General features: G+C 75.2%; 4 protein-coding genes (2 of these 4 cut by a window edge). All 4 read right to left on the bottom strand.

Annotated features, from left to right (window positions below; all coding sequences use genetic code 11):
* Positions 1-15,796: the 5' portion of a type I polyketide synthase gene (locus LUZ64_RS26195; RefSeq protein WP_095581682.1), read on the bottom strand. The gene continues 9,656 nt to the left of window position 1, outside the view; 15,796 of the gene's 25,452 nt are visible here — the first part of the coding sequence; it begins with the start codon at positions 15,794-15,796; its stop codon lies off the left edge, out of view.
* 220 nt (positions 15,797-16,016) lie between these two features.
* Positions 16,017-27,182, bottom strand: a complete 11,166-nt coding sequence (locus LUZ64_RS26190; protein WP_232398851.1) for a type I polyketide synthase — start codon at positions 27,180-27,182, stop codon at positions 16,017-16,019.
* 36 nt (positions 27,183-27,218) lie between these two features.
* Positions 27,219-33,614: an SDR family NAD(P)-dependent oxidoreductase gene (locus LUZ64_RS26185; RefSeq protein WP_420877592.1), complete on the bottom strand. Its 6,396-nt coding sequence runs from the start codon at positions 33,612-33,614 to the stop codon at positions 27,219-27,221.
* A protein-coding gene (locus LUZ64_RS26180; RefSeq protein WP_095584536.1) for a type I polyketide synthase crosses the window boundary here: on the bottom strand, positions 33,611-57,671 show its 3' portion. 4,490 nt of this gene lie beyond the right edge of the window; the window shows 24,061 of its 28,551 coding nt (coding positions 4,491-28,551); its start codon lies beyond the right edge, outside the window — the gene reads right to left on this strand; it ends in the stop codon at positions 33,611-33,613. The genes LUZ64_RS26185 and LUZ64_RS26180 overlap by 4 nt, the downstream gene beginning before the upstream one ends.

The raw sequence follows: 57,671 nt of genomic DNA, 5'->3' as shown, positions 1-57,671 counted from the left end.
GGGCGGTCAGGCCGTTGGAGGCGCCGTCCTGGTTCACGGCGCTGCCGCGAACGGTCGCCAGGATCCGGTGCCCGTTTCGGCGGGCGTCCGAGAGCCGCTCCAGCACCAGGATGCCGGCGCCTTCGGACCAGCCCACGCCGTCGGCTCCGTCGGCGAACGCCTTGCAGCGCCCGTCCGGGGAGAGTCCGTTCTGGCGGGAGAACTCCACGAAGGTCAGCGGGGTCGACATCACCGTCACACCGCCCGCGAGCGCGAGCGAGCACTCGCCGGACCGCAGCGACTGCGCGGCCAGGTGCAGCGCCACCAGCGACGACGAGCACGCCGTGTCGACCGTGACCGCCGGGCCCTCGAAGCCGAAGGTGTACGACACCCGGCCCGAGGCGATGCTGCCCGCGCTGCCGCTGCCCTGGTACCCCTCGAACTCGCGTCCGGCGAGGAGCTGGGAGTAGTCGTGGTACATGACGCCGGCGAAGACGCCGGTGCGGCTGCCGCGCAGCGCGGCCGGGTCCATCCCGGCGCGCTCGAGGGCCTCCCAGGTGGTCTCCAGCAGCAGCCGCTGCTGGGCGTCGGTGGTCAGGGCCTCACGGGGGCTCATCCCGAAGAACTCGGGGTCGAACTCCCCCGCGTCGTAGAGGAATCCGCCGGACCGGGTGGCGATGGCGCCCTCGCGCTCCGGGTCGTAGGTGTCCTCGATGTCCCAGCCTCGGTCGGTCGGGAAGCCGGAGACGGCGTCCACGCCGTCCGACACCAGCCGCCAGAGGTCCTCGGGCGAGGCCACGCCGCCGGGGTAGCGGCAGCTCATGCCGACGATGACGACCGGGTCGTCCGTCAGGGGCGGCAGGGCGGGCACGGGGAGGAGTTCCTCGGTGTCCGCGCCGAACAGCTCGGCGAGGAGGTGGTCCGCCAGGGCGTCGGCCGTCGGGTAGTCGAACACGGCCGTCGCCGAGAGCCGCAGGCCGGTGGCCTTGCCCAGCTTGTTGCGGAGTTCGATCGCCGTCAGGGAGTCGAAGCCGAGCTCTTGGAAGGCCCTCGACGCGTCGACCGTCTCCGGGCGGGCGTGGCCCAGGACCGCCGCGATCCGGTCGCGTACCAGGTCCAGGAGCACCGCGCGCCGTTCGCCCTCGGCCAGTCCGGCCAGGCGCTGCACGAGGCCGGACGCCGTGGCCGAGCCGGACGCGGTCGTGCGCCGGGTGCGGGTACGGATCAGGCCGCGCAGCAGCGGCTGGGGCTCACCTTGGGCCCGGAGGGCCGTGAGGTCCAGGCGGACGGGGAGGAGCATCGGTTCCGCGGCCGCCAGAGCGGCGTCGAAGAGTGCCACGCCTTCCTCGGCCGACAGCGGCGGCATCCCGGAACGGGCGATGCGCTGGATGTCGGCGTCCGTGAGCGTGCCGGTCATGCCGCCGTCCTGGGACCACGGGCCCCACGCCAGCGACACGGCCGGGAGCCCATGGGCACGGCGGTAGCGGGCCAGCGCGTCCAGGAAGGTGTTACCGGCCGCGTAGTTGGCCTGGCCCGCGCCGCCGAACGTACCCGCGACGGAGGAGAAGACGACGAAGGCGTCGAGTTGCAGGTCCTTGGTCGCCTCGTGGAGGTTCCACGCGGCGTCGACCTTCGGCCGCATGACGGCCGCCAGCCGCTCCGCCGTGAGCGAGCCCACCACACCGTCGTCGAGGACACCGGCGGTGTGCACGACGGCGGTGACGGAGTGCCGACCCACCAGGTCCGCCACAGCGGCCCGGTCCGTCACGTCGCACGCCTCGACCTTCACGTCGGCGCCGTGTTCCGCCAGCTCAGCGACGAGCCGCTCGGCGCCGTCGGCGGCCGGGCCGCGGCGGCTGACCAGGAGCAGGCTCCGGGCGCCGCGCTCGGCCACCAGGTGACGGGCCATCACACTGCCGAGTCCGCCCGTACCGCCGGTGATCAGGACCGTGCCGGAGGTGTCCCAGGCGACGTCCGCGGTGTCCCGCGTCGCCGCCCGGGCGAGACGGGCCGCCAGCACCTGTCCGTCACGGAGCAGAAGCTGAGGCTCGTCCGTGGCGAGCGCCTGCGGCAGCAGCGCCGCATCGGCGTCGTCACCCAGGTCCACCAGACCGAACCGGCCCGGGCTCTCCGACTGCGCCGACCGCACCAGGCCCCATACGGCGGCACCCGCGAGATCGTCACCGGAGACCGCGCCATGGCTCACGAACACCAGGCGCGAGTCCGCGAACCGCTCGTCCGCCAGCCACGACCGCACCAGCTCCAGCGCCCGGGCGGTCGCCGCGTGCACGGCCTCCACGGCGTCGGCGGAACCGGCGTCCTGGGCGACCAGGACGACCTCGGGAACCTCGCCCTCGGTCAGGGACCCCAGGTCCGTGTACGTCCGGAAGGGTTCTCCGTCGGAGCCGGTCCCGAGCGCGATACGCGCGTCCGTGAGCGGCACGGGTGCCCAGTCGAGGGTGAAGAGGGAGTCCCGGTCACCGGTCCGCAGCTGATCGGCGGAGACCGGCCGCAGGGTCAGCGAGTCCACCGAGGCGACCGGCGCTCCGGCCGCGTCCGCCATCGCGATCGACATGCCGCTCTCGACGCGGCGGACGCGGACGCGGAGCTCCGAGGCTCCGGCGGCGTGCAGGGACACTCCGGCCCACGAGAACGGGACGCCGCCCGCGTCGTCTCCCCCGCCGAACGCCGACGCGTGGAGCGCGGCGTCGAAGAGGGCGGGGTGCAGACCATAAGCGGCGGCGTCCGTCCCCTCGGGGAGCCGGACCTCGGCGAACACGTCGTCACCCAGCTTCCAGGCCGCCTGGAGGCCCTGGAACGCCGGCCCGTACAGGAATCCGGCGTCCGCGAACCGCTCGTAGCAGCCCGTCACGTCGACGGACTCGGCACCGGCGGGCGGCCATACCGACGTGTCGAACGGCAGGGTTCCGGCTCCGGTGGTCACCGAGCCGCCGGCGTGCAGGGTCCACGGTTCGTCGCCCTCACGCGAGTGCACCGCCACCGAACGGCGACCCGAATCATCGGGCTCACCGACCCACACCTGCACCTGCACACCACCACCGGAAGCCGGCAGCACCAGCGGCGCGGCGAGCGTCAGCTCCTCCAATACGTCACAGCCGACCTCGTCGGCAGCGCGCAGAGCGAGCTCCACCAGCGCCGTACCCGGCACCAGCACCGAACCCATCACCACATGATCCGCGAGCCACGGATGCGACGACATCGAGAGGCGGCCCGTGAACAGCAGGCCGCCGGATCCCGCCAGCTCCACGGCGGCGCCCAGCAGCGGATGCTCCGCCGAACCCAGACCCGCGAACCGCACGTCACCCGCGCGCGCCACCCCGCCCGAGGGCCAGAACCGCTCGTGCTGGAACGCGTACGTCGGCAGGTCGACCTGCCGGGCACCCGTACCGGCGAACATCGCCGACCAGTCCACCCGGGCGCCCTGGACGTACAGCTCGGCCAGGGCTTCCACGGCCGTCGTGTCCTCGGGCCGGTCCTTGCGCAGGACAGGGGTGAGCACGGCGTCCTCGGACACCGACTCGCGGGCCATGGCCGACAGGACGCCGTCCGGGCCGAGCTCCAGGAACCGCGTCACGCCTTCGGTCCGCAAGGTGCCCATACCGTCCGCGAAGCGCACCGCTTCCCGGACGTGGCGCACCCAGTAGTCCGCGGAGGCCAGTTGTCCGGGCTCGGCGAGCCGGCCCGTGAGGTTGGAGACCACCGGGACCTTCGGCTCGCCGAACGACAGCCGGGCCACGACCTCCCGGAACCCGTCCAGCATCGGTTCCATCAGCGGCGAGTGGAAGGCGTGCGAGACCCGCAGCCTGCTGGTCCTGCGCCCATCGTCGGCGAAGTGGGAACGGATCGCCTCCACGGCCTCCTCGGCCCCCGAGACGACCACCGACGACGGACCGTTGACGGCAGCGATCGACACGCCCTCCGTCAGCAGCGGCAGCACCTCGGCTTCCTCCGCCTGGACGGCGACCATGGCGCCACCGGCGGGCAGAGCCTGCATGAGGCGGCCGCGTGCCGCCACCAGCGCACACGCGTCCGGCAGGGAGAACACCCCGGCGACATGCGCGGCGGCGATCTCACCGACCGAGTGCCCGGCCACGAACTCCGGCCGCACACCCCACGATTCGACCAGCCGAAACAGCGCCACCTCGACCGCGAACAGCGCCGTCTGCGCGTAAGCGGTCTGGTTCAGCAGCTCCGCGTCCTCACCCCACACCACATCCCGCAGCGGGCGGTCCAGGTGCTCGTCCAGCCCGGCGCACACCGCGTCGAAAGCCTCGGCGAAGACGGGGAACCGGGCGTACAGCTCCCGGCCCGTCCCCAGGCGCTGCGAACCCTGGCCCGGGAACAGGAACGCCGTCTTCCCGGCGGTCACCGTGCCCGCGACCGCGCCCGGTCCGGTCTCGCCGACCGCGACGGCCGACAGGGCCCGCACCAGGTCGCACCGTTCCACGCCCCACACCACCGCGCGGTGGGCGAAGCTCGACCGGCCCACGGCCAGGGAGTGGCCGAGGTCCCGCGCGGGCAGCTCGTCGTGACCGGCCACGTAGGACAGCAGGCGTGCCGCCTGGCCGCGCAGTGCCGCCTCGGTCCTGCCCGAGAGCACCAGGGGCAGGACGGCGGTGTCGGGCGCGGACGCCGTCTCCTCCGCCTCGGCGGGCTCCGGCTGTTCCAGGATGACGTGCGCGTTCGTACCGCTGACGCCGAAGGAGGAGACGCCCGCGCGGCGGCGCTCGGAGGCCGGCCACTCGGCCGGTTCGGTGAGGAGCTCCACGGCCCCGGCCGACCAGTCCACGTGCGACGACGGCGCGTCGACGTGCAAGGTCTTCGGCAGGACGCCGTGGCGCATCGCCATGACCATCTTGATCACGCCGGCGACGCCCGAGGCGGCCTGCGCGTGGCCGATGTTCGACTTCACCGTGCCCAGCAGCAGCGGACGGTCCTCGGGACGGTCCTGGCCGTAAGTGGCCAGCAACGCCTGGGCCTCGATGGGGTCGCCCAGCGTGGTGCCCGTGCCGTGCGCCTCCACCGCGTCCACGTCCGCCGCGGACAGTCCGGCACTCGCCAGCGCCTGACGGATCACCCGCTGCTGCGACGGCCCGTTGGGCGCGGTCAGACCGTTGGACGCGCCGTCCTGGTTGACCGCGGAGCCGCGCACGACCGCCAGCACCCGGTGCCCGTTGCGGCGCGCGTCCGACAGGCGCTCCAGGACGAGCATGCCGACGCCCTCGCCCCAGCCGACACCGTCGGCCGCGTCCGAGAACGCCTTGCAGCGGCCGTCCGCGGACAGTCCGCGCTGGCGCGAGAACTCCACGAACGTCATCGGCGTCGACATCACCGTCACACCGCCGGCCAGCGCCAGGGAGCATTCGCCGGAGCGCAGCGCCTGGGCCGCCCAGTGCAGGGCGACCAGCGACGAGGAGCACGCGGTGTCGACCGTGACGGCCGGGCCCTCGAAGCCGAAGGTGTACGAGACCCGGCCGGAGGCGATGCTGGCCGCGCTGCCGTTGCCGCGGTAGCCCTCGTACTGGTCGCCGACGAGGATGTCGCTGTAGTCGGTGTACATCACGCCGGCGAAGACGCCGGTCCGGCTGCCGCGCAGGGTCGCCGGGTCGATGCCCGCCCGCTCGATCGCCTCCCAGGTGGATTCCAGCAAGAGCCGCTGCTGCGAGTCCGTGGCCAGTGCTTCCCGGGGGCTCATGCCGAAGAACTCGGGGTCGAAGTCCCCGGCCTCGTGCAGGAATCCGCCGGAGCGGGTGTAGGAGGTACCGAGGGCGTCCGGGTCGGGGTTGTAGAGCGCCTCCACGTCCCAGCCGCGGTCGGCCGGGAAGCCGGAGACGGCGTCCACGCCGTCCGACACCAGGCGCCAGAGGTCCTCGGGCGAGGCCACGCCGCCGGGGTAGCGGCAGCTCATGCCGACGATGACGATCGGGTCGTCGGCGGCCGTCGCCGGTGCCCGCGTCGGGGACGGCGTCTCCGTTTCCGGCTGCCCGCCGAACAGCTCGTCCAGCAGGAAGCCGACGAGCGCGTCCGCCGTCGGGTAGTCGAAGACCGCGGTGGCCGAAAGGCGCAGGCCCGTGGCCTTGTTGACGCGGTTGCGCAGTTCGACGGCCGTCAGGGAGTCGAAGCCGAGTTCCTGGAAGGCCCGGGCCGGGTCGACCGTCAGGGGGTTCGCGTGGCCGAGAACCACGGCGATCTGGGCGCGTACCAGGTCCAGGAGCGTCTCGCGGCGTTCGGCGGCGCCCAGTCCGGAAAGGCGGCCGAGCAGACCGGAGGCGGCGGCCGAGCCGGCGACGGCCGAGCGGCGGGCGCGGGTCCGGATCAGCCCGCGCAGCAGCGTGGGCACATCGTCCTGCTCGCGCAGCGCGGCCAGGTCGAAGCGGACGGGGAGGACGAGCGGGGCGTCGGTGGCCAGTGCGGCGTCGAAGAGCGCCGTGCCCTCGGCGGGGGTGAGCTCGGGCATGCCCTGGCGGGCTATGCGCTGGAGGTCGGCGTCCGACAGGGTGCCGGTCATGCCGCCGTCCTGGGACCAGGGTCCCCACGCCAGCGACACGGCCGGGAGGCCCGCCGCGCGGCGGTGGTGGGCCAGGGCGTCGAGGAAGGTGTTGCCCGCCGCGTAGTTGCCCTGTCCCGCGCTGCCTATGGTGCCCGCGACGGAGGAGAAGACGACGAAGGCGTCGAGTTCCAGGTCCTTGGTGGCCTCGTGGAGGTTCCACGCGGCGTCGACCTTCGGCCGCATGACGGCCGCCAGCCGCTCCGGGGTGAGGGAGCCCACCACACCGTCGTCGAGGATGCCGGCCGTGTGTACGACGGCGGTGATCCCGTGCCGGGTCACCAGGTCCGCCACGGCGGCGCGGTCGGTCACGTCGCACGCTTCGACGGTCGCCTCGGCACCCTGTTCCGCCAGCTCGGCGACGAGCTGTGCGGCGCCTTCGGCGGCCGGGCCGCGGCGGCTGACCAGCACCAGGCTGCCCACTCCGCGCTCCACGAGGTGGCGGGCCATCACCCGGCCGAGGCCACCCGTACCGCCGGTGATAAGGACGGTGCCGGTGGCGTCCCAGGCGGGGGCGTTCCGCGTCCGGGTCTGTGCCCGGGCCAGCCGGGCGGTCATGACCTCGCCGCCGCGTACGAGCAGTTGGGGCTCGTCCGAGGCCAGGGCCCGGGGCAGCACCGTCACATCGGCGTCGCCGTCCAGGTCCACCAGGCCGAAGCGGCCGGGGTTCTCGGACTGCGCCGAGCGGACCAGGCCCCATACGGTGGCGGCGGCGAGGTCGTCGCCGGAGACCGCGCCGCGGGTGACGAACACCAGGCGCGATTCGGCGAGCCGGTCGTCCGCCAGCCACGACCGGATCAGGTCCAGCGCCCGGGCCGCCGTGGCGTGTGCCGACTCCACCACGTCGCCGGAGCCGGGTGTCACCGGGACCAGGACGGTGCCCGGCACCCGGCCGGACCCCGCCAGGGACTCCGCGTCGGCGTGGCTGTCGAACGGTGCGCCGGGGAGGGTGCCGAGCGTGGCCACGGACTCCGCGGTGCCGGCCGGGGGCAGGCGCAGGGGGTTCCACGTCACGTGGAACAGCGCGTCGCGCCCCACGGGGCTCGCGCCGCCGCCCAGTTGGTCGGCGGAGACGGCCCGTACGGTCAGCGTGTCGACCGAGGCGACCGGTCCGCCGTCGGTGTCGGCGACGTCGACGGACACGGCGTCCGCGCCGTGCCGGACGACGCGCACCCGTACCGCCGAGGCGCCGGAGGCGTGGAGCGAGACGCCCTCCCAGGAGAAGGGCACGACGCCCCGGTCCACGCCGTTGAAGGCGCAGACGTGCAGGGCCGCGTCGAGCAGGGCCGGGTGCAGCCCGTACGCGGGCGCGTCGCCCTCGGCGACCTCGGGCAGGGCGACCTCGGCGAACACCTCGTCGCCGCGGCGCCATGCCGCCCGCAGGCCCCGGAAGTGGGGTCCGTAGTCGAATCCTCCGTCGGCGAAGTCCTGGTAGAGGCCGGTCACGTCGATGGGCTCGGCATCGGTGGGCGGCCAGGGTCCGGCCCGGAAGTCGTGGCCGGGTTCGGGTGCCCGCTCCGCCGTCGCGAGGACGCCGGTGGCGTGCTGCGTCCACGGGCGGTCGCCGTCGCCCTCGGGCCGCGAACGGGCGCTGAGGGTGCGGTTGCCGGACTCGTCGGCGGGGCCGACGCGCAGTTGCAGCTGGACGCCGCCGTGCTCGGGGAGGACGAGCGGCGCGGCCAGGGTGAGGTCGTCGATCCGGTCGCAGCCCACCTCGTCGGCGGCGCGGACGGCGAGTTCGACGAACGCGGTGCCGGGCAGCAGTACCGAGCCCATGATGACGTGGTCGGCGAGCCAGGGGTGGGACTGGAGGGACAGACGGGTGGTGAACAGCAGGCCGTCGCTGTCGGACAGTTCCACGGCGGCGCTGAGCAGCGGGTGCCCGGCGGCCTCCAGGCCGGCGGCGCCGATGTCCCCGGGGCCGGTGAGTCCGGGCGTGGGCCAGAACCGCTGGTGCTGGAAGGCGTACGTCGGCAGGTCGACGGTGCGCGCGCCGGTACCGGTGAAGAAGGCCTCCCAGTCGACGACGGCGCCCTGGACGTGCAGGTGCGCGAGGGCGGTGAGGAGCGTCGTCTCCTCCGGGCGGTCCTTGCGCAGGGCGGGCACGGGGGCGGTCTCGTCCGGCAGGGACTCGCGGGCCATGGCCGAGAGCGTGCCGTCGGGCCCCAGCTCCAGGAAGCGTGTCACACCCTCGGCGTGGAGGGAACGGACGCCGTCGGCGAACCGTACGGCTTCACGGACGTGGGTCACCCAGTACTCGGCCGCGCACAGCTGCTCGGCGGTGGCCGGGGCGCCGGTGACGTTCGAGACGACGGTGAGCTCCGGAGTGCCGTAGGCGAGGCCCTCGGCGACGGTGCGGAACTCGTCCAGCATCGGGTCCATCAGGGGCGAGTGGAAGGCGTGCGAGACCCGCAGGCGGCTGGTCTTCCTGCCCTCGCCCTCGAAGTGGGTACGGATCGCCTCGACGGCCGCCTCCGTGCCGGAGACCACGACGGACGACGGGCCGTTGACGGCCGCGATCGTGACGTCGTCGGTCAGGTGGGGGCGGATCTCGTCCTCGGTGGCCGCGATCGCCGTCATGGCGCCGCCGGCGGGCAGGGCCTGCATGAGCCGGCCGCGTGCCGCGACGAGCGCGCAGGCGTCGGCCAGGGAGAAGACGCCCGCGACGTGCGCGGCGGCGATCTCGCCGACAGAGTGACCGGCCACGAACTCCGGCCGCACACCCCACGATTCGACCAACCGGAACAACGCCACCTCGACCGCGAACAGCGCCGTCTGCGCGTACGCGGTCCGGTTCAGCAGCTCCGCGTCCTCACCCCACACCACGTCCCGCAGCGGGCGGTCCAGGTGCTCGTCCAGCCCCGCGCACACCGCGTCGAAAGCCTCCGCGAAGACGGGGAACCGGGCGTACAGCTCCCGGCCCATTCCCAGCCGCTGCGAACCCTGACCGGAGAAGAGGACGGCGTCCTTGCCCGTACGGGCCGCGCCCGTGACGAGGGAGGCGTCGGCGTCGCCCGCGGCCAGGGCGGCCAGGGCGCGTACCGCGGTGTCGTGGTCGCCGGCCTGGACGGCGGCGCGGTGGGGGAAGCGGGTGCGGCCCGTGGCCAGGGTCCAGGCGACGTCCGTGAGCCGCGGTGCGGACTCACCGCCGAGGTGGGACAGCAGGCGCTCGGCCTGGGCGCGCAGGGCCTCCTCGGTCCTGCCGGAGAGCAGCAGCGGGAGCGTGTCCCCGGACTCGGTGGCCGGTGCTTCGGGGGCGTCGGCCGTGGTCCCGGGCTCTTCGGGCCCGGGCTGTTCCAGGATCACGTGCGCGTTGGTGCCGCTGATCCCGAACGCGGAGACGGCCGCCCGCCTGGGGAGGCCCGTGCCGGGCCACTCCGTGCGCTCGGTGAGCAGCTCGACCGTGCCGTCGGTCCAGTCGACGTGCGGGGTGGGCTCGTCGAGGTGCAGGGTGCGGGGCAGCACCCCGTGGCGCATCGCCAGCACCATCTTCATCACCCCCGCCGCGCCCGCGGCGGCCTGGGTGTGTCCGAGGTTGGACTTCACGGCACCCAGCAGGAGGGGGCGCCCCTCGGGCCGGTCCTGTCCGTAGGTGGCGAGGAGGGCCTGGGCCTCGATGGGGTCGCCGAGGGCGGTGCCGGTGCCGTGGGCCTCGACGGCGTCGATGTCGGCCGCGGTGAGGTCGGCGTTGGCCAGGGCCTGGCGGATCACGCGCTGCTGGGACGGGCCGCTGGGGGCGCTGAGGCCGTTCGAGGCGCCGTCCTGGTTGACGGCCGTGCCGCGCACCACCGCGAGGACGCGGTGACCGTTGCGGCGGGCGTCGGAGAGCCGCTCCACGAGCAGCAGGCCGGCGCCTTCGCTCCAGCCGGTGCCGTCGGCGGCGGCCGCGAAGGGCTTGCAGCGGCCGTCGGGTGCCAGTCCGCGCTGCCGGGAGAACTCCACGAAGGCGGACGGCGACGACATCACCGTCACACCGCCGGCGAGGGCGAGCGAGCACTCGCCCGACCGCAGGGACTGGACCGCCATGTGCAGGGCGACCAGCGCCGACGAGCAGGCCGTGTCGACCGTGACGGCCGGGCCCTCGAAGCCGAAGGTATAGGAGACCCGGCCGGAGATCACGCTCATGGCGTTACCGGTGAGGGCGTGGCCGGCGACCTCGTCGCGTGCCGCGTCCAGAACCGTGCGGTAGTCCTGGGCGTTGGTGCCGGCGAAGACGCCGGTGCTGCTGCCCCGCAGGGTCTCCGGGTCGATGCCCGCGTGTTCGAGGGCCTCCCAGGTGGTCTCCAGGAGCAGCCGCTGCTGGGGGTCCATGGCGAGCGCCTCGCGCGGCGAGATGCCGAAGAAGTCCGCGTCGAAGCCCGCCGCGTCGTCGAGGAAGCCGCCGTGGCGCGCGTAGCTCGTGCCCTGGTGGTCGGGGTCCGGGTGGTAGAGCCGGTCGAGGTCCCAGCCCCGGTCGCCGGGGAGCGGGGAGATCGCGTCCGCGCCCTCGGACAGCAGGTGCCAGAGGTCGTCCGGGGTGTTCACGCCGCCGGGGAAGCGGCAGGCCATGCCGACGATGACGACGGGTTCGTCGAGGGCGGCGGCCGAGGGCGCCACGAGCGCGGCGGGCCCGGTGGCGCCCAGGATCTCCTCGCGCAGGTACTCGGCGATCGCGGTGCAGCTGGGGTGGTCGTAGAGCAGTGTGGCGGGCAGTCGGAGGCCCACCGCCGCGGAGACCCGGTTGCGCAGCTCGACCGCCATCAGCGAGTCGAAGCCCATCTCGCGGAAGGCCCGCTGGGTGTCGACGGTGTCCGGGGTGGGGTGTCCGAGGACCTTGGCGGCTTCCTCCCGGACCGTCCGGAGGAGGGCCCGTTCCTGTTCGGCGGGCGGCAGCGTGCCGATGCGGTCGCGCAGCGGGGAGCGCCGCTCGAGCGGGCGGCCGCCGGAATCGAGGGTGCGGCGGACCTCGGGCAGGTCGCCGATGAGGGGGTTGGGGCGGACGGCCGTGAGGGCGGCGGCGTAGGCGGCCCAGTCGATGTCGGCGACGGTCACGGTCGTCAGGTCCTGGGCGATGGCCTGGCGCAGGGCGGCGAGGGCGGGGCCGGCGGCCATGGGGAGCAGTCCGTCGCGGCTCAGCCGGTCGGCGAGGTCGCCGTCCGTGGCCATGCCGTGCTCGGCCCAGGGGCCCCAGGCGACGGAGGTGGCGGGCAGCCCCGCGCCGTGCCGCTGTTCGGCGAGGGCGTCGAGGAAGGCGTTCGCGGCGGCGTAGTTCGCCTGTCCGGCGTTGCCGAGGACGCCGGCGACCGAGGAGTACAGCACGAACATCTCCAGGTCGAGGTCCTGGGTGAGCTCGTGCAGGTTGAGGGCGGCGGTGGCCTTGGGGCGCAGGACGGTCTCGAAGTGTGCGGGGGTGAGCGCGTCGAGGACGCCGTCGTCGAGGACGCCCGCGGCGTGGACGACGCCGGTCAGCGGCAGGTCCTCGGGGATGCCGGCGAGGACGGCGGCCAGGGCGTCCCGGTCCGCGGCGTCGCAGGCGGTGACGGTGACCTTGGCGCCCCGGTCGGCGAGTGCGGCCGCGAGTTCGCGGGCGCCGGGGGCTTCCAGGCCCCGGCGGCCGAGCAGGAGGAGGTGTTCCGCTCCGGCGTCCACCAGCCAGTGCGCGAGCTCCGCGCCCAGCGCGCCGGTGCCGCCGGTGACGAGGACCGTGCCGTGCGCGCTCCATCCGGCGCCGGTGTCGCCGCCGGGCGCGATGCGTGCCAGGCGGCGGGCGAAGGTGCCGGCGGGCCGGATCGCGACCTGGTCCTCGCCCCGGGCGAGAGCGTCGAGGAGACCGGAGACGATCCGGGTGTCCACGTTCCCGGGGAGGTCGACGAGGCCGCCCCAGCTCTGCGGGGCCTCCAGGGCGACCACCCGGCCGAGGCCCCACACCTGGGCCTGAGCGGGGGCGGTGAGCGGGTCGCGCCGGTCGACGGCGACGGCGCCTCGGGTCACGCACCACAGCGGTGCCCGGGTGTCCGCGGTCTCCAGGGCGCGCAGGAGGGCGGTGGTGGCGGTCACGCCGCGCGGTACGGAGGGGAGGTCCGGGTGGGTGCCCTCGTCGAGGGCGAGGAGGGAGAGGACGCCGTCGAAGGGCCCGTCCGGCAGCTCGAAGCCGTCGGTCTCGGGCAGGACGAACGACTCGGTGCGCAGGCCCTGTTCGCGGAGGATGTCGAGGAGCCGGGCGGCCCAGGGGCCGTCGGTGGCCGCGGCGGGCAGGACGACGAGCCAGTTCCCGGTGGCCGTGGCGCCGGTGGAGGTGGTGAGGGGCGTCCAGTGCGCGCGGTAGCTCCAGCCGTCCGCCGTCGCCTGGGTCCTGCGCAGCCTGCGCCAGGCCGAGAGGGTGGGGAGGAGGCTGCCGAGCGAGTCCGCCTCGTTCCCGTCGAGGGCGAGGACGGCCGACAGGCCCTCCAGGTCCCCGCCCTCGACGGCTTCCCAGAATCCGGCTTCGCCCGCTTCGGTGGCGGGGCCCTCGCCGGTCGTGTCGGCCGGGTCCAGCCAGTACCACCGGCGCTGGAAGGGGTAGGTCGGCAGCTCGACGGGGGTGGCGCCGGGCGTGCCGAGGCAGGCGGACCAGTCGACGCGGGCGCCGTGCGCGGAGGCGGTGGCGACGGCTTCGGCGAGGGCCTGCGTCTCGGGGCGGCCGGTGCGCAGGAGGGGGACGGCGACGGGCTCTTCGAGGGCGGCCAGGGAGTCCTGGACCATGGGGGTGAGCACGCCGCGGGGGCCGACCTCCACGAAGCTGGTGACGCCCATGGCCTCCAGGGTGCGTACGGCGGTGTGGAAGCGTACGGCCTCGCGGACCTGCCGGACCCAGTACTCGGGCGAGCGCAGCTGCTCGGCGGTGGCCTGCTCGCCGGTCACCGTGGACACGACGGGGATGCGGGGGGCGTGGAACGTCAGGCTCTCGGCGACGGCCCGGAAGTCCTCCAGCATGCCGTCCATGCGCGGGGAGTGGAAGGCGTGGCTCACCCGCAGCCGCTTGGTGCGGCGGCCCCGCTCCTCCCACTGGGCGGCGATGAGGGCGACGGTCTCCTCGTCGCCCGAGACGACCGTGGAGTCGGGCCCGTTGACCGCGGCGAGGGAGGCGCTGTCCTCGTGGCCGGCGAGGGAGGCGAGGGCCTCCTCCTCGGTGGCCTGGATCGCGACCATGGCGCCGCCCTCGGGCAGCGCCTGCATGAGGGTGCCGCGCGCGGCGACCAGCCGGGCGGCGTCCTCGAGGGAGAGGACGCCCGCCACGTGGGCGGCGGTGAGCTCGCCGATGGAGTGGCCGGCGACGAACTGCGGTGCCATGCCCCAGGACTCGACGAGCCGGAACAGGGCCGTCTCCAGGGCGAAGAGCGCGGCCTGGGTGTACGCGGTCCGGTCGAGGAGGGCCGCGTCGGCACTGCCCTCCTCGGCGAGGGCGATGTCCCGGACCGGCCGTTCCAGGTGCGGATCGAGCTCGGCGCACACCGCGTCGAACGCCTTGGCGAACTCGGGGTGGGCCTCGTACAGTTCGCGGCCCGTGCCGGGGCGCTGTGAGCCCTGGCCGGAGAAGAGGAAGGCGAGGGGCGCCTTGGCGGCGACGCCGGTCACCAGGCCGGCGGCGGTGCGGTCCTCGGCGAGGGCGTCCAGGCCGGCGAGGAACGCGTCCCGGTCCTCGGCGACGACGGCGGCGCGGTGCTCCATGAGGGGCCGGGACACCACGAGGGAGTGGGCGACGGCGGCCGGTGCGAGGTCCGGCAGGGCGCGGACGTGGCGGGCGAGCCGCGCCGCCTGGGCCCGCAGGGCCTCGCCGGTGCGCGCGGACAGGACCCAGGGCAGCGCGCCGGGCCGGGCGGCCGGGGCGGGTGCCGGTTCGGTCTCGCGCGGGGGCGCCTGTTCCAGGACGACGTGGGCGTTGGTGCCGCTGATACCGAAGGAGGAGACGGCCGCGCGGCGCGGCCGGTCGGTCTCGGGCCAGGGCTCGGCCGCCGTCAGGAGCCTGGCGTTGCCCTCGTCCCAGTCGACGTGGGGGCTGGGCTCGTCCAGGTGCAGGGTGCCGGGCAGTTCACCGTGCCGCATCGCCATGACCATCTTCATGACGCCGGCGATGCCCGCCGCGGACTGGGTGTGGCCGATGTTGGACTTGAGGGCGCCGATGAGGACGGGCCGGTCGTCGGGGCGCTGCTGCCCGTAGGTGGCGAGGAGGGCCTGTGCCTCGATGGGGTCGCCGAGCGTGGTGCCGGTGCCGTGGGCCTCCACCGCGTCGACGTCGGCGGCGGTGAGGCCGGCGCTCGCCAGCGCCTGGCGGATGACGCGCTGCTGGGACGGGCCGTTGGGCGCGGTGAGGCCGTTGGAGGCGCCGTCCTGGTTGACGGCGGAGCCCTTCAGCACGGCGAGGACGGGGTGGCCGTTGCGCAGCGCGTCGGAGAGCCGCTCGGCCACCACCAGGCCGACGCCCTCGCTCCAGCCGGTGCCGTCGGCGGCCGCCGAGAACGGCTTGCAGCGGCCGTCGGCGGCGAGGCCCCGCTGGCGGGAGAAGTCCACGAACAGCTTCGGGGTGGCCATCACGGTCGCGCCGCCCACGAGGGCGAGGGAGCACTCGCCCCGGCGCAGCGAGTGGGCCGCCAGGTGCAGTGCCACCAGCGAGGAGGAGCAGGCCGTGTCCACGGTCAGGGCGGGGCCCTCGAGACCGAGCGTGTAGGAGATCCGGCCGGAGGCGACGCTGATGAGGTTGCCGGTCAGCAGGTGCCCGCCGACCTCGTCCGTGCGGCGGGCACGGTCGTCGTAGCCGTCGTGGCCGGTGCCGACGAACACTCCGGTGCTGCTGCCCGCGAGGGATTCCGGGTCGATGCCGGCGCGTTCGACGGCCTCCCAGGCGGTCTCCAGGAGGAGCCGCTGCTGGGGGTCCATGGCGAGCGCCTCGCGCGGCGAGATGCCGAAGAACCCGGGGTCGAACTCGCCCACGTCGTGGAGGAATCCGCCCTCACGGGAGTAGGAGGTGCCCGGGTGGTCCGGGTCGGGGTGGTAGAGCCCTTCGAGGTCCCAGCCGCGGTTGCCGGGGAACGAGGAGACCACGTCGACGCCGTCCCGGACCAGCTCCCACAGCTCTTCCGGTGAGCGCACGCCGCCGGGGAAGCGGCAGGCCATGGAGACGATCGCGATGGGCTCGCGCTGCTTCTGCTCGGTCTCGCCCAATTGCTGGCGAGTCTCGTGCAGATCTGCGATCGCGCGCTTGAGGTACTCGCGCAGCTTCTCCTCGTTGGACATCAGGAAGCCAACCCCTCGGTGGAATGCCGGATCTGGGGCACAGAGCGTCGACACTCACGTCTGACCCATTTTCACGGCCATCCTCGTCCAAGGTGGACTGCGGGTTTCCCTAGAGCTGGACTCCCCGGTGACGTGCGCGTACGCCATGGCGGGCGGACGGGAAAACGCCACGGCGGGCGGCCTGGGGCCGCCCGCCGTGGCGCGTCTCACCGCGTCGCCGTCACGCTCCCGTGACGGAGCCGAGCCAGCTCTCCACCGCCTCCGCCGCCAGCCCGGCGTCCGCCTTGACGATCGAGAGGTGGTCCGCGTCGACCCTGCGGACGTCGGCCGACGGGATGAGGGTGCTCAGCTCCTCACCACCGGAGCCCTCGGCCCCGGCCGGAGCGGACTGGACCCCGGCGTGCTGCCGCTTCGCCTGGAGGTTGAGCACGGGGGCCGTCGTGTGCCGGACGTCGACCCGGTTCAGGAGGCCCATCCACCGTCCCATGGCGGACAGCCGGGAGTTCGTCATCCGCACCGGGGAGACCTCGTCGACCAGGAAGTTCTGCCGCATCAGACCGGCGTAGTCGATGTCCTCGTTCCGGTCGTGCCGGATGCTGAGGGTGTCCAGCAGCACCACGGCCGTGGGCTTGATCCCCCATGTCTCCTCCAGCAGGCCGGCGGCCGCGTAGGCGAGCGATCCGCCGGAGGAGTGGCCGACCAGGACGAAGGGCTCGCCGTCGCTCGCGCGCAGCGCGCTCTCCGCGATGACCCTGATCCCGGTCTCGGGGTCGGCCGGCAGCCGCTCCCCCGCCGAGAACCCGACCAGCGGCACCGCGCAGACGTGCCGCTCGCCCCGGAAGTGCGCGGCGAACCTCACGTACTCGTGGACGCCGCCGTTGGCGGTGGGCGTGCTGACGCAGATCAGTCGCGGGGTGCCGGAGCCCTCGGCGAGCGTGGTCGGCAGCGGCAGGTCCTCCAGCTCGGCCGCGTTCCCGAAGCTCGGGCGGAGGGCGCTCAGGGACCTCAGCATGACCTGGGCCTCCGGGATCCTGCCGGTCTCCATGGCGTCGAGGAAGAGCCGCTCCAGCGAGTCGATCTCCTGGGCCGGGCCCCTGAGCTCCCCGCCGGACGGGAAGCCGTCCGCGCCCGGCTGGGCGGCGAGTTCGCTGCGCAGCCAGGTGGCGAGGTTCTCGGGGTTCCGGTTGTCGAAGACGACGGTCGCGGGCAGTTGCAGCCCGGTGACCGCGGCGATCCGGTTGCGGAGCTCGACCGAGGTCAGCGAGTCGAAGCCCAGCTCGAAGAAGTCCCGGTGGGCCTCGACGGCGTCGGCCGAGGCGTGGCCGAGGACGCCCGCCGCCTCCGTGCGGACCATGTCGACGATCCGGCGGGCCCGGTCGGCCTCCGGCGTCTCCCGCAGCCGCTGGACGAAGGTGTCCGGCGCGGCGGACGCGTTCACGGCGTTCACGGAGTTCACGGCGGAGCGCCGGCTCCAGCGGACCAGTCCGCGGTACGGCGGAGGCACGTCGACCTGTCCGCCGGGAGGCGTGCTGAACTCGCCCAGCGCCACCACGTTCGGCTCGGCGAGGCCGAGGGCGGTGTCGAACGACGCCATGCCCTGTTCGACGGTGACCGGCGAGAGTCCGCCGGCCCGCATGCGCTGCGCGGCGGTCTCGGTCACCTTGCCCGCCATGCCGTCCTCGAGCGCCCAGTGGCCCCAGGCCTGCGCCTGGCCCGGCAGGCCCAGCGAGGTCCGGTGCAGGGCCAGGCCGTCCAGGAAGGCGTTCGCGGCCGCGTAGTTGGCCACGCCCGGGGCGCCGAGCACTCCGGAGATGGACGAGAACATGATGAACGCGGCCAGGTCGAGGCCCTTGGTGGCCTCGTGCAGGTGCCAGGCGGCGTCCGCCTTCGGGCTGAGCACGAGCGGCAGCCGCTCGGGGTCCAGCGAGGTCACCATGCCGTCGTCGAGGACGCCGGCCAGGTGGACGACCGCGGTCAGCGGGTGCTCCGCCGGGATGCCCGCCAGGAGGGCGTCGAGCGCGTCACGGTCCGTCGTGTCGCAGGCCGCCACCGTGGGCAGTGCGCCCAGCTCCCGGAGTTCGTCCGCGAGTTCGGCCGCTCCGGGGGCCGCCGGGCCACGGCGGCTGACGAGCAGCAGGTGCCGGGTGCCGTTGCCGGCCAGCCACCGGGCGAGGTGTCCGCCCAGCGCGCCGGTGGCACCGGTGACGAGGACGGTTCCCTCGGGGTCCCAGGCGGGCCGCGGCTCCGTGGCGGCGGGCAGCCAGCCCAGTCGTCCGACGCGCACCACGCCCTCGCGGACGGCGAACTGGGCGTCGTCGGAGGCCGTCAGGGCCGGCAGCTTCGCGAGGAGGTCCGTCAGGTCGGCGTCGTCGTCGGCGTCGTCGTCCAGGTCGGCCAGGAGGAAGCGGCCGGGCTGTTCCGCGTGCGCCGAGCGCACCAGGCCCCAGACGGCGGCGGCGGCGAGGTCGTCGCCGGAGAGCGCGCCACGGGTCACGAACACCAGCCGCGAGGCACCGAAGCGCTGGTCGGCGAGCCACTCCTGCAGCAGGGTCAGGGCTCGCGCCGTCGCCTCGCGCACGGCCGTCGGGATGTCGTCGCCGTCGCCGTGCACGGGCACCACGACCAGGTCCGGGACCTCGGTGACGTCGGCCAGCGACGCGGCCCCGAGGGGGGCGAGCACCTGGCTCCGTACGTCCGGTGAGGCCTCCACCTCCGGGGCGGGCACCCATTCCAGCCGCAGCAGCGACTCGCGCCGGTGCCCGGTGGCGGGGGCCGGGACGCCCAGGGTGAGGGTCTCCGCCGACAGCACGGGGTCCCCGGCGGCGTCGACCGCCGTGAGCCGGACGGAGTCCTCACCGGTCCTCGTGATCCGTGCCCGCACCGACGAGGCGCCGGAGGCGTGCAGGGACACCCCGTCCCAGGAGGCGGCGTACGGGACGCGGTCCTCGTCCCCCGTGCCGAAGAACGCGGTGGCGTGGACGAGCGCTTCGAGCAGCGCGGGGTGCAGGCCGAAGCGCGCGGAGTCGGAGGCGGTGTCGCCCGCGAGCGCGGCCTCGACGAACACCTCGTCGCCGCGGATCCAGGCGGACCGCAGTCCCTGGAAGGCGGGGCCGTAGCCGGTACCGTCGTAGAAGCGGTCCAGTTCGACGGGGGCCGCGCCGGCGGGCGGCCAGACGGACGCGTCGAATTCCGTGCGGCGCGCGCCCGTGGCGAGCGTGCCGGTGGCGTGCTCCGTCCACGCTCCGTCCGGGGTGCTCTCCGGGCGGGAGAAGAACCGGATCTCCCGGGTTCCCTTCTCGTCCGGGGCGCCGGCCCACACCTGGGTCACGAACGCCGTGCCGTCGGTGAGGTCCAGCGGTGTGCCGAGGGTCAGTCCGGCGACGCGGTCGCAGCCCGCCTCGTCACCGGCGCGGACGGCCAGTTCGAGGAATCCGGCCGCGGGGAAGAGGACCGTCCCGTCCACGGTGTGGTCCTTCAGCCAGGGCTGGGCCGCCGTCGACAGCCGGCCCGTGAAGAGCATGCCGCCGGAGTCGGCCAGTGAGACGGCCGCGCCCAGCAGCGGGTGTCCGGCCGGCGTCAGCCCGGCGGCGGACACGTCGCCCACGGGGGCGGCCTGCGCGGGCCAGTAGCGCTCGTGCTGGAACGCGTACGTGGGGAGGTCGACGCGGCGGGCGCCGGTGCCGTCGAACGGTCCGGCCCAGTCCACGTCCACACCCGCGACGTGCAGCCGCGCGAGTGCCGTGAGGAGGGCGGTCTCCTCGGGGCGGTCCTTACGAAGGGCCGGGACGGCGAGGGCGGTGTCGTCCAGGGTGTGCTGCGCCATGGCCGTCAGCACGCCGTCCGGACCCAGCTCCAGGAAGACGGAGGCCCCCTCGGCGGCCAGCGTGCGGACACCGTCGGCGAACCGGACGGTCTCCCGGACGTGCCGCACCCAGTACTCGGGCGACGTCAGGTCCGTAGCGAGCTCACCCGTCACATTGGAGACGACCGGGATCCGGGGGCTTCCGTAGACCAGCTCTTCGGCGACCTTGCGGAAGTCGTCGAGCATCGGGTCCATCAGCGGCGAGTGGAAGGCGTGGCTCACCGACAGCCGCCGCGTCTTGCGGCCCTCGGCCGCGAACCCCTCGGCGATGCCCAGCACCGCCGCCTCGTCACCGGCCAGGACGACCGACTCCGGCCCGTTGACCGCCGCGACCGACACACCGTCCACCAACCGGGCCACCAACTCGGCCTCGGTGGCCTGGACAGCGACCATGGCACCGCCCGCGGGCAGCGCCTGCATCAGACGGGCACGCGCCGACACCAGACGGCACGCGTCCTCCAACGAGAACACCCCCGCCACATACGCCGCCGCGATCTCACCGATCGAGTGCCCGGCCACGAGGCCGGGACGCACGCCCCACGACTCGACCAGCCGGAAGAGCGCCACCTCGACGGCGAACAGGGCGGGCTGGGTGAACCCGGTCTCGTTCAGCCGCGCTTCGTCGGTGTCGGTGAACATCACCTCGCGCAGCTCGCCGCCGAAGTGCGCCAGCACCGCGTCCAAGGCCTTCGCGAACACCGGGAAACGACCGTACAGCTCCCGGCCCATGCCGACGCGCTGCGCGCCCTGGCCCGAGAACAGCACCGCGAGCTTCCCCGCCGTGCCGGCGAGCCCGCGCGCGGCCTCCACCGTCCCGTCGTCCCCGGCCAGCAGCACCGCGCGGTACTCGAGGTGCGCCCGGGTCGTCGCCAGCGAGAACCCGACGTCCAGGGGCGACGGGCCGGCGAGCGAGGAGACCCGCTCCAGCTGCGCGGCCAGTGCGGCCTCGGACTTCGCCGAGACCGGCCACGGCACCGCCGACGGCGAGACCTCCGGCTCGTCCCGGCCCTCGGGAGCCGCGGTCCCGGGAGCCTGCTCCAGGATGGTGTGCGCGTTGGTGCCGCTGATGCCGAAGGCCGACACGGCGGCCCGGCGGGGGCGCCCGGTGTCCGGCCAGTCGGTCTGCTCCGTGAGGAGCCGGATGTCACCGGCCGTCCAGTCGACGTGGGTGGAGGGGGTGTCGATGTGGAGGGAGCGCGGCAGCACCCCGTGGCGCATGGCCATGACCATCTTGATGACGCCGGAGACACCGGCCGCCGCCATGGTGTGGCCGATGTTCGACTTGAGCGAGCCGAGCATCAGCGGTCGTTCCCCGGCCCGGTCCTGGCCGTAGGTGGCGAGCAGCGCCTGCGCCTCGATCGGGTCGCCGAGCGAGGTGCCGGTGCCGTGGGCCTCGACGGCGTCCACGTCGCCGGTCGACAGGCCGGCGTTGGCGAGGGCCTGGCGGATGACGCGCTGCTGGGACGGGCCGTTGGGGGCGGTCAGGCCGTTGGAGGCGCCGTCCTGGTTGACGGCGGAGCCCCGGACGACGGCCAGGACCTCGTGGCCGTTGCGGCGGGCGTCGGAGAGCCGCTCCAGGACGAGGACGCCCACGCCCTCCGCCCAGCTCGTGCCGTCGGCCGCGTCCGAGAACGCCTTGCACCGGCCGTCCGTCGCCAGGGCGCCCTGCCGGCTGAAGCCGCTGATGCTCATCGGCGTGGACATCAGCGTCACACCGCCGGCCAGGGCCAGTGAGCACTCGCCGTTGCGCAGGGCGTGGGTCGCCAGGTGGAGCGAGACGAGCGAGGACGAGCACGCGGTGTCGACGGTGAGGGCGGGGCCCTCCAGGCCGAACGTGTAGGACAGGCGCCCGGAGAGGACGCTGCTCGCGAGTCCGGTGCTGGCGTGGGCCTCGACGTCCTCGCCGGAGTTCAGCAGGATGCTGCCGTAGTCGGAGCCGCTGGTGCCGACGAAGACACCGGTCTCGGTACCCCGCAGGGACGTCGGGTCGATGCCGGCCCGCTCGACGGCCTCCCAGGTGGTCTCCAGCATCAGCCGCTGCTGCGGGTCCATGGCCATGGCCTCGCGGGGCGAGATGCCGAAGAAGGGGGCGTCGAAGTCGCCGAGGCCGTACAGGAAGCCGCCCTGGGACGCGGAGCTGCGGCCCTGGTCGCCCTCCGCCCCGCCCAGCAGGGTCGCCAGGTCCCAGCCGCGGTCGGTCGGGAAGTCGGAGATGCCGTCGCGCCCGTCGACGACGAGCCGCCACAGGTCCTCCGGGGACGCCACACCGCCGGGCAGCCGGCAGGCCATGCCGACGATGACGACCGGGTCCCCGGCGTCCGCCGTGGTCGCGACCGTGGCACGGACCTCGCCGTGCTCGTCGAGGAGTTCGGCGACGAGGTGATCGGCGACCGCGCGGGGGTTGGGGTAGTCGAAGACGAGGGTGGCGGGCAGGCGCAGGCCCGTGGCGGTGGCGAGCCGGTTGCGGAGCTCGACGGCGGTCAGCGAGTCGAAGCCCAGGTCGTTGAAGTCCCGCCGGGTGTCGATCGCCTTGGCCGAGGCGTGCCCCAGCACGGCGGCGACCTCGGTCCATACGAGGTCGGCCGCGAAGGCGTTCCGCTCGTCGCCGTTCAGGCCGGTCAGCCGCTGGACGAGCCGGGCCGCCGCGGCGGCGCCGCCCGCGGTACCGGCGGCCGTCCGCCGGCCGCCCTTGACCAGGCCCCGCAGCACCGGCGGCACCGTACCGCGGTCCCGGGTGCCCGGGGCGATCGGGCCGAGGGGCACGAGGTGGGACCCGGCGGTCGCGGTGGCGGCGTCGAACAGCGCCAGAGCCTGCTCGGCGCTCGGGGGCCGCACGCCCAGCGGCGTGCTCTGCCAGGGGTCCGTGGGCGGGACCGCCGACCGGTCGTCCGTGGCCCGGGCGCCCCAGGCGAGGGACTGGGCGGCCAGACCGTGCGCCGCGCGGTGCCGGGCCAGCGCGTCCAGGAAGGCGCCGCCCGCCGCGTGGTCGCCCTGCCCGGCGGTGCCGAGGACGCCCGAGACGGACGAGTACAGCACGAACGCCGCCAGGTCGAGGTCCTTGGTGACCTCGTGGAGGTGCCAGGCCGCGTCCGCCGTCGGACGCAGCACCGCCGAGAGCCGCTCGGGTGTCGGCGAGGCCACCGCTCCCTCGGCGTCGGGGACGCGCTCGGTGTGCACGACGGCGGTCAGCGGGTGGGCGGTGGGGATCGAGTCCACCGCCGCGGTCAGTGCCGCGCGGTCGGCGGGGTCGCAGGCGAGGACGCTCGCGTCGGCGCCGTGGGCGGCCAGCTCCGCGGACAGTTCGTCGGCGCCGGAAGCCTGGGGGCCGCCGCGGCCGACCAGCAGCAGGTGTCGTACTCCGTGCTCGGTGACCAGGTGCCGGGCCAGGTCACGGCCGGGGCCGTCGGTGGCACCGGTGATCAGGACGGTGCCCTCCGGGTCCCAGGCGCGCGGCTCGGCCGGCGCGGTCTCCGCGGCGGGAGCCGTACGGACCAGACGCGGCACCCGGACGGCGCCGTCCCGCACCACGAACTGCGCGTCCTCGGTGGCCAGCAGACCGGGCAGGTCCGCGAGCACCTCGGCGAGACCGCCGTCCTGGAGGTCGAGAAGCGCGATCCGCCCGGGGTTCTCCGACTGCGCCGAGCGCACCAGGCCCCACACCGCGGCCGCGGCGAGGTCCCGTACGGGCTCGCCCTCGTCGGCGGAGACGGCGCCCCGGGTCACGAACACCAGCCGGGAGTCGGCGGGCAGTTCCCGGCCGGTCCACTCGCCCAGGAGGCCGAGGACCCGGGCGGTGAGCTCGTGGGCGGCGGCGGGCACGTCGTCGCCGGTGCCGGACACGGACACCACGACGAGGTCCTCGTCGCCGGTGAGGTCGGCCAGGGAGGCGACCGAGGCGCCCACACCCGGCTCGTCGGCGCCGAGCGACACGCAGCGGGGCTCGGCGGAGGGCACCTCGGGGGCGGGCACCCAGTCGAGCGACAGCAGGGCGTCGCGCCCGGCGCCGGGGCGGGCGGTCACGGGGTCGGTGGCCGACGGGCGGCGCAGCACCAGCGTCTCCGCCGACAGCACCGGCGCGCCGTCGACGTCGACGGCCGCGATGGACACCGAGTCCTCGGCGGTCCGCACGACACGGGCGCGGACGACCGAGGCGCCGGCCGCGTGCAGCGACACGCCTCGCCAGGCGAACGGCAGCATGAGGTCGTCGGCACCGCCGACGCCGGCCATCCGGTGCGCCTGGAGCACCGCGTCCAGCAGCGCCGGGTGGATGCCGAAGGCCCCGGCCTCCCCGGAGACGTCGCCCGGCAGGGCGGCCTCCACGAAGACCTCGTCCTCGCGCTGCCAGACCGAGCGCAGGCCCTGGAAGGCCGGGCCGTAGCCGGTCCCGTCGTAGAAGCCCTCCAGGTCGACGACCACCGCGTTGCGCGGCGGCCACGTCTCCGGCCCGAAGGCCGCGACGCGCTCGCCGGTGGTCAGCGTGCCGTGGGCGTGCTGCACCCACTCCTCACCGGCGGCGCCGTCGGGGCAGGAGTGCACGGTGATCGTGCGGGCGCCGGCCGCGTCGGGGGCTCCGACCTGCACCTGGATCCGGGTGGCGGCGCTCTCCTCCAGCACCAGCGGGGTGAGGAGGACGAACTCCTCGACGCGGCCGCAGCCGACCTGGTCGCCGGCGCGCACGGCCAGTTCCAGGAAGCCGGTGGCCGGGAAGAGCACGCTGCCGCCGAGGACGTGGTCGGTCAGCCAGGGCGAGGTCCGGGCCGACAGCCTGCCGGTGAACACCACCTCGCCGGAGTCCGCGAGCGCGAGCATCGCGCCGAGCAGCGGGTGCTCCGCCGGCATCAGGCCGGCGCCGGTCACGTCACCCGTGAGGGCGGGCCGGGGCCAGTAGCGCTCGTGCTGGAACGGGTAGGTGGGCAGGTCCGCGCGGCGCGCGCCCGTGCCGGCGAACCAGGCGGCCCAGTCGACGCCGACGCCGACCGCGTGGAGGCGGGCGAGGGCGGTGAGCAGGGCCGTCTCCTCGGAGCGGTCCTTGCGCAGGGCGGACACCGCGAGGGCGGAGTCGTCCAGGGTGTGCTGGGCCATCGCGGTCAGCACACCGTCCGGGCCGAGCTCCAGGAACACGGAGGCGCCTTCGGCCTCCAAGGTGCGCACGCCGTCGGCGAACCGGACGGTCTCCCGGACGTGACGGACCCAGTAATCGGCCGAGCGCACCAGTTCCTCGGTGGCGAGCTCGCCGGTCAGGTTCGAGACGAGGGGGATGCGCGGGGCCTCGAAGGACAGGCCGTCGACGACCTTGCGGAAGTCGTCGAGCATCGGGTCCATCAGCGGGGAGTGGAAGGCGTGGCTCACCGACAGCCGCCGCGTCTTGCGGCCCTCGGCCGCGAACCCCTCGGCGATGCCCAGCACCGCCACCTCGTCACCGGCCAGGACGACCGACTCCGGCCCGTTGACCGCCGCGATCGACACACCGTCCACCAACCGGGCCACCACCTCGGCCTCCGGGGCCTGGACAGCGACCATGGCACCGCCCGCGGGCAGCGCCTGCATCAGACGGGCACGCGCCGCCACCAGGGCGCAGGCGTCCTCCAACGAGAACACCCCCGCCACATGCGCCGCCGTGATCTCACCGATCGAGTGGCCGGCCACGAAGTCCGGGCGGATTCCCCAGGACTCCACGAGGCGGAACAGCGCCACCTCGACGGCGAACAGGGCGGGCTGGGTGAACCCGGTCTCGTTCAGCCGCGCTTCGTCGGTGAACATCACCTCGCGCAGCTCGCCGCCGAAGTGCGCCAGCACCGCGTCCAGCGCCTCGGCGAACACCGGGAAACGACCGTACAGCTCCCGGCCCATGCCGACGCGCTGCGCGCCCTGGCCCGAGAACAGCACCGCGACGTTCCCGGTGGTGTCCCGCGCGTACCCGCGCGCGACCTCGACGACCTCGTCGCCCTCGGACAGCAGGACCGCCCGGTGCTCCAGGTGTGCCCTGGTGGTGGCGAGCGAGAATCCCAGGTCGAGGGGGGACGCTCCGGTCAGCGAGGAGATCTGCTCCAGCTGGGCGGCGAGCGCCTCCTCGGAGCGGGCGGAGACCGGCCACGGCACGGCCGAAGGCGTTGTCCTCGCCTCGGTCTCCTCCGGCTCACCGGGCTCCGCCGCCGGTGCCTGCTCGATGATGACGTGGGCGTTGGTGCCGCTGATGCCGAACGACGACACGCCCGCGCGCCACGGCCGGTCGGCCTTGGGCCACTCCCGGGACTCCGTCAGCAGCTCCACCGCGCCGGCCGACCAGTCCACGTGGGACGACGGCGTGTCCGCGTACAGCGTCTTGGGCAGGACGCCGTGCCGCAGTGCCAGGACCATCTTGATGAGCCCCGCCGCACCGGCCGCGGCCTGGGTGTGGCCGAGGTTGGACTTCACGGAGCCCAGCAGCAGCGGCCGCTCGGGGTCGCGGCCCTGGCCGTAGGTGGCCAGCAGGGCCTGCGCCTCGATCGGGTCGCCCAGGGTCGTGCCCGTGCCGTGCGCCTCGACGGCGTCCACGTCCGACGCCGACAGCCCGGCGCTCGCCAGGGCCTGCTGGATCACCCGCTGCTGCGAGGGGCCGTTGGGGGCCATGAGGCCGTTGGAGGCGCCGTCCTGGTTGACGGCGGAGCCCCGGACGACGGCGAGGATCTCATGGCCGTTGCGCCGGGCGTCGGAGAGCCGCTCGACGACGACGATGCCCACGCCCTCGGACCAGCCGGTGCCGTCGGCGTCGTCGGAGAACGGCTTGCACCGGCCGTTCGACGCCAGCCCGCCCTGCCGGGTGAAGCCGGCGAAGCTCATCGGCGTCGACATCACCGTCACACCGCCGACCAGCGCCAGCGAGCACTCTCCGGTGCGCAGCGCGTGGGCCGCCAGGTGGAGCGAGACGAGCGAGGACGAGCAGGCGGTGTCGACGGTGACGGCCGGGCCCTCCAGGCCGAAGCTGTACGAGAGCCGCCCGGACAGGATGCTGCCCGCGAGTCCGGTGCTGCCGTGCCCCTCGATGTCCTCACGGGAGTTCAGCACGGCGTTGATGTAGTCGACGCCGCTGGTGCCCACGAAGACGCCGGTCCGGCTCCCCTTCAGGGACACGGGGTCGATGCCGGCCCGCTCCAGCGCCTCCCAGGAGGTCTCCAGGAGGAGGCGCTGCTGGGGGTCCATGGCCACGGCTTCACGTGGCGAGATGCCGAAGAAGTCCGCGTCGAACGCCGCGGCGTCGAGGAAGCCGCCCTCGGCCGTCGCGCTGCTGCCGCCTCCGTCGCCGCCGAGGATGTCGAGGTTCCAGCCACGGTCCGTGGGGAATGCCGAGATGCCGTCCCGGCCGTCGCTCAGCAGTCGCCAGAGCTCTTCCGGCGACCGGACGCCACCGGGCAGCCGGCAGGACATGCCGACGATGGCTATCGGCTCCTGCTGTGCGGACTCGGCCTCCCGAAGCCGTTGACGGGTCTGGTGCAAGTCGTTCGTGACCCACTTGAGGTAGTCAACGAGCTTCTTGTCGTTCGGCATGACGTGGAACCTTCCGTGAAAATAAAGGGGCCGGACTCAGCGATCGCTGTGGCGGCCGAGCTCGTTGTCGATGAAGGCGAAGATCTCATCGGTGCTGGCGGTTTCGAGCCGCTCGGCGACCTCCGCGCCGTCCTCCTCCGCCGGGGCCCCGCGCCAGCCGTCGAGGATCTGCGCCAGGCGGCCGGCGACGGCGGCCCTGGTGCGGTCGTCGGGCTCGCTGACGGCGAGTGCGGACTCGAGCCGTTCGAGCTCCGCGAGGAGGTCCGGCCCCGTACCGCTGTCGTCCACGAGCCGCGAGACGAGGTGGTCGGCGAGTGCGAGGGGGTTGGGGTAGTCGAAGACGAGGGTGGCGGAGAGCCTCAGCCCCGTGGCGGTGGCGAGCCGGTTGCGGAGCTCGACGGCGGTCAGCGAGTCGAAGCCCAGGTCGTTGAACTCGCGCCGGGTGTCGATCGCCTTGGCCGAGGCGTGCCCCAGCACGGCGGCGGCCTCGGTCCGTACGAGGTCGGTCGCGAGGCGCGTACGGTCCTCCGGCCGTGCCTCGCTCAGCCGCCGGGTGAACCGCTCGGCCCCCTCGGCGCCGCCCGCGGCGCCGGCGGCCGCCCGCCGGCCGCCCTTGACCAGGCCCCGCAGCACCGGGGGCACCGCGCCCCGGTCCCGCGTGCCCATGGTGACCGGGCCGAGGGGCACGAGGTGCGATCCGGCGGTCGCGGTGGCGGCGTCGAACAGCGCCAGGCCCTGCTCGACGGTCAGCGGTGCGGCCCCCGAGGAGGCGATCCGCTGCACGTCGGCGTCCGAGAGGGTGGCGGTCATGCCGCCGGTCGGGGCCCAGGCGCCCCAGGCGAGGGAGTGCGCGGGCAGCCCGTGCGCCGCGCGGTGCCGGGCCAGCGCGTCCAGGAAGACGTTGCCCGCCGCGTAGTTGCCCTGACCCGCCGTGCCGAGGACGCCCGAGACGGACGAGTACAGCACGAACGCCGCCAGGTCGAGGTCCTTGGTGACCTCGTGCAGGTGCCAGGCCGCGTCCGTCTTCGGACGCAGCACCGCCGAGAGCCGCTCGGGCGTCAGCGCGGCCACCATGCCGTCGTCGAGGACACCGGCCGTGTGGACCACCGCGGTCAGCGGGTGCGCGGCGGGGACCGCGCCGACGGCCGCGGCCGCTCCCTCCCGGTCGGCCACGTCGCACGCGAGGAGCGTCACCTCGGCGCCGTGCGCGGCCAGTTCGGCGCGCAGCGCGTCCGCGCCGGGCGCGTCCGGCCCGCCGCGGCTGACCAGCAGCAGGTGCCGCGCGCCGCGCTCGGTCACCAGGTGCCGGGCCAGTTCGCCGCCCAGGCCGCCGGTGCCACCGGTGATCAGGACGGTGCCGTCCGGGTCCCAGGCGCGCGGCAGGGTCAGCACGATCTTGCCGATGTGCTGGGCCCGGCTCATGTACCGGAACGCCTCCGGCGCGCGCCGGACGTCCCAGGTCGCCACCGGCAGCGTGTGCAAGGCGCCTTCGGCGAACAGCTCCAGGAGCTCGCCGAGCATCCCCTGCACCCGGTCCGGGCCCGCGTCGGCGAGGTCGAACGCCTTGTAGTGCACCGGGGCGGTGGACTCGGGGTCACGGATGTCGGTCTTGCCCATCTCCAGGAAACGGCCGCCGGGGGCGGTCAGCCGCAGGGAGGCGTCGACGAACTCGCCCGCCAGCGCGTTGAGCACCACGTCCACGCCACGGCCGCCGGTGACCGCCCGGAAGCGCTCCTCGAAGTCGGTGGTGCGGGAGGAGGCGATGTGGTCATCGGCCACGCCCAGTTCGCGCAGGGTGTCCCACTTGCCCTCACTGGCCGTGGCGAACACCTCGGCGCCCAGGTGCCGGGCCAGCTGGATCGCCGCCATGCCGACGCCGCCGGCGCCGGCATGGACGAGGATCGACTGGCCGGGCCGCAGGTCCGCGAGGTCCTTCAGCGCGTACAGGGCGGTCAGGAAGACCAGCGGGACCGAGGCCGCCCGGTCGGCCGACCAGTCCTCGGGTATCCGGGTCAGGAGCCGCTGGTCGGTCACGGCCACCGGGCCGTAGCCGCCGAAGACCATGCCCATCACCCGGTCACCCGGGCGCAGTCCGTGCACGCCGGGCCCGGTCTCGGTGACCGTTCCGGCGGCCTCGGCGCCGAGCAGGCCGGCCTCACCGGGGTACATGCCCAGGGCGTTCAGCACGTCGCGGAAGTTCACACCGGCCGCCTCGACGTCCAGGCGGACCTGGCCGGGGGTGAGCGGCTCCAGGATCTCGGGGCAGGGGGCGAGCACCAGATCGTCCAGGCTGCCCTTGGCCCGGCTGTCCAGCCGCCACGGCACCCCGGCGGGGGGCAGCAGCCCGGCGCCGGCGCCGGGCTGGGCCAGCCGTGCCACCCGGACGACGCCGTCCCGTACCACGAACTGCGCGTCCTCGGTGGCCAGCAGACCGGGCAGGTCCGCGAGCACCTCGGCGAGACCGCCGTCCTGGAGGTCGAGGAGTACGATCCGCCCGGGGTTCTCCGACTGCGCCGAGCGCACCAGGCCCCACACCGCGGCCGCGGCGAGGTCCCGTACGGGCTCGCCCTCGTCGGCCGAGACGGCGCCCCGGGTCACGAACACCAGGCGCGAGGTGCCGCCCTCCGCCCGGTCCGCCCACTCGTGGAGCAGACCCAGGACCCGGGCCGTCAGCCGGTGCGCGGCGGTCGGCACGTCGTCGCCCGCGCCGGACACGGGCACCACGACGAAGTCCTCGTCGCCGGTCAGGTCGGCCAGGGAGGCGACCGACGCGCCCACACCCGGCTCGTCGGCGCCCAAGGACACACACCGGGCCGGGGCGGGCCGCACCTCGGGAGCCGCGACCCAGTCCAGCGACAGCAGCGTGCCGCGCCGAGTCGCCGACCGGCCGGTGCCGGGGTCCTGGTAGGCGCGCATCACCATCGCCTCGGCCGACAGCACGGGCGCGCCCTCGGTGTCGACGGCGGTGATGGACACCGAGTCGTCACCGGTCCTCGTGACGCGGGCGCGCAGCACCGACGCGCCCGCGGCGTGCAGCGACACGCCCCGCCAGGCGAACGGCAGGAACTGGTCGCCCTCACTGCCGACGCCGGCCATCCGGTGGGACTGGAGCACCGCGTCCAGCAGCGCGGGGTGGAGGCCGAAGGACCGCGCGTCCCCCTCGACGTGGCCGGGCAGCGCCACCTCCACGTAGGCCCCGTCCTCGCAGCGCCACACCGCGCGCAGGCCCTGGAAGGCCGGGCCGTAGCCGGTGCCGTCGTAGAAGCCCTCCAGGTCCACGGCCTCCGCGCCCCGCGGCGGCCAGACCTGGGAGCCGAAGTCGCCGATCCGCTCGCCGGTGCTGAGCGTGCCGTGGGCGTGCTGGGTCCACGGCTCGTCGAAGGCGCCGTCGGCACGCGAGTACACCGAGAGGGAACGCGCGCCCGTCTCGTCGGGGGCCCCGAGCAGCACCTGGACCTGTGCGGCACCGTCCTCGGTGAGGGCCAGCGGGGACAGCAGGAGGAACTCCTCGACCCGGTCGCAGCCGACCTGGTCGCCGGCGCGCATGGCCAGCTCCAGGAAGCCGGTGGCCGGGAAGAGCACGCTGCCGCCCATGACGTGGTCGTTCAGCCAGGGGTACGACCGGGTCGACAGCCTGCCCGTGAACACCACCTCACCGGACTCGGCGAGCGTGAGCGTGGCGCCCAGCAGCGGGTGCTCCGCCGGCTGAAGGCCCGCGCCGGTCACGTCACCGCCGGACACGTCGAGCCGCGGCCAGTAGCGCTCGTGCTGGAACGGGTAGGTGGGCAGTTCCACCCGGTGGGCGCCGGTGCCGTCGAAGAGCTCGGCCCAGTCCACCCCGACGCCCGCGACGTGCAGGTGCGCGAGGGCGGTGAGCAGCGCCGTCTCCTCGGACCGGTCCTTGCGCAGGGCGGGGACGGCCACGGCCGTCTCGTCCAGGCTCTGCCGGGCCATCGCCGTCAGCACGCCGTCGGGACCCAGCTCCAGGAACGCCGAGGCGCCCTCGGCCACCAGGGCGCGGACGCCCTCCGCGAAGCGGACCGTCTCCCGGACGTGCCGGACCCAGTAGTCGGCCGAGCACATCAGTTCGCCGGTGGCGGGTGCGCCGGTCACGTTGGAGACGACCGGGATCTCCGGCGCCGTGTAGGAGAGGCCCTCCGCCACGCGGCGGAAGTCCTCCAGCATCGGGTCCATCAGCGCCGAGTGGAACGCGTGGCTCACCGTCAGCCGCTGAGTCTTGCGCCCCTCGGAGGCGAACTCCTGGGAGATCCGGAGCACTTCGGCCTCGTCCCCGGCGAGGACGACCGATTCCGGGCCGTTGACGGCCGCGACGGACACACCGTCCGTCAGCCGGGGAGCGATCTCGCTCTCCGCCGCCCGGACGGCCACCATCGCGCCGCCGGCGGGCAGCGCCTGCATCAGCCGGGCACGCGCCGACACCAGAGCGCAGGCGTCATCGAGCGAGAACACCCCGGCCACGTGCGCCGCCGCGATCTCACCGATCGAGTGTCCCGCCACGAAGTCCGGACGGATGCCGAGCGACTCCACGAGGCGGAACAGCGCCACCTCGACGGCGAACAGCGCCGGCTGGGTGAAACCGGTCGTGTCCAGCCGCTCCGCGTCGGTGAACATCACCTCACGCAGGTCCCGCAGCTCACCGTCGAACCGCGCCAGCACCTCGTCCAAAGCCTTCGCGAACACCGGGAACCGGCCGTACAGCTCCTTGCCCGTTCCCACCCGCTGCGCGCCCTGACCCGAGAACAGCACGGCGAGCGTACGGCCCGTTTCCGCGCGGCCCCGGGCCGCCTCGGACAGCTCGCCCTCGGGGCCCCGGGCCAGCAGTACCGCCCGGTGTTCGAAGGCCGAACGGCCCGCGACGAGCGAGAACCCGACGTCCACCGGGGACGGGGCACCCCTCAGCGACGAGATCCGCTCGATCTGCGCCGTCAGCGCCTCCTCGGACCTGGCCGAGACGGGCCACGGCACCACCTCGGGCGCCGGTGCCGGAGCGGTCACCGGCTCTTCGGCCGGGTCAGCCTGCTCGATGACGACGTGGGCGTTGGTGCCGCTGATGCCGAAGGACGAGACGCCCGCGCGCCACGGCCGGTCGGCCTTGGGCCACTCCCGGGACTCCGTCAGCAGCTCCACCGCGCCGGCCGACCAGTCCACATGGGACGACGGCTCGGCGACGTGCAGGGTCCGGGGCAGCACACCGTGCCGCATCGCCATGACGGACTTGATGATGCCCGCCACGCCGGCCGCGGCCTGGGTGTGGCCGAGGTTGGACTTCACCGACCCGAGGAGCAGCGGCCGCTCGGGGTCGCGCCCCTGGCCGTAGGTGGCCAGCAGGGCCTGCGCCTCGATCGGGTCGCCGAGCGGCGTGCCCGTGCCGTGGGCCTCGACCACGTCGACGTCCGCGGTCGTCAGTCCGGCGCTCGCGAGCGCCTGCCGGATCACCCGTTGCTGCGACGGACCGCTGGGCGCGGTGAAGCCGTTGGAGGCGCCGTCCTGGTTGACGGCCGAGCCCCGCACGACGGCGAGGACCGGGTGCCCGTTGCGGCGGGCGTCGGACAGGCGCTCCACGAGGAGGACGCCCACGCCCTCCGACCAGCCGGTGCCGTCGGCGTCGTCGGAGAACGCCTTGCACCTGCCGTTCGCCGCCAGCCCGCCCTGCCGGCTGAACTCCATCAGGGAGCCGGGGGACGACATGACGTTCACCCCGCCCACCAGGGCCAGCGAGCACTCGCCGGCCCGGAGGGCCTGGGAGGCCGTGTGCAGGGCCACGAGCGAGGAGGAGCACGCCGTGTCGACCGTCACCGCCGGGCCCTCCAGGCCCAGCGTGTAGGACAGCCGCCCGGAGGTGGCGCTGGCGGCGATTCCGGTGCCGATGTCGCCGGTGGCGTCGGCCAGGGAGCGTACGAGCAGGTAGGCGTAGTCCTGGCCGTTCGTGCCGACGTACACGCCGGTGCGGCTGCCGCGCAGCGACACCGGGTCGATGCCGGCCCGCTCGACGGCCTCCCAGGAGGTCTCCAGGAGCAGCCGCTGCTGCGGGTCCATGGTGACGGATTCGCGCGGGGAGATCCCGAAGAAGCCCGCGTCGAAGTCGGCCACGCAGTCGAGGAAGCCACCTTCCTGGCTGACGGCGTTGCCGCGCTGGTCGACTCCGGCCTCCCGCAGGGCGTCCAGGTCCCAGCCGCGGTCCGTGGGGAAGGCTCCGATCGCGTCCCGGCCCGCGGCCAGGAGCCGCCACAGGTCCTCGGGGGAGTTCACGCCCCCGGGGTACCGGCAGCTCATGCCGATGATCGCGATCGGTTCGGTGGCGGCGGCGACGAGCTTGTGGTTCTGCCGGCGGAGGTGTTCGGCCTCCTTCAACGAGGCTCGGAGGGCCGCGACGACGGTTTCGTTGGATGTGGTCATGGTCCGCTCTTTCAGCGCTCGTTGTGGGAATTGCCGTCGAGGGCCGCCTGCACCAGGTCGGCGACGTCCATCGCGTCGATCGACTCGTCGTAGGCGTCCGCCTCCGTGGTGGCGGTGGTCCCGTCGTCGGACGCGGCGGTCTGCGCTGCGGCGAGCTTCAGCAGGGGTTCGAGCACGCCGATCTCACGGAGCTGGGCCATGGAGACGGAGGCGAGCAGGGCCCTGATGCCCGGCTGGTCGAGGTCGCCGTCGGTCGCGCTCTCCTCCGGCCCGTTCTCCGGGACGAGCAGGCCGAGGACGTGGTCGGCCAGGTCCGCGGGGTTCGGGTGGTCGAAGACGAGCGTGGCGGTGAGGTTCAGCCCCGTCGCGGCGTTGAGCTGGTTGCGCAGCTCGACGGCGCTGAGGGAGTCGAAGCCGAGGTCCCGGAACGCCCGGTCGGCGCCGACGGCGTCGGCGGTCGGGTGTCCCAGTACGGCCGCGGCCCGGGTGCGCACCAGGTTCAGTACGGCCGCGGAGCGCTTCGCCTGCGGCAGGCCCGTCAGTTCCTCGCGGAGCGTGGTGCCGGGGGCCTCCTCGTCGGTGTGCCCGGCCGGGGACTGCGCGGTGCCGGTGGCCAGGGCCGCGAGGAGCGGGCTGGGCCGGACGGTGGTGAAGGACCGGACGAACCGCTCGGGGTCGACGTCGACGACGACCTCGGTGGGACGGCCGTCCGTCACGGCCCGGCGCAGCGCCGTGACGGCGAGGTCGGGGTCCAGGGGGCGGATCCCGGTGCGCCGGGCCGCGGCGGCCGCCCGGTCGTCGTCGGCCATTCCGCCGCCGCCCCAGGGGCCCCAGGAGATCGAGGTCGCTGCGAGGCCGTCGGCCCGGCGCCGCTCGGCGAGGGCGTCGAGGAAGGCGTTGGCGGCGGCGTAGTTGGCCTGTCCGAGGTTGCCGACCGCGGCGGACGAGGAGGAGAACAGGGCGAAGACGGCCAGGTCCAGGTCGCGGGTGAGGTCGTGCAGGGCCAGGGCCGAGGTGGCCTTGGCGCGGAAGACCGCCTCGTAGCGGTCCGGGGTGAGGCCCTCGAGCACGCCGTCGTCGAGGACGCCCGCGGTGTGGACGACGCCGGTGAGGGGCGCCTCCGCGGGGATGCCGGCGAGGACGGCGGCGAGCGCCTCCCGGTCGGCGGCGTCGCACGCGGTGAGGGTGACGTCCGCGCCCAGTGCGGCGAGTTCGGACCGCAGCGCCTCCGCGCCGGGGGCGTCGGGGCCGCGGCGGCTGAGGAGCAGCAGGTGCCGTGCTCCGGCCCGGGCCAGTTCGCGTGCCACCCGGGCGCCCAGGACGCCGGTGCCACCGGTGATCAGGACGGTGCCCGTGGGGTTCCACTCGCCGGTGGTCCGGCCGGCCGGTACGGGGACCAGCCGGCGCCCGAAGGCAGCGGAGGGACGTACCGCGATCTGGTCCTCGCCGGCGGGGGTGTTGAGGACCGTGGCGAAGCGGGCCGCGGTCCGCTCGTCGAGGGTCTCGGGCAGGTCGATCAGACCGCCCCAGCGCCGCGGGTGCTCCAGGGCGGCGACGCGCCCCAGTCCCCATACGGCGGCCTGTTCGGTGCCGGGCACGGGCTCGGCGGGCGAGGCCGCGACCGCGCCGCGGGTGACGCACCACAGGGGTGCGGTGACGTCCGCGTCGCCGAGCGCCTGGATCAGGGTGGTGGTGAGTGCCAGCGCCTCGGGGGCGTCGGCCCCGTCGGCGGGTGCGGTCGCGAGGGCGAGCAGGGAGACCACGCCGGTGAACGCGCGCCCGCCCGCGGTCTCCTTCCGCAGCCGGCCGGCCAGTTCCTCGCGTCCGGTGCCGTCGGCCGTGAGGCTCGTGGTGTCCGCGCCGAGGGCGGCCAGGACGTCGGCGACCCAGGGGTCGTCGGCGTGGCCGGCCGGGACGACGGCGAGCCAGGTGCCCGCCGTGGCGGCGGAGGGCGCGAGGGTGAGCGGCTGCCAGGTGATCTGCTGCCGCCAGCCGTCGACGGTGGTCACCTCACCGCGCCGGCGGCGCCAGTCCGCGAGGGCGGGGAGCACCTTGGACAGCGCGTCGCCGTCGACGTTCAGGGTCGCCTCGAGCGAGGCGAAGTCCTCGTCGCGCACGGCCGTCCAGAAGCCGTCGTCCTCGCCGCCCGCCGTGGCGCCGGCGTCGGCGGGCCGGGGCTCCGGCCAGAACCGCTGGTGCTGGAAGGGGTAGGTGGGCAGGTCGGTGCGCCGGGCCGCGGCCGTGGTCCCCGCCAGGACGGTGTCCCAGCGCGGGTCCGTTCCCCCGACGTGCAGCCGGGAGAGCGCCGTGAGCACGGACTCCTCCTCGCCGCGGTCCTTGCGCAGGGCCGGGACGGTCACCGCCCGGGAGGACAGGGTGTCGAGGGTGTCCTGGGCCATGGCGCACAGGGCGCCGCCGGGGCCGAGCTCCAGGAGGACGGTCACGCCGCGCTCGGCGAGCGTGCGTACGCCGTCGCCGAACCGGACGGCTTCGCGGACGTGGTTCACCCAGTAGTCCGGGGTGCACATCTGCTGCCCGGTCGCCGCCTCACCGGTGAGGTTGGACACGAGCGGGATCGTCGGGGCGTCGTAGGCGACGCTCCGGGTGACCCGGCGGAAGTCCTCGAGAATGGCGTCCATGTGGAGTGAGTGAAATGCATGGCTGACCCGCAAACGCCTAGTCCTGCGTCCGTCGGCGGTGAATTTCGCCGCGATGTCGAGCACGGCGGCCTCGTCCCCGGAGAGGACGACCGAGTCCGGTCCGTTGACCGCGGCGAGCGAGACCCCGTCGGTCAGGTGGGCCAGCGCCTCGTCCTCGGTGGCCTGGACGGCGACCATGGCGCCGCCGGTGGGAAGGGAGTTCATCAGGCGGGCGCGGGCGGCGACGAGCCGGCAGGCGTCCTCCAGGGAGAACACCCCGGCGACGTGTGCCGCCGCGATCTCGCCGACGGAGTGCCCGGCGGCGAAGTCGGGGCGGACGCCCCAGGACTCGACGAGCCGGTAGAGCGCCACTTCCAGGGCGAACAGGGCGGGCTGGGTGAAGCCTGTCTCGTCCAGCCGCTCCGCGTCGTCGAACATGACGTCCCGCAGGGGGCGGTCCAGTTCGGCGTCGAGGTGTGCCGTCACCGCGTCGAGTGCCTCGGCGAAGACGGGGAAGCGTGCGTAGAGCTCCCGGCCCATGCCGACCCGCTGCGAGCCCTGGCCGGAGAACAGCACCGCGAGCTTGCCGCGCCGGGCCGCCTCGGCGCCCAGGACGACCTGGGGGGAGGTGAGGCCGTCGGCGAGCGCGGCCAGGCCCTGGAGCAGGGTGTCGCGGTCGCCGGCGAGTACGGCGGCGCGGTGCGCGAAGGCCGACCTGGCCGTGGCCAGGGGCAGGGCGAGGTCCTCGACGGTGAGGCCGGGCCGGGCGGCCACGTAGGAGTGCAGCTGCCTGGCCTGGGCCCGCAGGGCTTCCGGCGCGGCGGCCGACACGGGCACGGGCAGCAGGGTGCCGTGCTCCACCGGCTCGGGGGCGTCGGTGACGTTCCCGGCGGGCGGTGCGGGCTGCTCGATGATCACGTGGGAGTTGGTGCCGCTGGCGCCGAAGGCCGAGATGCCGGCCCGGCGCGGGCGGCCGGTCTCCGGCCAGGCTGCCTCGTCGGCCAGCAGCTCGATCGCGCCGGCGGTCCAGTCGACGTGGGTGGACGGCTCGTCGAGGTGCAGGGACCTGGGCAGGACGCCGTGGCGCATGGCCAGGACCATCTTGATCACTCCGGCGACGCCGGCGGCGGCCTGGGTGTGGCCGATGTTGGACTTCAGCGACCCGAGCAGCAGCGGCCGCTCGCGGTCCTGTCCGTACGTGGCCAGCAGGGCCTGCGCCTCGATGGGGTCGCCCAGGGAGGTGCCGGTGCCGTGTGCCTCGACCGCGTCCACGTCGGCCGGGGCGAGGCCGGAGACGGCCAGGGCCCGGCGGATGACGCGGCGCTGCGAGGGGCCGTTGGGCGCGGTGATGCCGTTGCTGGCTCCGTCCTGGTTGATGGCCGAGCCGCGCAGGACCGCGAGGACCTCGTGTCCGTTGGCCAGCGCGTCCGAGAGGCGTTCCAGGACGAGGACGCCTACGCCCTCGGACCAGCCGGTGCCGCCCGCGGAGGACGAGAAGGCCCGGCAGCGGCCGTCGGGCGAGAGGGCTCCCAGCTCGCCGAACTCGACGAAGTTCACCGGCGTGGACATCACCGTGACACCGCCGGTGAGGGCGAGGGAGCACTCGCCGTTGCGCAGGGCCTGGGCGGCCAGGTGGAGCGCGACGAGCGAGGACGAGCAGGCCGTGTCGACGCTGACGGACGGGCCTTCCAGGCCGAGGGTGTAGGACACCCGGCCGGAGAGCAGGCTGGCCGACTGCGCGGTCTGCGCGTGGCCGAGCTGGCCCGCCTCGGGGCGGTAGTCGCCGGAGCCGCCGCCGATGAACACACCGGTGTCACCGCCGCGCAGGTCCGCCGGGTCGACGCCGGTCCGCTCCAGGGCCTCCCAGGCCGCTTCCAGCAGGATGCGCTGCTGCGGGTCCATCACCATGGCCTCGCGCGGCGAGATCCCGAAGAAGCCGGGGTCGAAGTCCGCCACGTCGTGGAGGAAGCCGCCGCCGCGGGCGACGGTGCCGCCGTGGCCGTCGCGGTCGCCGTGCAGGAGCCGGTCGAGGTCCCAGCCGCGGTCGGTCGGGAAGCCGCCGATGGCGTCGCCGCCGTCCATGACGAGGTCCCAGAGGTCCTCGGGCGAGCGGATCCCACCCGGGTAGCGGCAGCTCATGCCGACGATGACGACGGGGTCGTCGGCCGTGTCGGCGCCACGCACCGCCGTGGCGGTGGTGGCGGGCAGGTCCTCGTCCTCGCCGAGGAGTTCGGCCAGCAGGTGGCCGGCCAGCGACTCGGCCGTCGGGTAGTCGAAGGCGAGGGTCGCGGGCAGGGACAGGCCGGTCGCGGCGGCGAGCTTGTTGCGCAGGTCGACGGCGGTCAGCGAGTCGAAGCCGAGGTCCTTGAACGCCTGTCCGGAGGGGACGGCGTCGGCGTCCGGGAACCCGAGCACCGCCGCCACCTCGTCACGGACCACGGACAGGAGTGCCTCGGCTCGCTCCGCGGCCGGGCGAGCGGCGAGCGCGGCCCGGAGTCCGGGCGCGGCCTCCGCCGTGCCGCCCCCGGCGCCGCCGGGGGCCGCCAGGGCCTCGCGGGCCTCGGGCAGCTCCCGGAAGAGCGCGCTGTGCCGGGTCCGGGTGAAGGCCGGGGCGAACACGTCCCAGCGGACGTCGGCCACCGTCACCGAGGAGGCGTCGTCGCCCAGGGAGCGGGCGAGCGCGGTCAGGGCGCGCGCGGCGTCCATCGCGGGCAGCCCGTTGGCGCGCAGGTGCGCGGCCAGGCTGTCGTCGGTGGTGTCCGCCCAGCCGCCCCACGAGACCGACAGGGCGCGCACTCCGCGTGCCCGGTACCGGCGGGCCAGGGCGTCCAGGTGGGCGCCGGCCGCCGCGGCCGCGCTCCGGCCGCTCGCGCCCCAGGTGCCGGCGATCGAGGAGAAGAGGACGAACGCGTCCAGGGTCCGGTCGCCGGTGGCCTCGTCGGCCGTGGCCGACAGGCGCTCGACGCTCGTGTGCAGCGCGGCGAGCGCGGCGGCCGGGTCCTCGTCGGTGGCCGGCTCCTCCTCGCGGGCGTGGACCACCGCGGTCAGCGGCCGGTCCTCCGGGAGGGAGGCGAGCGCGGCCGGCAGCGCCTCGGTGTCTTCCGGGGTCCAGGTGACGGTCGTCAGCCCGGTGCCCAGCGCGTCGAGTTCGGCGCGCAGCTCCGCCGGGTCCGCCGCGGCGGGTCCGGCGAGCAGCACGTGCCCGGCTCCCTGTCCGGCGAGCCAGCGGGCGACGTGGCCGGCGCCGCCGGCCGCCTCGCCGACGACGAGGACGGTGCCGGACGGCTGCCACGGGGCCGCCGTGGCGTCCGCCGTGGCGCGTACGAGCCGGCGTCCGAAGGCGCCCGAGGGGCGCAGCGCCACCTGGTCCTCGCCGTCCGTGCCGGAGAGCACGGCGCGGAACCGGTCGGCCGAGCGCCGGTCGGGTACGTCCGCGAGGTCGACGAGGCCGCCCCAGCGGTCCGGGTGCTCCAGGGCCGTGACCCGGCCGAGCCCCCACACCGCGGCCTGCGCGGCGTTCTCACCGGCGTCCGAGCGGCCCACCGACACGGCGCCCTTGGTGACGCACCACAGCGGGGCGTCGACACCGGCGTCCGCCAGGGCCCGTACCACCCGGCCCGGCTGTGCCAGGCCGACGGGGACGCCGTCGGTGTCCGGGGCGGCGAGGAGGGAGACGACACCGGCGAATCCGGTGCCCTCGGGGGCGAGTCCGGTGAGGCGCGCGGTCAGCGCGGCGGGGTCGGTGACGTCGGCCTCGACGGTGACGGCGTCGTCGCCGAGGGCCGCGGTCACGGCGGCGGTCCACTCGTCGGCGGCGGTTCCCGCCGGGACGAGCGCCAGCCACGGTCCGGTGAGGGTGCCGGACGCGGCGCCGGTGAGCGGCTTCCAGGTCACGTGGTAGCGCCAGCCGTCGACGGTCGAGCGCTCGACGCGGGTGCGCCGCCAGGTGGAAAGGGCGGGCACGAGCGCGGACAGCGCGTCGTCGTCCAGGCCGAGGTCGGCCGAGAGCGACTCCAGGTCCTCGCGCTCCACCGCGGCCCAGAACTCGGCGTCCACGGGGTCCTGCGCGCCGTCCTGAGTACGCCCGGCGGGCGCGCGCTCCGGCCAGAACCACTCGCGCTGGAAGGGGTAGGTGGGCAGGTCGGTACGGCGGGCGCCGGTGCCGTCGAAGAACCCGGACCAATCCACGTCCGCACCGGCGACGTGGAGGCGCGCGAGCGCCGTAAGGAGGGCGGTTTCCTCGGCTCGGTCCTTACGGAGCGCCGATACGGCCAGGGAGGTGTCGTCCAGGGTGTGCTGGGCCATGGCCGTCAGCACCCCGTCGGGACCGAGCTCCAGGAAGACCGAGGCGCCTTCGGCGGCCAGCGTGCGCACGCCGTCGGCGAAGCGGACGGTCTCGCGGACATGCCGCACCCAGTAGTCGGCGGAGCAGACCAGCTCCCGCGTGACGAGCTCGCCCGTCACGTTCGAGACGACCGGGATCCGCGGGGCCTCGTAGGACAGGCCCTCGGCGACGCGGCGGAAGTCCGCCAGCATCGGCTCCATGAGCGCGGAGTGGAAGGCGTGGCTCACCGACAGCCGCTGGGTCTTGCGGCCCTCGGCGGCGAAGCCTTCGGCGATGCCCAGCACCGCCGCCTCGTCGCCCGCGAGGACGACCGCCTCGGGGCCGTTGACCGCGGCGATCGACACGCCGTCGGTCAGCCGTGCGGTGACGTCCTCCTCCGTGGCCTGGACGGCGACCATCGCGCCGCCCGCGGGCAGTGCCTGCATCAGGCGGGCCCGTGCCGCCACCAGGCGGCAGGCGCCCTCCAGCGAGAACACCCCGGCGATGTGCGCCGCGGCGATCTCACCGATGGAGTGACCGGCCACGAAGTCGGGACGGATGCCCCAGGACTCCACGAGGCGGAACAGCGCGACCTCGAAGGCGAACAGCGCCGGCTGGGTGAAGCCCGTCTCGTCCAGGCCCTCCGCGGCGCCGGACATGACGTCCCGCAGGGGGCGGTCCAGCTCGGTGTCGAAGTGGGCCGCGACGGCGTCGAGGGCCTCGGCGAACACCGGGAAGCGGGCGTACAGCTCGCCGCCCATCCCGGCGCGCTGCGCGCCCTGGCCGGAGAACAGCGCGGCGAGCTTCCCGGGGACGTCCCGGACGGCTCCGCGCGAGAGCTCCGAGACCCGCTCGCCGTCGGCGAGCAGCACCGCGCGGTGGGCGAACGCCGTCCTGCCGGTGGCGAGGGAGTACCCCACGTCGGCGGGGGACGGGCCGCTCAGCGCGGTGATCCGCTCGATCTGGGCCGTGAGCGCGGCCTCGGACCTGGCCGACACGGGCCAGGGCACCGGGCCCGCCGCGACGGCGGGCTCCGCGGGCTCGTCCGCCGGGGACCCGGTCTCCGGCGCCTGCTCGATGATGACGTGGGCGTTGGTGCCGCTCACGCCGAAGGCGGAGACGCCGGCCCGCCGGGCGTGCCCGGTCTCGGGCCACGCGCGCTCCTCGGTGAGGAGCGAGACCGCGCCGCCCGACCAGTCGACGTGCGAGGACGGGGCGTCGACGTGCAGGGTCTTCGGCAGGGTGCCGTGGCGCATCGCCAGGAGCACCTTGATGATGCCGGCGACGCCGGCGGCGGCCTGGGTGTGGCCCAGGTTCGACTTGACCGCGCCGAGGAGCAGCGGGCTCGGCCGGTCCTGTCCGTAGGCGGCGATGAGGGCGTGTGCCTCGATGGGGTCGCCGAGGGTGGTGCCGGTGCCGTGGGCCTCGACGACGTCGACGTCGGCGGGTGCCAGGTCGGCGTCGGTGAGGGCCTGGCGGATGACACGCTGCTGAGCCCGCCCGTTGGGGGCGGTCAGGCCGTTGGAGGCGCCGTCCTGGTTGACGGCGGTGCCGCGGACGATGCCCCGGACGTCGTGGCCGTTGCGGCGGGCGTCGGAGAGGCGTTCGAGGACGAGGACGCCGACGCCTTCGGACCAGCTGGTGCCGTCGGCCGAGTCGGAGAAGGCCTTGCAGCGTCCGTCGGGGGCGAGTCCGCCCTGGACGGTGAACTCGGCGAAGGAGTCGGGGCTGGACATGACCGAGACGCCGCCGACGAGCGCGAGGGTGCACTCGCCGCTGCGCAGGGAGCCCGCTGCCATGTGCAGGGCGACGAGCGACGAGGAGCAGGCGGTGTCGACGGTGACGGCCGGGCCCTCGAGGCCGAAGGCGTAGGAGATCCGTCCGGACATGACGCTGGCGGTGTTGCCGGTGGCGACGTGGCCCCGGACGTCGGCGGTGCCCTGGCGCAGGAGGGTGGTGTAGTCCTGGCCGTTGGTGCCGACGAACACTCCGGTGCGGCTGCCGCGCAGGGTGCTCGCGTCGATCCCGGCGGTCTCGAAGACCTCCCAGGCGGTCTCCAGGAGGAGGCGCTGCTGGGGGTCCATGGCGAGGGCCTCGCGGGGCGAGATGCCGAAGAAGGAGGCGTCGAAGAGGCCGACGCCGTCGAGGAAGCCGCCCTCGAGGGTCGCGGACGTTCCTCCGGCGAGGTCGTCGAGGTCCCAGCCGCGGTCGGCGGGGAATCCGGAGATCGCGTCCTCGCCCTGGCTGAGAAGCCGCCAGAGGTCCTCGGGGGACCGGACGCCGCCGGGGAAGCGGCAGTTCATGCCGACGATGGCGATGGGGTCGTCGTCGGCCGCCCGGCCCGCCGGGGCGCCTCCGGCCGGACCGGCCTCGGGGAGGGTGCCGAGGAGCTCGGTGAGCAGGAACTCGGCGAGGGCGCGCGGGGTCGGGTAGTCGTAGACGAGGGTCGCGGGCAGCTTCAGGCCGGTCGTGGCCGTCAGCGCGTTGCGCAGCTCGACGATGGTCAGCGAGTCGAAGCCGAGGTCGCTGAAGGCCTGGTCGGCGCCGATGGCGCCGGTGCCGGAGTGGCCCAGGACCGCGGCGACCTGGCCGCTCAGGAGCTCCAGGACGAACCGGGGGCGTGCCGCCGGGGAGAGTCCGGCGAGGCGCTGGCGCAGCGCGGGTTCGCGCGGGCCGGCCTCCGGTGTCCCGGTGGGTGCCGTGGCGCCGGTGCGGCGCAGTTCGGGGAGGTCGCCGACGAAGGGGTTGGGGCGGAGCGCGGTGAACGCGTCCGTGTAGCGGTCCCAGTCGACGTCCGCGAGGGTCAGGGCGGTGTCGCCGTGCTCGATCGCGTGGCGCAGCGCCGTGAGGGCGAGCTCGGGCGCCATGGGGGTGAAGCCGCCGCGGCGGACGCGGTTCTCGATGCCGGGTCCGTCGGCGGCCATGCCGGCGTCGGCCCAGGGGCCCCAGCCGAGCGAGGTCGCGGGCAGGCCCTGGGCGCGGCGGTGCTCGGCGAAGGCGTCGAGGAAGGCGTTGGCGGCGGCGTAGTTGCCCTGGCCGGGTGCCCCGAGGGTGCCGGCGACGGAGGAGAAGAGGACGAAGGCGGTCAGGCCGTGGTCCCGGGTCGCCTCGTGCAGGTTGAGGGTGGCGGTGAGCTTGGCGCGCAGGACGGCGGTGAACTTCTCGGGGGTGAGGGCGTCCAGGGTGCCGTCGTCGACGGTGCCGGCGGTGTGGAACACCGCGGTGAGCGGGTGCTCCTCGGGGATCGCGGCGAGTACGGCGGTGAGCGCGTCGCGGTCGGCGGTGTCGCAGGCGGCCAGGGTGACGTGGGAGCCGAGCGCGGTGAGTTCGGCGCTCAGTTCCGTGGCGCCGGGCGCGTCGGCGCCGCGCCGGCTGACGAGCAGCAGGTGCCGGGCGCCGCGCGCGGCGAGCCAGCGGGCGACGTGGCCGCCCAGGGCGCCGGTGCCGCCGGTGACGAGCACGGTGCCGGTGGGCCGGAACTCGCCGGGCGCGGGGGCGTCCCCGACGGGGTGGTGCGCCAGGCGGCGGGCGTACGTCGCGGTGGCGCGCACGGCGACCTGGTCCTCGCCGTCCCCGCCGCCCGCGAGGACGGCGGTCAGGCGGCGCAGGGTGGTGTCGGGGAGCTCGTCGGGGAGGTCGACGAGGCCGCCCCAGCGCTCGGGGTGTTCCAGGGCGGTCACCCGGCCGAGGCCCCAGACGGCGGCCTGGGCGGGGCGGGCGAGCCGCTCGGAGCGGCCGACCGCCACGGCGGTGCGGGTGACGCACCACAGGGGTGCCTCGATGCCGGCGTCGCCCAGCGCCTGGACGGCGGCCGTGGTCAGGAGCAGGCCGGCGGGCGTGCCGGAGGCGTCGCGGCCGTCCTCGTCGTCCGCGGCCAGCAGGGACAGTACGCCCGTGAACGCGGCGCCGTCGGCGGTCAGTTCGCGCAGCCGGTCGGCCAGGGCCTCGCGGTGCGGGTCCGTGACGTCGAGGCGGACGGTGTCGGTGCCGAGGGCCCCGGCGACCGCGTCGAGCCATGCCGGGTCGGTCGCGCCGGCCGGGGTGAGCACCAGCCAGGTGCCGGCCGGGCGCGCGGTGCCGGGGGCGGTGGCGCCGGTGAGGGGCTTCCAGGTGGTGCGGTAGCGCCAGCCGTCGACGGTGGAGCGCTCCCGGCGCTTGCGGCGCCAGGACGACAGGGCGGGCACGACGGCGGTGAGGGTGGCGTCGTCCAGCTCCAGGGCGGAGCTCAGGGACGGGATGTCCGCGCGCTCGACCGCCGACCAGAACTCGGTGTCCGCCTCGTCGGCGGCGCCGGTGGGCGCCGCGGTGGGGGCGGCGGGCTCGAGCCAGTAGCGCTCGCGCTGGAAGGGGTAGGTCGGCAGTTCGGTCCGGCGGGCGCCGGTGCCGGCGAAGACGGCGTCCCAGTCGACGCGTACGCCGCGGACGTGGAGCCGGGCGAGGGCCGTGGTGAGCGCGGGGGCCTCGGGCCGGTCGCGGCGCAGCGCCGGGACCGCGACGACGGGGGTGTCCTCGCCGACGGTGCCGCGGACCGCGCCGCTGAGCACGCCGTCCGGGCCGAGCTCCAGGAAGGTGGTCACACCGCGCTCGGTGAGCTCGCGGACGGCGTCGGCGAAGCGGACGGTGCCGCGGACCTGGCCGGTCCAGTACTCCGGCGAGCGGAGTTCGTCGGCGGTGACGAGCGCGCCGGTGACGGTGGACACGAACGGCACGGTGGGCTCGCCGTAGGTGACGCCCGCGGCGACGCGGGCGAAGTCCTCCAGCATCGCGTCCATGTGCGGTGAGTGGAAGGCGTGGCTGACGCGGAGCCGCTTGGTGCGGCGGCCGCGCTCCGCGAAGCGGGCCGCGAGGGCGAGCACCGCGTCCTCGTCACCGGCGACGACCAGGGACGTGGGGGTGTTGAGGGCGGCGACGGACACGCGCCCGTCGTACTCGGCGAGCAGGGGCAGCACCTCGTCCTCGGCGGCCTCCACGGAGGCCATGGCGCCGCCCGTGGGCAGGGCGGCCATCAGCCGGCCGCGTGCCGCGACGAGGGTGCAGGCGTCCTCCAGGGAGAGGACTCCGGCCGCGTGCGCGGCGGCGAACTCGCCGATGGAGTGACCGGCGACGTGGTCGGGGCGGATCCCCCACGACTCCACGAGGCGGAACAGCGCCACTTCGAGGGCGAAGAGGGCGGGCTGGGTGTAGCCGGTGTCGTCGAGGAGCGCGGCCTCGGGGGTGTCCGGCGCGGCGAAGAGGATCTCCCGCAGCGGGCGGTCGAGTTCGAGGTCGAAGCGGGCCAGGACGGCGTCGAGGGCCTCGGCGAAGACGGGGTGGCGGTCGTAGAGCTCGCGTCCCGCCCCCGGGCGCTGGCTGCCCTGGCCGGTGAAGAGGAAGGCCAGGTGGCCGTGGCCCCGCGGGTCGGTGAGCAGCCCGCCGTCGGGGGTGCCGTCGCGCAGGGCGGTCAGGGCGCGGAGGAGCGCGTCGTGGTCGTCGGTGACGACGGCCGCGCGGTGCTCGAGGGCGGCCCGGGAGGTGGCGAGGGAGAAGGCGAGGTCGGTGAGGGGCAGGCCGGGGTTGTCGGCGAGGTGGGTCAGGAGCCGGCCGGCCTGGGCGCGCAGGCCCGCTTCCGTGCGCCCGGACAGCGTCAGGGGGACGGTCGTGGGCTCGGCGGGCGCGGCCGGCGCGGTGGTGGTGTCCTCCTGGGGGGCCTCTTCCGGGGCCTGTTCGAGGATGGTGTGGGCGTTGGTGCCGCTGAGGCCGAACGAGGAGACGGCCGCGCGGCGCGGGTGATCGGTGACCGGCCACGCCTCCGGCTCGGTGAGCAGCCGGATGGCGCCGGCCTCCCAGTCGACGTGCGTGGACGGCTGGTCGACGTGCAGGGTCCGCGGGGCGATCTCGTGGCGCAGGGCCATGACCATCTTGATGACGCTGGCGACGCCGGAGGCCATCTGCGCGTGGCCGATGTTGGACTTCACGGAGCCGAGGAGCAGCGGGAGTCCGGGCTCGCGGCCCTGGCCGTACGTGGCGAGGAGGGCCTGGGCCTCGATGGGGTCGCCGAGGGCGGTGCCGGTGCCGTGGCCGTCGATGACGTCGACCTCGGTGGCGGCCACGCCGGCGTTGGCGAGGGCCTGGCGGATGACGCGCTGCTGGGACGGGCCGTTGGGGGCGGTCAGGCCGTTGGAGGCGCCGTCCTGGTTGACGGCGGAGCCCCGGATGACGGCGAGGACCTCGTGGCCGTTGCGGCGGGCGTCGGAGAGCCGCTCGACGAGGACGAGGCCGACGCCTTCGGCCAGGCTCATGCCGTCGGCCTGGTCGGAGTAGGCCTTGCAGCGTCCGTCGGCGGCCATCGCGCGCTGCCGGCTGAAGCCGACGAAGGCGCCCGGGGTGGACATGATGTTGACACCGCCGGCGAGGGCGAGGGAGCTCTCGCCGTTGCGCAGCGACTGGCAGGCCAGGTGGAGGGCGACGAGGGAGGAGGAGCAGGCCGTGTCGAGCGTGACGGCCGGGCCCTCGAAGCCGTAGGTGTAGGACAGGCGGCCGGACAGGACGCTGGCGATGGTGCCGGTGATCAGGTGTCCCTCGGCGCCCTCGGGGCTGGTGTTGCCGGCGGCGTAGTGCTGGTATCCGGCGCCGATGAAGGTGCCGGTGCTGCTGCCGCGCAGGGTGGCGGGGTCGATGCCGGCGCGCTCCAGGGCCTCCCAGGAGGTCTCCAGCAGCAGGCGCTGCTGGGGGTCCATGGCGAGGGCCTCGCGGGGCGAGATGCCGAAGAAGGAGGCGTCGAACTCGGCCGCGCCGTGGAGGAAGCCGCCCCGGGTCGAGTAGGTGTGGCCCGGCCGGTCGGGGTCGGGGTCGTAGAGGGCCTCGGCGTCCCAGCCGCGGTCGGTCGGGAACTCGCCGGTGGCGTCGCCGCCTTCGGTGATGAGCCGCCACAGCTCCTCGGGGGAGCTGACGCCGCCGGGGTAGCGGCAGCTCATGCCGATGATGGCGATGGGCTCGTCGTCGGCGGGCGTGGTGGCGGCGCGCGCGGCCCCGGCGTCCCCGGTGCGGGCGCCCGCGAGGGCGTCGCGCAGGAAGGCGACGAGCGCGAGCGGGTTGGGGTAGTCGAAGACCATGGTGCTCGGCAGGGCGAGCCCGGTGACGTTGGCGATCCGGTTGCGCAGGTCGACGGCGGTCAGGGAGTCGAAGCCGACGTCGCGGAAGGCCCGCTGCTCGGACAGCACGTCGGGTGAGGCGTGGCCGAGGGCGGTGGCCGCCTCGCCGCGGACCAGGTCCAGCAGGAGGCGGTCCTGCTCGACGGGGGCCAGTCCGAGGAGCTTGGCGGCGAACTCGCCGCCGGAGGCCGGGGCCTGGTCCTTCTCCTCCGTCAGGCGCTGGACCTCGGGCACGTCCTCGAAGAGCGGGGTGGGCCGGGCCGAGGTGAAGACGGGGTGGTAGCGCTCCCAGTCCACGTCGGCGACGGCGAGGACCGTCTCGTCGTCGTCGAGGGCCTGCCGCAGGCCGGTGAGGGCCAGCTGGGGGTCCATGAAGACGAGTCCGCTGCGGCGGATCTGGCCGGGGTCGACGCGGCCGAGCTTGAGGTCGTCGGCCCAGATGCCCCAGGACACGGCGGTGGCATGGGCGCCGCGGGCGCGGCGGTGCTCGGCGAGGGCGTTGAGGTAGGCGTTGCCCGCGACGTAGGCGGCGTGGGCGCCGCTGCCCCACATGCCGGCGGTGGAGGAGTACAGGACGAAGGCGTCGAGCTCCTCGTCGTCGAGGAGTTCGTCGAGGTGGCGGGCGCCGGTGACCTTGGCGTCCACGACCCGGGCGAATTCGTCGAGGGTCGTCCCGTCGATCGGCGCGAGCTCGATGGTGACGGCGGTGTGCACGACCGTGCGGACGGTGTGCCCGTCGGCCTTGAGGTCCGCGAGCATCCCGGCGACCGCGTCGCGGTCGGTCAGGTCGCAGGCGACGGCGGTGGCTTCGCAGCCGAGCTCGGCGAGCTCCTGGAGGAGGTCCGTCACGCCGGGCGCGGCGGGGCCGCGGCGGCTGGTGAGGACGAGGTGCTCGGCGCCCTGCCCGGCGAGCCAGCGGGCCAGGTGGGGGGCGAGGGTGCCGGTGCCGCCGGTGACGAGGGTGGTGCCGCGGGGCGTCCACGGCTTCGCCGGGGCGGGGTCCGCGGGGGTGGCGCGCACGACGCGGCGGGCGAGGACGCCCGAGGCGCGCAGGGCGAGCTGGTCCTCGCCGGTGCGGCCGGTGAGGACGGCGGCCAGGCGTTCGCCGGCCCGCCGGTCGAGCTGTTCGGGCAGGTCGACGAGGCCGCCCCAGCGCTGCGGGAGTTCGAGGGCGGCCGTCCAGCCGAGGCCGAGGATCTGGGCCTGGGCGGGGCGGGTCAGCCGGTCGGCGCGGCCGGTGGAGACGGCGCCGTGGGTCAGGCACCACAGGGGTGCCTCGATGCCGGTGTCGCCGAGCGCCTGGAGCAGCGCGACGGTCAGGGCGAGTCCGGAGGTGAGCGCCGGGTGGTCGGCGCGGGGCTCCTCGGCCCCGGCCAGCAGGGACACCACGCCCGCGAGGTCCGTGGCGCCTTCGAGCTCGGCCAGGCGGGCGGCGAGGACCGCGCGGTCGGCGCAGGCCGCGTCCAGGACGAGGGTGCGCGGCTCGGCGCCGTGGGCGGCGAGGGTCTCGGCGAGGGCGTCGGCGGTGAGCGCGTCGCCGGTGACGTCCTCGGCGGTGACGACGAGCCAGGTGCCCGTCAGGGCCGCCGGGGGCAGGCCGGTGAGCGGCTTCCAGGTGGCGCGGTAGCGCCAGGAGTCCACGGTCGACAGCTCGCGGCGGTGCTTGCGCCAGTGCGACAGGGCGGGGAGCACCGGGGCCAGCTGGGCGCGGTCGAGGCGCAGGCTGGAGGCGAGGGAGTCGACGTCCTCCTCCTCGACCGCCGTCCAGAACTCGGCGTCCGCGGGTGCCTCCTCGTGCGCGTTCCGCGGCTTGACGGGGACGGCCCACAGGTGTTCGCGCTGGAAGGCGTACGTGGGCAGGGGCACCCGGCGGGCGCCGGTGCCGTCGAGGACGCGGGTCCAGTCGGCGCCTGCGCCCCGGACGAACGCCTCGGCCAGGGACGTCAGGAAGCGGTCGGTGCCGCCGGCGTCGCGGCGGAGCGTGCCGAGGACCGCGGCCGGGAGGCCGGCTTCCTCGGCGGTTTCCTGGACGGCCATGGACAGGACGGGGTGGGAGCTGACCTCGATGAAGAAGCGGTGGCCCTGGGCGAGGAGCTCGCGCATGGCGGGCTCGAAGCCGACGGTGCCGCGGAGGTTGGTGTACCAGTAGCCGGCGTCGACGCCGGTGGTGTCGTCGAGCCAGTCGCCGGTGACCGTGGAGAAGAAGGGCACCTGGGCGGGGCGGGGGCGGACGGGCGCGAGGACGGTGGCCAGTTCGTCGCGCAGCAGCTCGACCTGCGCGGAGTGCGAGGCGTAGTCCACGGCGACGCGCTTGGCGCGGATGTCCTCGCCGACCAGTTCGGCCTGGAAGGCGTCCAGCGGGGCGGTGGCGCCGGAGACGACGACGGACCGGGGTCCGTTGACGGCGGCGACGGACAGGCCCTCGTAGGCGCCGAGGCGCCGCTCGACCTCGGCCACGGGCAGCGGGACCGACATCATGCCGCCGGATCCGGCCAGTACGCGGCCGATGGCCTGGCTGCGCAGCGCCACCACGCGGGCGGCGTCCTCCAGGGAGAGGGCGCCGGCGACGGCGGCCGCGGCGATCTCGCCCTGCGAGTGGCCGGCGACGGCGTCGGGGGTGATGCCGTGGGCGCGCCACATCTCGGCCAGGGAGACCATGACGGCCCACGAGGCGGGCTGGACGACGTCGACGCGGTCCAGGGTGGGGGCGCCCTCGGCCTGGCGGATCACGTCGAGCAGGGACCAGTCGACGAAGGCGGACAGGGCGGTGGCGCACTCGGTCAGGCGCTCGGCGAAGACCGGCGACTCCTCCAGCAGCCGCGCCCCCATGCCGGCCCACTGGGAGCCCTGGCCGGGGAAGACGAACACGGTCTTGCCGTCGGTGTCGGCGACGCCCTGGACGACGCCCGGGAGCGAGCGTCCCTCGCCGAGGGCGGCGAGCGCGGCCCGCGCGTCCTCGCCGCCGGTGCCGACGACGACGGCGCGGTGCTCGAAGAGCGTGCGGGAGGTCAGCAGGGAGTGACCCGCGTCGAGGGCGCTCACGGCCTCGGCGTCGAGGTGGGCGGCGAGCCGGGCGGCCTGGCCGCGCAGGGCGCCCGGGGTCCGCGCGGACAGCACCCAGGGGATGACGCCGCCGACCGGGGGAACCGGCTCGGTCTCCGGCGCGGGGGCGGCCTCCTGGGGCCGGGGGGCCTCTTCGAGGACCGTGTGGGCGTTGGTGCCGCTGATGCCGAAGGAGGAGACCGCGCAGCGGCGCGTGCGCTCGCCCTCGGGCCAGTCGGCCCCGTCGGTCAGCAGGGAGACCGCGCCGGACGTCCAGTCGACGTGGGTGGAGGGGGCGTCGGCGTGCAGGGTGCGGGGCAGCGCGCCGTGGCGCAGGGCCATGACCATCTTGATGACGCTCGCGACGCCGGCCGCCGACTGGGTGTGGCCGATGTTGGACTTCACGGAGCCCAGGAGCAGCGGGCGCTCGGTGTCCCGGTCCTTGCCGTAGGTGGCGAGGAGGGCCTGGGCCTCGATGGGGTCGCCGAGGGCGGTGCCGGTGCCGTGCGCCTCGACGACGTCGATGTCGGCGGGGGCGAGCCCGGCGTTGGCGAGGGCCTGGCGGATGACGCGCTGCTGGGACGGGCCGTTGGGCGCGGACAGGCCGTTGGAGGCGCCGTCCTGGTTGATGGCCGAGCCGCGGACGACGGCGAGGACTTCGTGGCCGTTGCGGCGGGCGTCGGAGAGCCGCTCCAGGACGAGGATGCCGACGCCCTCGGCGAGGGTCATGCCGTCGGCGCCGTCGGAGAACGCCTTGCAGCGGCCGTCGTCGGCGAGGGCCCGTTGCCGGCTGAAGGCGATGAACGGGCTGGGGTTGGTCATCACGGTGGCGCCGCCGGCGAGGGCGAGGGAGCTCTCGCCGTTGCGCAGCGACTGGCAGGCCAGGTGCAGGGCGACCAGGGAGGAGGAGCAGGCCGTGTCGACGGTGACCGCCGGGCCTTCGAGGCCGAAGAGGTAGGACAGCCGGCCGGAGAGCACGCTCGGGCTGGTGCCGGTCACCAGGTGACCGGCGGAGCTGTCGCCGACGCCGAACCCGTACTCCTGGTAGGTGGAGCCGATGAAGGCCCCGGTCGGGCTGCCGTGGAGGCCGGTGGGGTCGATGCCGGCCTGCTCGAAGGCCTCCCAGGTGGTCTCCAGCAGCAGGCGCTGCTGGGGGTCCATGGAGAGGGCCTCGCGCGGGGAGATGCCGAAGAAGGAGGCGTCGAACTCGCCCGCGTCGTGCAGGAAGCCGCCCTGGGTGGAGTAGGTCGTGCCGGGGTTGTCGGGGTCCGGGTGGTAGAGGCCGGTGTCCCAGCCGCGGTTGACGGGGAAGTCGGTGATGGCGTCGACGCCTTCGGAGACGAGCTCCCAGAACTGCTGCGGGGAGCGGACGCCGCCGGGGAAGCGGCAGCTCATGCCGACGATGGCGATGGGCTCGTCGAGGCTGCCGGAGGGCACGGCCGCGGGGGCCGCCGCCGTGCCGTCGGTGCCGAGGAGTTCGCCGCGCAGGTGGCGGGCGAGGGCGGCGGGGGTCGGGTAGTCGAAGACCAGGGTGGCGGGCAGGGGCAGGCCGGTGAGCGTGGCCAGCCGCTTGCGGAGCTCCACGGCGGTCAGCGAGTCGAAGCCCGCCTCGCGGAAGGCCCGGCGCTCGGCGACGCCCTCGGTGGAGGTGTGGCCGAGGACGACGGCCGCCTCGGCGCGCACCAGCTCGGTCAGCAGCCGCTCCTGGCCGGCCTGGTCCAGGCCCCGCAGGCGTGCGGCGAACTCCGGCGCGGCGCTCTCGCCGTCGGTGTGCGCGAGGGCCTGGACGTCGGTCAGCTCGTCGAAGAGGGCGCTGGGACGGGCGGAGGTGAAGACGGGGTGGTAGCGCTCCCAGTCGATGTCGGCGACGGTGACGGTGACGTCCTCCTGGACGACCGCGCGCCGCAGTTCGGCGAGGGCCGTCGCGGGGGCGAGGAAGCGCAGTCCGCGCTTGAGGAGCTGGTCGGCGAAGCCGTCGCTGGTGGCCATGCCGGCCTCGGCCCAGGGGCCCCAGGCCACGGAGGTCGCGGGCAGGCCGCGGGCGCGGCGGTGCTCGGCGAGGGCGTCGAGGTAGGCGTTGGCGGCGCCGTAGGCGCTCTGCCCGGCGCTGCCCCACACTCCGGCGATGGAGGAGACCAGGACGAAGAAGTCCAGGTCGTGGCCGTCGAGGAGGGAGTCCAGGTGGGCGGCGCCGAGCAGTTTCGCGGCCATCGTGGCCGCGGCCTCGTCGAGGGGGGTCTCCGCGAGGGAGGCCGCCTGGCCGACGCCGGCCGCGTGCACGACGCCGGTCAGCGGGTGCTCGGCGGGGACGGCCGCCAGCAGGCCGGCGAGCGCGGCGCGGTCGGCGGTGTCGCAGGCCGCGAGGGTGACGCGGGCGCCCAGGCCCTCGAGCTCGGCGGCCAGTTCGGCGGCGCCGGGGGCGTCGGGACCGCGGCGGCTGGTGAGCAGGAGGTGCTCGGCGCCGCTGCGGGCGAGCCAGCGGGCGACCTCGGCGCCGAGGGCCCCGGTGCCGCCGGTGACGAGCACGGTACCGCGGGCGGTGAAGGCGTCGGCCGGGGGCAGCTCGGCGAGCGCGTGGCGCACGAGGCGCCGGGCGAACGCGCCGGCCGCGCGGATGGCGAGCTGGTCCTCGCCGCCCGGTGCGGCGAGGGCGCTGACGAGGTGCTGGGTGGCGGGCGCGTCGAGGACGGCCGGGAGGTCGATCAGGCCCCGCCACAGCTGGGGGTGCTCCAGGGCGGCGACGCGGCCGAGGCCCCAGACCGCCGCCTGGAGGGGGGCGGTGAGCGGGTCGGCGGAGCCGGTGGAGACCGCGCCCCGGGTCAGGGTCCACACGGGCGCGGCGAAGCCGGTGTCCACGAGGGCCTGGGTCAGGAGGAGCGTGCGGGCGAGCCCGGCCGGCGGCTCGGCGTCGAGCGGCCGGCCGGCCTCGTCGGCGAGCGGGAGGAGGGACAGGACGCCCGAGAAGGTCCGGTCCTCGCCGCGGACGGCGTCGAGGCGGGCGGCGAGCGCGGCCCGGTCGGTGCGGTGCTCCAGGACGAGGGTCTCGAACTGGGCGCCGTGGCCGCGCAGCGCGTCCAGGACGTCGTCGCCGTCGGTGCCCTCGGCGCTGACGACCAGCCAGGTGCCGTCGAGGACGGGGGCGGCGGCGGCCCGGACGGGCCGCCAGGCGACCTGGTAGCGGGTGGAGTCCAGCAGGGCCTTCTCGTGCCGGTGCTGCCGCCAGGACGACAGGGCGGGGAGCAGCGCGTAGAGGGAGGCGTGCTGTTCGTCGCGCAGGCCCAGGAGACCGGCGAGCCCGGCCGCGTCGCCACGCTCGACGGCGCCCCACAGCTCGGCGTCGGCCGGGTCGGCGGCGGTCTGCGGCGCGTGGGCGGCCGGGTCGGCCTCGGGCCAGTAGCGCTCGTGCTGGAAGGCGTAGGTGGGCAGGTCCACGGTGCGCGCGCCGGTGCCGGCGAAGTACGCGGCCCAGTCGACGGGCGTGCCGTGCACGTGCAGGCGGGCCAGCGCGGTGGCCGCGCAGGCCTCCTCGCCGCGCCCGGTGCGCAGCATGGGGACGATGTGCGCGTCCGTGTCGTCGCCGAGGGCGTCCTGCGCGGCGGCCGACAGCACGCTGTCGGGGCCGAGTTCGAGGAAGGTGCCGGCTCCGCAGTCGTGCGCGGCGCGCATGGTGTCGGCGAAGCGGACGGCGCCGCGGGCGTGCGCGACCCAGTAGTCGGCGGAGCGCAGCTCGGCGTCGGTGGCGGGGCGTCCGGTGAGACCGGAGATGACGGTCACGTCCGGCGCGTGGTAGGTGAGCTCGGCGGCGACCTCGCGCAGCCCGTCGAGCGCGGGCTCCATGAGCGGCGAGTGGAAGGCGTGGCTGACTTCCAGGCGCTTGGTCTTGCGGCCCTGGGCGGCGAAGTGGGCGGCGATCTCCTCGACGGCGGCCAATTCCCCGGCGACCACGATGCTGAGGGGGCCGTTGACGGCGGCGACGGAGACCTCGTGCTCGCGCCCGGCGAGCAGCGGCGCGAGCTCGTCCTCGGTGGCCTGAAGGGAGATCATCGCGCCGCCGGCGGGCAGCTCCTGCATCAGCCGTCCGCGCGCGGTCACCAGGCGGGCCGCGTCGGGCAGCGAGAGGACGCCCGCGACGTGCGCGGCGGTGATCTCGCCGATGGAGTGGCCCATCAGGACGTCGGGGCGGATGCCCCAGGTGCGCAGCAGGCGGTGGAGCGCGACGCCGATGGCGAACAGCGCGGGCTGGGTCCACCGGGTGCGGCCCAGCAGCTCCGCCTCGGGGGTGCCCTCCTCGGCGAACAGAACGTCCTTGAGGGGACGGTCCAGGTACGGGTCGAGGGCGGCGGTCACCTCGTCTATGGCCTGGGCGAACGCGGGGAAACGGGCGGCGAGTTCGCGGCCCGCGCCGGGGCGCTGGCTGCCCTGCCCGGAGAACACCACGGCCAGCTTGCCGGCGCCGCCGACCTCGCCCTCGGTGAGGGCGGGGTCGGGCCGGTCGGCGGCCAGGGCGGTCAGGGCGCGCAGCAGTTCGTCGCGGTCGCCGGTGACGACGGCCCGCTGGTCGAAGGCCGAGCGGGTGGTGGTGAGGGAGAGGCCGATGTCGGCCGGGTCGAGCGTGGGGTGGTCGTCGAGGAAGGCGCGCAGGCGGCCGGCCTGGTCCCGGAGTGCCGACCGGCTCCTGCCGGACAGGGCCCACGGGACGACGGCCGGGGTGAGCCGCGGCTGTCCTTCCGTGTCGTCCGGGCCGGGGGCGGCCGGCGGCTCCTCGACGATGACGTGCGCGTTCGTACCGCTGAAGCCGAAGGAGGAGATGGCGGCGCGGCGCGGCCGGCCGGCCTGCGGCCAGGGGGTCTCCTCGGTGAGCAGGCGCACCGCTCCGGCGTCCCACTCCACGTGCGAGGAGGGCTCGTCGGCGTGCAGGGTGCGGGGCAGCGTGCCGTGGCTCATGGCCATGACCATCTTGATGATGCCGGCGACGCCGGCGGCGGCCTGGGTGTGGCCGATGTTGGACTTCACGGAGCCGAGCAGCAGCGGGCGCTCGGCGTCGCGGTCCTTGCCGTAGGTGGCGAGGAGGGCCTGGGCCTCGATGGGGTCGCCGAGCGTGGTGCCGGTGCCGTGGCCCTCGACCGCGTCGACGTCGGCCTCGGAGAGGCCGGCGGCGGCCAGCGCCTGGCGGATGACGCGCTGCTGGGACGGGCCGTTGGGCGCGGTGAGGCCGTTGGAGGCGCCGTCCTGGTTGACGGCGGAGCCCCGGACGACGGCCAGGACGCGGTGCCCGTTGCGGCGGGCGTCGGAGAGCCGCTCCAGGACGAGCACGCCGACGCCTTCGGACCAGCCGACGCCGTCGGCGCCGTCGCCGAACGCCTTGCAGCGGCCGTCCGCGGAGAGACCGCGCTGCCGGGAGAACTCGATGAAGGCGCCCGGGGTCGACATCACGGTGACGCCGCCGGCCAGGGCGAGCGAGCACTCCCCCGCGCGCAGGGCCTGCATCGCCCAGTGCATGGCGACGAGGGAGGAGGAGCAGGCGGTGTCGACGGTGACGGCGGGACCTTCGAGGCCGAGGGTGTAGGAGACTCGGCCGGAGGCGATGCTGGGGGCGGTGCCGCTGCCCTGGTGGCCCTCGAAGCGGCCGCCGGCGAGCGTCTGGGCGTAGTCGTTGTACATGACGCCCGCGAACACGCCGGTCTGGCTGCCGCGCAGGGTCGCCGGGTCGATGCCGGCGCGCTCGAACGCCTCCCAGGACGCCTCGAGGAGGAGTCGCTGCTGGGTGTCGGTGGCCAGGGCCTCGCGGGGGCTCATGCCGAAGAACGCGGGGTCGAAGTCGGCGGCGTCGTGCAGGAAGCCGCCGAAGCGGGTGTACGAGGTGCCGAGGCGGTCCGGGTCCGGGTCGTAGAGCGCGTCCAGGTCCCAGCCGCGGTCGGTGGGCAGGCCCGAGATGGCGTCGGTGCCCTCGCTGACGAGTCGCCACAGGTCCTCGGGCGAGCTGACGCCGCCGGGGTAGCGGCAGCTCATGCCGACGATGACGATCGGGTCCTGCTCGGTGGCGGCGCGCGGGGCGGCCGCCGCGGCGGCGGCCTCGGAGCCCATGAGCTCGCCGAGGAGGTGCGCGGCGAGCGCGGCGACGGTCGGGTAGTCGAAGACCAGCGTGGCGGCGGTGCGCAGACCGGTGGCGGCGCCGATGCGGTTACGCAGCTCGACGGCGGTGAGCGAGTCGAAGCCCAGGTCGCGGAAGGAGCGTCGCGCGTCGACGTCGGTGGCGCCGGAGTGGCCGAGGACGGCGGCGACCTGTCCGGCGACGAGGTCGGTCATCACCTCGGTGCGGTCGGTCTCCTCCAGCCGGGACAGCTTCTGGACGAGGGTGACGGCCGTCTCGGAGCCATGGGCGGCCGAGCGGCGGGCGGGGGCGCGGACGAGGCCGCGCAGCAGGTGCGGCACCTCGCCCTGGCCGCGCAGGACGGACAGGTCGAGCCTGGCCGGGAGCAGGACGGCGGCCGTGGTGCCGGTCGACGTGCCGGTCACGGCGGCGGTCGCCGCGTCGAAGAGCGCGACGCCCTGTTCCTCGGTGAGCGCGGGCGTGCCCATACGGGCCAGGCGCTGGAGGTCGGCGTCGGTCAGACCGCCGGTCATGCCGCCGGTGGGCACCCAGGGGCCCCAGGCCAGGGCGAGGCCCGGCAGTCCGGCGGCGCGGCGCAGCTGGGCGACGGCGTCGACGAAGGCGTTCGCGGCGGCGTAGTTGCCCTGGCCGGCGCCGCCGAGGGTGCCGGAGAGGGAGGAGAAGACGACGAAGGCGGCGAGGTCCAGTTCGCGGGTGGCCTCGTGGAGGTGCCACACGGCGTCGGCCTTGGGCCGCAGGACCGCGCTGATCCGCTCGGGGGTCAGCGACTCGACGACGCCGTCGTCGAGGACGCCGGCGCTGTGCACGACGGCGGTGAGGGGGTGC

The sequence above is a fragment of the Streptomyces albireticuli genome (assembly GCF_021228125.1).
Classification (GTDB): domain Bacteria; phylum Actinomycetota; class Actinomycetes; order Streptomycetales; family Streptomycetaceae; genus Streptomyces; species Streptomyces albireticuli.
The sequence above is the reverse complement of the archived record's forward strand: the minus strand, read 5'-3'. Positions and strand labels throughout refer to the sequence as shown.

Bases quoted from the DNA above. Each gene is read 5' to 3' on its own strand.
- LUZ64_RS26190 (WP_232398851.1), bottom strand. From the start codon at position 27,182: ATGCCGAACGACAAGAAGCTCGTTGACTACCTCAAGTGGGTCACGAAC.